Here is a 57,671-nt window from a genome sequence, read left to right on the forward strand (position 1 = left end):
CAAGAAGTTACTCCTATTATAACAGAAATAAGCGTTTTGAGCTTATAAAACTCTTAGAAAATCAAGAACTTTTAAATGAGTGTGGAATTTACTTCTGCACTGGAATTTACTTTTTCAAGTTAGCAATATAGGGTAATCACATGATAATAATCAAAAATCCCACAGAGCAAATGCCCTGTGGGATAAAATATATACCGTGACTAATGAATTAGTCCTCTCCGTATAATTTAACGAGTTTCTCAAGGTGTGTATAACGTGCCTTAGCTGTCTCCTCAGACTTAGCAAAGAGCTTCTCTGCTCTCTCTGGGAATGGCTTGATAAGACGAGTATAACGTGCCTCGTTGTTAAGGAACTCCTGGTAAGATCCGTCGCCGGCCTTTGATGTAAGAGTGAATGGATTCTTTCCTTCAGCCTTGAGTGCAGGGTTGAATGAGAAGAGGTTCCAGTATCCAGCCTTAACAGCCTTCTTCATCTCATCCTGGCAGTGGTTCATACCGCCCTTAGCGATACCGTGAAGCTCGCAAGGTGCGTATCCGATGATGAGTGATGGTCCCGGATAAGCCTCAGCCTCTGTGATGGCCTTAACAGCCTGTGCTGGGTTTGCTCCAAGAGCGATCTGTGCAACGTATACATATCCGTAGCTCATAGCGATCTCTGAAAGTGACTTCTTGCTTGTCTCTTTACCAGCTGCTGCGAACTGACATACCTCACCGATGTTAGAAGCCTTAGATGCCTGTCCACCTGTGTTAGAGTACATCTCAGTATCGAATACCATTACGTTTACGTTCTCACCAGAAGCAAGTACATGGTCTAATCCACCGAAACCGATATCATATGCCCATCCGTCACCACCGAAGATCCATACAGATTTCTTTCCGAGGTAATCCTTCTTAGCAAGTACTTCTTTAGATTTCTCACATCCGGCTGCTGCTGCCTTCTCTAACTCTGCGATAAGAGCTGTTGTTGGCTCAACGTTTGCCTTTGTGTCGTCCTTTGTCTCAAGGAACTTGTCTGCTGCTGCCTTGAACTCAGCTGTAGCCTTGTCTGATGCAGCAATCTCTTTAACAAGCTCGATAGCCTGGTCACGGAGATATCTCTGTCCAACTTCCATACCTAAACCATGCTCAGCATTATCCTCGAAGAGTGAGTTAGACCAAGCTGGTCCCTTCTTAGAGTTGATATTTACTGTGTATGGTGATGTAGCTGCCGGGTTACCCCAGATAGAAGAACATCCTGTTGCGTTAGAGATGTACATCTGCTCACCGAAGAGCTGTGTAATAAGTCTAGCGTAAGATGTCTCAGCACATCCTGCACATGAGCCTGAGAACTCAAGGAGTGGCTGGTTGAACTGTGATCCCTTAGGTGTTGTATCAACCATTCCGGCATCTGTCTTCTTAGAAACGTTAGCTACTAAGTAATCAAATACTGGCTGCTCTGCTGCCTGAGACTCCTGTGGCTGCATTGAGATAGCTGCTGTAGGACAAACTGTGATACACTCACCACATCCCATACAGTCAAGTGGAGATACGCTCATTGTATACTTGTAAGCGCCTGCCTTTGGCTTCATATCAGCAACCTTCATATTGTCAGGAGCTGCCTTTACTTCGTCATCTGTAAGTAAGAATGGACGAATTGTAGCGTGAGAACATACAAATGCACAGTTGTTACACTGGATACACTTCTCTGGATCCCACTGTGGAACTGTAACAGCTGTTCCTCTCTTCTCGTATGCAGAAGCACCTGTTACATACTGTCCGTCTGCCTTGTCAGCGAATGCTGAAACCGGAAGGCTGTCTCCATCCATCTTAGCGATTGGATCAAGGAGCTCGTTAACAAGCTTAACAACCTCTGGACGTCCTGTACGCTCTGCCTTAGGAGCATCTGCCTCAGGATTCTTCCAAGACTCTGGTACCTCTACCTTATGTACAGCGTCAACACCGGCATCAATAGCCTTGTAGTTCATCTCTACTACTGCGTCACCCTTCTTTGAGTATGACTTCTTAGCAGCAGCCTTCATGAACTCAATAGCCTTGTCGATTGGCATTACATCAGCGAGTTTGAAGAATGCAGACTGGAGAATTGTGTTAGTTCTCTTGCCCATTCCGATCTCGATAGCCTTGTCGATAGCGTTGATTGTGTAAAGCTGAATGTTGTTGTCAGCGATATATTTCTTTGCATCTGCGTTGAGGTGATGAGCAAGCTCTTCATCTGACCACTGGCAGTTGATCATGAATACTCCGCCCGGCTTAACGTCCTGAACCATCTTCATGCCCTGGATAACGTATGCAGGGTTGTGGCATGCTACGAAGTCTGCCTGGTTGATGTAGTATGGGCTTCTGATTGGGTTGTCACCAAATCTCAAGTGAGAAATTGTAACACCACCGGTCTTCTTTGAGTCATACTGGAAGTATGCCTGGATATATTTGTCTGTGTGGTCACCGATGATCTTTGTAGAGTTCTTGTTAGCACCTACAGTACCATCTCCGCCGAGACCCCAGAACTTGCACTCTTTTGTACCAGGTGCAGATGTGATAGGAGCTGGCTTAACCTCTGGAAGTGAAAGATTTGTAACATCATCCACGATTCCAAGTGTAAATCTGTGCTTAGGAGCATCCTTCTCAAGCTCTGTATATACAGCGAATACTGATGAAGGTGGTGTATCCTTAGATCCTAATCCGTAACGTCCGCCTACTAATACAACATCGTTCATACCTGCTTCACGAAGTGTTGTAGCAACGTCTAAGTATAATGGCTCACCAAGTGATCCTGGCTCTTTTGTACGGTCTAATACAGCGATCTTCTTTGCTGTCTTTGGAATAGCATTAAGAAGAGCCTCTGAAGACCATGGACGGTAAAGACGTACTTTGATAAGTCCGACTTTCTCTCCCTTTGCTGTTAAGTAGTCGATTACTTCCTCAGCTACATCGTTGATAGAACCCATAGCGATGATTACACGATCAGCGTCCGGTGCTCCGTAGTAGTTGAATAATTTGTAATCTGTACCAAGCTTAGCATTAACCTTGTCCATGTACTTCTCAACAACTGCTGGAAGCTCATCATAGAACTTGTTACATGCCTCTCTATGCTGGAAGAAGATATCTCCGTTCTCGTGTGATCCACGAGCTGCTGGATGCTCTGGGTTAAGAGCGTGTGCTCTGAATTCAGCAACTGCATCCATTGGACACATCTCTTTGAGATCTTCATAATCCCACTTCTCAATCTTCTGGATCTCATGAGAAGTACGGAATCCATCGAAGAAGTTGATGAATGGAACCTGTCCCTCAAGTGCTGCACAGTGTGCAACCGGTGAAAGATCCATAACCTCCTGTGGATTTGTCTCACAAAGCATTGCGAAACCAGTCTGACGACAAGCATATACATCACTGTGATCACCGAAGATATTCAGTGCATGTGAAGATACTGTACGAGCTGATACGTCAAATACGCAAGGAAGATTCTCACCTGCGATTTTGTACATATTAGGGATCATAAGTAAAAGTCCCTGTGAAGCTGTAAATGTTGTAGTAAGTGCACCAGCTGCAAGAGATCCGTGAACTGTACCAGCGGCACCTGCCTCAGACTCCATCTCAACTACCTTTACAGTGCTTCCGAAAATGTTCTTCTGTCCTGCTGCTGACCACTGATCAACTGTATCAGCCATCGGGCTAGAAGGTGTGATAGGATAGATTCCTGCAACCTCTGTGTAGGCATATGCTACATGAGCGGCAGCGGTATTTCCATCCATCGACTGTTTTGCTCTAGACATGATATTTCCTCCTGTAAAATAAATGTTCAATTATAGACATGAATCAGAATGTCTCTACATAATAGTTTAGTTTGTGTGATGTAAAAAATCAAGTTTTTTTAGCAATACATTGTACAAAAACCCTAAAATATTTATTAACAAGGTAAAATTTATGTACAAAAGGGCACAATGGCTATAAATCGCCTGTAAAACACTTGCAAAATACTGGTTTTACGTTAAAATAGAAACGATGTGTTACAGAAACGAACAGGTTATTAAATAAGAAAGGATTGAATAAAGACAAAATGATTAGTGCAAACAATATTACATTAAGAATTGGTAAAAAAGCTTTATTTGAGGATGTCAACATAAAATTCACCGAGGGAAACTGCTATGGACTTATAGGTGCAAACGGTGCCGGCAAGTCTACATTTTTAAAGATTCTCTCAGGACAGCTTGAGCCTACAAGCGGTGATATCGCAATCACTCCGGGACAGAGACTGTCATTCTTACAGCAGGATCACTTCAAGTACGATGAGTTTACAGTACTTGATACGGTTATCATGGGCAATAAACGCCTCTATGATATCATGAAGGAGAAGGAAGCCATCTATATGAAGGAGGATTTCTCAGACGAGGACGGAATCCGTGCAAGTGAGCTTGAGGCCGAGTTTGCAGATATGGACGGCTGGAACGCTGAGTCTGATGCAGCTACTCTCTTAAACGGTCTCGGTGTGCCTACAGAGGATCACTACACTCTGATGGCAGACCTGCCGGGTGCAGTAAAGGTCAAGGTGCTTCTCGCACAGGCACTGTTTGGAAATCCTGACATACTGCTTCTCGATGAGCCTACCAACCACTTAGACCTCGATGCTATCTCATGGCTTGAGGAATTCCTCATCAATTTTGAGAATACGGTCATCGTTGTATCCCATGACAGATACTTCCTCAACAAGGTCTGCACCAACATCGCCGACATGGATTACGGTAAGATCCAGCTCTACGCCGGAAACTACGATTTCTGGTATGAATCAAGCCAGCTCATCGTGCGTCAGATGAAGGAAGCAAACAAAAAGAAAGAGGAAAAAATCAAGGAGCTGCAGGAATTTATCCAGCGTTTCTCTGCCAATGCCTCTAAATCAAAGCAGGCTACATCAAGAAAACGTGCCCTTGAAAAAATCCAGCTTGATGAGATACGTCCTTCAAGCCGTAAATACCCATACATTGATTTCCGTCCTGAGCGTGAAATCGGAAACGATGTGCTCTTTGTCGAGGGCATCTCAAAAACCATCGACGGCGTAAAGGTACTTGACAATATCTCATTTACAGTTAACCATGATGACAAGATTGCATTTGTCGGTGGAAACGAGCTTGCAAAAACAACTCTGTTCAAAATCCTTGCCGGAGAGCTTGAGCCGGACGAAGGTTCATACAAATGGGGTGTCACAACAAGCCAGTCATACTTCCCAAAGGACAATACCACAATCTTTGATACTGATGAGCTCATCGTTGACTGGCTCACACAGTACTCAGAAATCAAGGATGCCACATATGTACGTGGTTTCTTAGGCCGTATGCTCTTTGCCGGCGAGGATGGAGTAAAGAAAATGAGAGTACTTTCCGGAGGAGAAAAGGTTCGAGTACTGCTCTCCCGCATGATGATCATGGGAAGCAATGTGCTCATGTTCGATGAGCCTACAGACCACCTCGACATGGAGTCAATCACAGCATTAAACAACGGAATGATAAAGTTCCCGGGAGTAATCCTCTTTGCCTGCCGTGACCACCAGGTAGTCCAGACAACTGCCAACCGAATCATAGAATTCCTGCCAAACGGTTCAATGATCGACAAGATCACAACCTATGACGAATATCTTGAGAGTGATGAAATGGCACGTAAGCGTCAGGTCTACTCAATGAGCGAGGACGATGAAAACGACAACTAAACGCTAATTAATTAAAAAGAAGCATCCCAAAGCCGGGATGCTTCTTTTTATTAAGCCGAAAGTGAGGTTGGGGATTCCCAGCCTTTCTTTGACTATAAAAACATATTATAATTATATCCACTGTTGTAGGCCTGTGTATAACTTCCATCGGCGCCATATGTGTTAGTCTTTTCTGCCTCATTCTTTGCGGCATACTCAAGCATTGAAGCCTTGCTTGCCACTGCGTAAGCATAAGAGCCGTTTCCCTTAAAAAGTGCATCAACCTTGGTCGAATCAGCCTTTTTAAAGGTATCCTCGTCCACAGACAGCTTTCCGGACTTGGAATCCACTGTGATTCCAACCTTCGCAAGCGACTTTGCATTGACATCTGTAAGTGATTTCAGTGACTCAAGATTTCTCGAAATCTGCTTTGTCTCGGAATCATCCGCAACATTAATGAGGCTGTTGTAATCAGACACAAAAGCCGACACCTTCTTGTACGTAGCATCTGTATCATCCTTGCCGCTGTTTTTGTAAAGAGCCTGCGCTGACTTTACCATATCCTCTGACTCCGTCTCGATGGACGCAAGTGTCTTCGCTGAATCCTTAGATGTAGAAACAGATGATGACACAAGAGACTGGGCCTTTGAATTAAGGTTATTTCCATAATATGACTTGAGAAGCTTGAAATAGCTGCCACTTCTAATGCCGCTATATGTAGTCATATCCATATTGGCTATAAAAGAAGACGCTGCATTGCTGCTTTTTCTGCTGCCTACGCCGGAAAACAGTGTGGATATGGATGATGAATCCCACATTCCTATTCCTCTCATAGTATCACTCCTTTGATAAATATGTAATCCGTTACCTTCTATATATTTTTAATATAGACACTTTCTCAGATTATGTCAAGATAATATCTACCGGTATTACCGACCTTTATATATCCTCTATCTGCCAGTCAACAGGCTCCACTCCATGCTCCTTAAGAAACTCATTAGCTTTACTAAAATGCTTACAGCCAAAAAAGCCTCTGTAAGCCGACAGCGGGCTTGGATGCGGTGCTGTCAATATCAGGTGCTTTGGATTTGTAAGCATAGGAATCTTCGACTGCGCCGGACGGCCCCAGAGCATATACACTATAGGTCTGTCCTGCTCATTTACAGCCTCTATGATTGCATCCGTAAACTTCTCCCAGCCGTGCCCCTGATGCGAGTTAGCCTGATGAGCTCTGACGGTGAGTACCGTATTCAAAAGCAAAACTCCCTGGTCTGCCCATTTCTTCAGGTATCCATTATTCGGGATATCACAGCCCAGATCATCGTTAAGCTCCTTGTAGATATTCTGCAGTGATGGTGGAATATCCTTCTGAGACGGAAGCACAGAAAACGACAGTCCGTGCGCCTGATTGACATTGTGGTACGGATCCTGTCCGAGGATGAGCACCTTTACCCTGTCAAGCGGTGTAAAATGCATGGCATTAAATATGTCATCTGCCGGAGGATATATCACATGTGTGGCATATTCATCTCTCACAAAATTGTACAAATCCCTGTAATACGGTTTTTTAAACTCGGCTCCCACAGCCTTTGCCCACTCACCGTCAAGCATACTCATAATCTCAATTTACCCGCCTATCTTCTGACCGACACACCTTTATCTGCCAGATAATTCTTTAAATCCATAATTTCAAGCTCCTTGTAGTGGAAAAGTGAAGCTGCAAGCGCGGCATCTGCCTTTCCCTCTGTCAGGGCCTCATAAAAATGCTCCTTTGTACCTGCTCCGCCCGATGCGATAACCGGAACCGAAACATTATCGGCAATAAGCCTTGTGAGCTCGATATCGTAGCCATCCTTTGTGCCGTCACAGTCCATGCTTGTAAGAAGTATCTCTCCTGCTCCAAGCTCATTTGCCTTAATAGCCCACTCAATGGCATCAAGGCCTGTATCTATGCGGCCTCCGTTCTTGTATACATTCCAGCCGCTTCCGTCAGCACGGCGTCTTGCATCGATTGCCACAACCACACACTGACTTCCAAACTTATCCGCAGCATCGCTGATAAGCCGCGGTGTATTTATAGCACTTGAATTTATTGAAATCTTGTCTGCACCCTCTCTAAGCAGTGCCTTAAAATCATCGACTGTTCTGATGCCACCGCCCACCGTGAACGGTATAAACACCTTTTCAGCAACCTTTCTGACCATATCCACAACAGTATTTCTGTTGTCACTTGACGCTGTGATATCCAGAAAAACCACCTCATCTGCGCCTGCCTTATCGTACGCAGCCGCAATTTCAACAGGGTCACCTGCATCTCTTAAATTAACAAAGTTTATGCCCTTCACAACACGTCCGTTATTCACATCCAGACATGGGATTATTCTCTTTGTAAACATATTATGCCTCCCCTATCCCTGCAAAATTTTTAAGTATCGAAAGTCCGACTGTGCTGCTCTTCTCCGGATGGAACTGGCAGGCGAACACATTATTTTTCTCAACGGACGCATGAATATGTGTGCTGTACTCTGTCGTTGCTTTGACAATTGCCTCATCAGCCGCTTTCAGATAGTACGAATGCACGAAATATACATATGGATGCTGCGAAAGACCCTTAAACAGCCTGCCGTTGTTCTGTAAATCAAGTGAATTCCAGCCTATGTGAGGTATTTTAAGCCCTTCCTTATCCGGAATGCGAAGTATCTGTCCGTCAAGCACATGAAGTCCCTCAACACCCTGACTCTCATCGCTTCCCTCAAATAACAGCTGAAGACCTAAGCATATGCCAAGAAACGGCTTATCCATGTCGCAGACCTCGTGAATCACCTTGTCAAGCTCATATTTTTTAAGCGAATCCATTGCATCTCCGAAAGCTCCGACTCCCGGAAGTATAACCTTGTCGGCATTTAAAATCTCATGCCTGTCTCTGGTCACCATACTCTCTTCACCTATAGCTGTAAGTGCCTTTTGTACGCTTCGCAGGTTGCCTGCTTCGTAATCGATGATTGCTATCATATTATTCAGTCTCCTCTTTAATGCCTAATTCATTTAGTTTCTGTGTCAGTGCCAGTGTATAGTCATCTCTATCATCTATATTATACAGAGCAATGGCATCATCGTATGATAAGCCATACTGACTGCTCAAGGTATCAGAAATAATGTTTTTAAGCTGCTCAAGCTGCAGCTCACATCCGTATTCCTTTGCATTGTCTGCATTTACAGCACATCGACCTGCCGCACATACCAAGGAATCCGCCGCCATTGTTACATAACCGGAATCGCTAAAGCTCTTATAGGCATCATACTTGCCTGACACTGCAGCAAGTACCGACAGCTTATTGTACAGCTTCTCGTCGTCACCCGAAAGCTTCAAGCCGCTCAGCCTGCTGTATGCCTTTGTATACAGCTCTATTGAATCAGCTTTATTCTGTCCCAGATCAGCTATTGCCTGGTTGTACGTATTCTGAGCATCAGTCACCTTGGAGTTGTTTCCGAGCAAAAAGGTGCATATGAGAACAAACACAACTATCGACATAACAAATACCCAGATTACTATAACAGGCCCCTTAGGAAGCTTAGGTTCCTTCTCCCATCCAATGCGCTCCTTCTTTTCCTTTGGAGCTTTTGGCTTTTTTTCTTTTTTAGGCTTTTTTGGCTTCTTTTCTTTTTTAGGCTTTTTGCCCTTCTTAGACTTATCCGATGCTTTGTTTGGCTCTCCGTTAGCATCCAGCGCTTCAAGTATCTGTTTATTCTCATCCGAGAGCATCTGTGCGTCAGTTTCTGTACCATCCGCCGTGCCCTGTGTATCTGTAACGTCATCTGACTGTGGCTCTTTTGTAAAAAATGATATTATTTTTTTAAAAAGGCTCTTTTTTGCGGTACCTTGCGCATCAAGCTCTCCATCAGTCGGCTCATGTACCTTCATCTGACGGCTTGCATAATCATCTATATCATTCCCTGTCTCATCGGTTTTTCCTTCAAGCAGATCACCGATATTATCCAAACCATCACTATCGAGTATATCAAGTATATCCTTTGATGCATTTCCTGCCAGATCAGGTTCACCTATTTCTTCAACCATCTGAGGTTTATTTGTTATTATACTCTCCGGAGTCTCCTCCTGCTTTGAATCCTCAGCCATTTCCGGCATATTTGTATCCATCATCTCTATCCCAGAATCTGCCGGTGTAAAATTAAGTACCGCATCGCTTAGATTATCGTCTGCTTTGTTTTCCTGATCATCTCCCTGAGTCTCCTCTTCCTTCATCCTTCGGTCAAACTCAGTGAGCATATCATCAAGTGAAGCATCCTTGTCATCAGGAGCCGGAGTCTGTACATTAAGAGCCTGCCCCTTGGCCTGCTCATTTTCTCTATCAAGCTCCTTTTCAAAGCTTGACAGATACTCATCATATGTCTCGTTTTCAAGCTCATCCTCAAACTTTTTAAGGAACTCATCCTGATCAGCCTCAGACATCTTCGTATCTGTATCCTGCAGCTTGTTCATTGAATCCAGCAAATTGTCCAGATAGTTTTCTGTCGATTTATCGCTCATTAGTATTCTCCATCTATAATCCATTAAAGGGTGCAGCTAAACAAGCCACACCCCCTTGTATCTAAATATATTATGCTTTATTAAGCAGCTTGTCAATCGCATCTACAAGCTTTCCGATTTCAGGCTTTGTAAGCTGTGCGTCTGCTCCGAGCTGTTCGCCCTTTTTCCTCATCTCTTCGTTTACCAGTGAAGAGAATATGATAACCGGTATATCTCTAAGCTCTGCATCCGATTTTACAAGCTTTGTGAGTCTGTGTCCATCCATGAGCGGCATCTCTATATCAGTTATAATGCAGTCAAGATGCTTTGTAATATCGCCCTTTTCCTGCATAGCCTTTATCTCATCCCAGGCCTCCTGACCATTCTCTTCCACGATGAGATTGGTATATCCGGACTTCTTAAGACACTCAGTGATGAGCTTTGACAATAAAGCCGAATCCTCTGCAATAAGAATTGTAGCATCACTTCTGTCTCTTGCCTCCATCTCATCAAGGTCGTTGACACGAAGCCCTGTCTGTGGACTGATAGAAGCTACTATAGCCTCAAAATCAAGGATAACTATCAGCCTGTCATTCATTTTGATAACACCCGTAGCTGTGCCGCCATGTTCACCCGTCAGTGTCTCGTCAGGCTTTATGATATTCTCCCACGATACGCGATGTATGCCGATGACCTGGTCTACATGAAATGCCACATTGAGCTTGTTGAAATTTGTAATGATAAACAATCCCTTTTCATCCGTCTGTGGCAGGTTAAGACAATTCTTTAAATTGATAACCGTAATCATTGTGTCACGTGGCATAAAAATTCCCTCAACACTCGGATGAGTATTCGGAACAGGAGTGACCGGCATATATTGCAGAATCTCTCTGATCTTTGCAACATTGATGCCGTAATGATTGTCTCCCAACGTAAATTCAAGCACCTCAAGTTCGTTTGTTCCTGACTCCAATAATATGTTTGTATCCATAATACAACCTCCGCCTCTTAGTAATCTAAGTATATCATATATTTTATAATTCAATCAAACTTTTTTCGTTATCTTTTATAACCGACATCGTGATGTTGTCACATGCTGTGCCCTGCGGTATCTTGAAGAGTAACACCACATCAACCGAACCGCCTGCCTTTACTGTTCCCTGAAAGGTATTAAGGGAATACGTAAGGAATGTACCCTCAGCCGTGTACTCCTTTCCATCGGGGAAAGTGGCCTTATATGTCCTCGCATTGCCAAACATATCAACATTTATATCCTCACCCGTCGGATTTTTAAGAGTAAATTTCATAACCGCAAAAGTATTACCGCTTCCTGCCGTCATAGAGTAGTATGAGCCCTCGTTATACACATCCGACTCAGTAGCTCCATTATATGTGATATCAAGGCTGCCGTAGCCTGTCGCCTCAGCAAGTGACACCTTCTTTTCCTGCGAGGCAGCGGGCTCTTTCTGCGAATTGCTGTTCTTGTCATTTCCGGCCTCAGATGTCTTATTATCCTGCGAATGTGAATTATCAGGCGACACCTCGTCCACTTTCTCAGTGTCCTCAGTAGCGTTAGTCATGCCATCCTGCTGGTATATATTGTGTTTTGCAACAACATATGCCGAATAATTCGCAATAAGGCTTTGTTCCGCATCAGTCATATCATATAATTGTGTTCCGCAGCCTGTAAGCGTTATAATTGCTGTAAATGCCACAGCTGCCATTTTTATATTTCTTCCTGTCATTGTAATAAACCCACTCTTGTTCTATGACTTTTATCCTAATAATATATATAGTAACACATTTATTCATTGTTTGCAATAAATAACTCAAGTTCAAACCAGAATTCTACACCATCCTTGTGATTTATGACACCATACCCTCTGTGATGCAGCTCCATAATAGCCTTTACTATAGACAGACCTATGCCGCTTCCGCCATATTCTCTTGTTCTGGCCTTGTCCACCTTGTAGAACTTATTCCATATATTGTCTATATCCTTTTCCGGTATCGGCTCTCCTGTGTTAAACACACTGACTCTCACATGGTCGCTGTACATACTGTATGATACAGTGATAGTTCCGCCTCTTGTGCAGTGATTTATCGCATTACTGATATAGTTTGTCACAACCTCCTCAATCTTGTACATATCACCGCTCACATATACACAATCGGTCCAGTCAAACTCAATTGCAGCCTCATTTTTTTGTGCCAGAAGCCTTGATGAGTCTATAACGCCCCTTATAAGCGATGTCAAATCAAACCTGGTCATCTCAAGCACATCACTGCCATCCTCCAGATGATTGAGGGATAAAAGCTTCATAACCATGCGGTTCATCTTGTCAGTCTCATCCATGATGACATCACAGTAGAAGTTACGGCTCTCATCATCATCGTTTACAACCTCCTTGAGCCCCTCAGCGTAGCCCGAAATTAGAGCAAGCGGAGTCTTTAGCTCATGTGACACGTTTGACAAAAACTCCTTTCTCATCTCATCTATCTCTTCTTTTTTCTTTATATCACGCTGTAATTCATTGTTTGCCACCTTTAGTCTTGTTATGGTCTGCTCAAGCGTCTGCGACAGCTCGTTCATATGCTCGCCAAGCACATAAAGCTCCTTTGCACTGTTTTCCGTATCAATGTATTTCGCATCAAAATCAAGCTTTGCCATCCTTGTCGACAGCTCAGTCATATTCCTTATCGGCCTGGTCATGTTGCGCGCAACAATATACGCCATAAACACTCCCACAACAATGGCAGCTACTGTGCCTATTGCAAAAAAGCGGTTCGATATGGATACGCTCTCCTTAATACTCTCAAGCGGTGTCTTCATGTATACAAAGTTACCGTCAATCAGTCTGTTATTTATGATGATATACTCTGTCCCCAGCCTTTTATCCTTCTGCCTTGTCATATTCAGGTTATTGTAGTCTGCCGAATAGGACGACATGCTCGCCTCCAAAAGCAGCTGGAATATTTCCTGATTGTCAGTGGTTCCCTCAATGATTACCTTACCGTACTTGTTGAACACAACCGCATCTATATTGGTGCCGACACATTTCTTTTCAAATGCTACAGCAAACGCATCATCTGACAGCTTGTCATTTTTTGCAGCCGAGTCCACCATTTTGTATACAGCAAGCATCTCTTTTTCCTTGTTAAAAACATAATACTTTTCCAGCAGTGTGTTATTGGCCAACCAAAACACTCCTACTATCAGAAGTACAATGAATGAAATCACAAGCGTAAGCTGTGTGGATAGTGTTTTTTTCTTTTTCATGCTGACACCTCTTGTCCCAAATCTATTATTCCCCGGCTTAACACTTACTGTATCTCAAACTTATATCCCACACCCCAGACGGTCTTTATATAGTCGCCTTTAGCTCCCATCTTGCTTCTTAATTTCTTCACATGTGTATCAATAGTCCTCGCATCGCCAAAATAATCATAGCTCCACACACTGTCAAGTATACGCTCTCTTGTAAGAGCGATTCCCTGATTGCTCATAAAGTAATCCAAAAGCTCAAATTCCTTTACCGAAAGCTCAATAGCCTTGCCATCAATAGCTACAGTATGCGCCGTCTTGTCCATCACAATACCACCGGCCTCGCTTATTACTGCCTCCTCGCCCAGCTTATTTGCCCTGCGAAGGAGAGCATTTACCCTGGCCACCAGTATCTTGGGAGAAAACGGCTTTGATATATACTCATCCGCACCAATGTCAAAGCCGTTTAATTCATCACGCTCATCTCCCTTGGCCGTAAGCATAATAATCGGCACCTTTGAAGTCTGTCTTATTTCACGGCATACCTCAAAGCCATTTATCCTCGGCATCATTATATCAAGCACCAGCAACGCTATATCCTTCTGCTGATAAAATATATCAAGTGCCTCCTCGCCGTCTCCGGCCTCAAGTACCTCATAGCCTTCCCTTGCAAGGAAATCATGCACGAGCTTTCTCATCCTGTTCTCGTCATCTACCACCAGTATCTTTATTTTGTCCACTCTGCTGCATCCTGCCTTTCATCCAGTGCTTTTTCCCTCTCTTCAACTGCCTTTTCCCTTTTTTCAAGCTCCTTCTGCCAGTTTTCATATTTGTCTATCAGCTCGTTTTCGTAGTCCACCACATACGGACTGTGTCCGCTCACATAGGTGATGCCAAACATAGCTACTATGGCAGCCGATAGTACAATAGTAAAAAACAATGCCACATGAAACTTTTTCTTATAGCCTTCCGTCTGTTTTTTCACCTCGACAACCGCTTTTTTATCCTCAGGAATATAAATCGGACGGATATCCTCATTCTTGATATAGGGAATCGTATGCAGATATTCCCGAAGCTCAATAAGAAATGCAAGCCCGACCTGAGTATAGAAATATCCCGGCTTGTTAAGCCTTAAATACAGCTTGTATACCGTATCCGGGTCTGACATATCGGTCTGCTCCTTTATATATCGTATCCCGTCACTTTCCTTTTTAGCCTGCCTAGCCTCTTCCTTTGTCTGAAACTCAAACCCATCAACTACATACATCATATTTCCTCTTTCTAATCATCGCGCTCTGCAATCTCACCCGAACGATATACCGCAATAAGCTGCTTTAGATCCGCAATCTTTTCCTTCATCTTTATTCCGGCATCTGTATCTCCGACAAGTATTCTCTTATCCAGCACCTCTACAGCCTCACGCCTTGATACGATATCCCTCTCATCCCTTACTGCCGTCTCCGGTGATTCAAACGGCTCATGCGCTGTCAATGTCAGCCCATATGAATTATATATCAGGGTATATCCCGCGATGCCAGTGCGCCTGCGGTAAGCCTTTGAAAAGCCACCATCTATGACTATCACTCTGCCATCACACTTCACAGGGCTTTCGCCTCTTAATCTGTGCACAGGAACGTGTCCGTTTATGATATGGTCTCTTTTGTCATGCAGACCAAACTCCTCAAGTATACGCTGTGCACACTCAGGCTTGTTTATATAATCATAGTAAAAGTTTTTCTTTTCTACTTTCTTGTCATCATCATCTATAAAATATCTCTCAAACGTAGCCATCTTATTTCTGCCGTAAAGCGGAGAATATGGAGCTGTCCATATGTACCACATGATATCGCTGCCCTTTTGTCTCTCCAGCCTGTCATCCGAGAAAAAAGCCTTTCTGACGTAAGTCTCCAGTATATCAAACAAAGCCTTGCCGCTATACTCTTTACCGTAGATATTTACCCTAGCAAAGCTTCCGTCCTCCTCCATCGGGATGCAGCCGTGGAAAAGCAGATTGCCATTATATACCTTGTACATGCTGCCCTTTTTAAGCATCAGCCCAACGTGGGTTTTCAGCTTCTCGCAATGGATAAACGAGCTCCTGAGCCTTTGTATCACCTCTTCTTCGTCCTCCGTCAGTCTGTAAGGATCAGCCGGGTCAATTGTCGGAAAGCTTGTATCAAGCAGCTTATAGGTTCTGCCCTCAAGCTCTATGGTTCCATGCTCGTAATCAATATGTTCCAAAAGCAGTCGTTCCTTCATCCCATACTCCGGCCACTTTTTAATGAGCTGACCCTCCAGCTTGAAACGTATGATAGCAATGGCCTTGTGCATCTTCTTTATCAGATCACTCTCCATATTGTCTGCGCCACTTGGAGCCACCTTGAACACAAATCTGGTGCAAGGGTCATCCTTGTACGCCTTCAGTGCAAACGTAGCAAGCGGAAGCATATTTATGCCGTAGCCCTCCTCGACTACATCCAGATTACCGTATCTGATACTGTTTCTGACAACAGTTGCGATGCATGCAAGGTTTCCTGCGGCTGCCCCCATCCAGATGATATCATGATTGCCCCACTGTATGTCCAGCGAGTGATATCTGCACAGCCTGTCCATTATCAGATGCGGGCCTGCTCCCCTGTCGTATATATCGCCAAGCACATGCAGATGGTCAACAGCAAGCCTCTGGATAAGCTCGGAAAGCACCACTATAAACTCCTCCGCAGTACCTAACTCCACTGTTGTATTGATGATTGACTCGTAGTAAGCCTCCTTGTTTAACACCTCCGGCTTTTCTGTGATGAGCTCCTCTATAACGTATGCATACTCCTCCGGCAGTGCTTTTCTCACCTTTGAGCGCGTATACTTTGATGAAACTGTCTTGCACACCTCTATCAGCTTGTAAAGAGTTGTTTTATACCAAGAATCCATATCAGGCTCATCCTGCTTGATAAGCTCCATCTTCTCCCTTGGATAGTAGATAAGTGTGGCAAGTGCGGCCTTGTCAGCCTTGTTAATCGCAAGACCAAATACATCATCTATCTTCTTTCTAACAGCCCCCGAGCCATTTTTCAGCACATGGGAAAATGCTTCATACTCGCCATGCACATCAGATACAAAGTGCTCTGTGCCCTTTGGCAGGTTTAAAATAGCCTGCAGATTGATAATCTCGGACGATGCCTTGCCTATTGTCGGATACATCTCTGACAGCTGCTCCAAATAATGTAAGTGTTCTTTATCAATTGCTATATTCTTCATATATATCTAGACCTCATAATACTGATTCATCACTTTATTTATTTCCTTTTCAAGCTTACCGCCCGTGTATACACACTTCATAATGCACTTTCTGATTGGCTCCTCAAAATTAGTACCCTCACACTTATCCAAAACTCCCTGTAATGTAAGCTGTACAAGTATACTCTCCCCTGTCTGCGGATCTGTGGCTATGTTTTCGTACACCTTCTTATAGTACTTATCACTCACTACCGGGTACTCAGTCAATGCCATTTCCCGCCACTTTCTGAAACTTAGCGACATATATTCACCTGCTCTTTTGTTATAATAAAATATTGTACCAATTAGCGGTGCTCTAATCAATGCCTCAGACACATTTATTTTTAAAAAAATTTTTAATACTTATCATAAATAAAGCTATATTTGTTTAAATAAAAAAAGTGTAAGCCGCATTCAGCTTACACTAATTAAGTTTCAGGACACCTCCCTTTTTATATAACAAACATTTTTATTTGACAGTAATTGACGTTTCTTATATATTTAATTTATGTTTCAACAGTAACCATTATAGTTTATTGTGTATGTCAATACATGACCAAATTTGGAGTTTATTTTTAAAAAAAGAAGGGAGATTAGCTCATAAATGAACCGACTTGAAATAGCAAACAACATATCGACAAATATTGAGCGCGAACGCATAAAGCTTGGTATGTCCCAGGCACAGTTTGCAAAAGCACTTGATATATCACTCTCCACCTACAAGCGAATAGCAAACGGAGAATCCTCCCGTATCGACATCTACACCGCTTACCTGATATACAAGCTGACAGGACGCTTCTCCTGCGAGCTCACAGGCTTCAATGATGATGTAATAGACCTTGTAAAGCGCATCAAAAAGCTTTCCAAAAACCAGCGCATATTTATAGACTCAATTATAGACACTGAGCTTGCGCTATCTGCCTACAAGGATGAAAGCAGTAATAAGGAGGATCTGATTTCCGTCCTCATCCCGACAGGCAACATGGCCGATGGCATGATTTTTGACTCCTACAACGTTGAAAAGCTTGATGTTTCAAATTACAGAAAGGCCTTCGGTGATGCTCTTCACATTGGAATCCGCGTGACAAGCAATCATATGCATCCTGTATACAATAAAGGCGATATACTTCTAATCAGTCGAAACCCAATCCGCGACGGCGATACCGGTATCTTTATCAACGCGCAGACAAAGCGCGCCTACATCAGAAAATTCCACCAGACAAACCCATGCGAGCTCACACCACTCAACAATTACGGTGAGACCTTTTATGTCGACAGCGATAATGTTGATGATATGAGCAAATGGATAAAATTCGGATACGTACTCTGTAAAGTGCGCTAGCGCATTACTCTGTTATTTTAATATCATCAAAGCAATCAAAGGTTGCAAAGTAATCTGCAGGAGTTTCTGCTCTTCTGATGAGCTTTGCCTCCCCATTGCTTTCAAGCAGTATCTCTGCTGAGCGAAGTCTTCCGTTGTAATTATAGCCCATTGAGAAGCCGTGTGCTCCTGTATCATGTATTACCAGATAGTCTCCCATATCAATCTTTGGAAGCTGTCTGTCAATTGCAAACTTATCACAGTTCTCGCAGAGTGAGCCAACCACATCATATGTATGGTCACAAGGTGCATCCTCCTTGCCGAGCACGGTGATATGATGATATGAGCCGTAAACAGCCGGTCTCATAAGGTTTGCCGCACATGCATCCACTCCTATATACTCCTTGTAGATATGCTTCTCATGAATAGCCTTTGTCACAAGACAGCCATACGGAGCCATCATAAAACGTCCCATCTCTGTGTAGATGGCTACATCGCCCATTCCTGCCGGTACCAATACCTCATCGTATACCTTATGCACACCGGCACCGATAACCGATATATCGTTTGGTGTCTGATCCGGCTTATAAGCCACGCCAACTCCACCTGACAGATTTACAAATTTGATATCGCAGCCTGTCTCGTTTTTAAGCTCAACAACCAGCTCAAAAAGCTCCTTTGCAAGCTGTGGATAATACTCGTTGGTAACTGTATTGCTTGCAAGGAATGCATGCACACCAAAGTATTTAGCTCCCTTTGACTTAAGAATTTTGAATGCCTCAAAAAGCTGTTCCTTTGTCATGCCATACTTTGAGTCTCCCGGATTGTCCATAATGCCGTTTGACAGTGTGAATACTCCACCCGGATTATATCTGCAGCTTATTGTCTCCGGAATATGTCCGATTGTTTCCTCTAAAAAATCAATATGTGTGAAATCATCAAGATTGATGATAGCGCCGAGCTTGTCTGCATATGCAAATTCCTCTGCCGGTGTATCATTTGACGAAAACATGATATGCTCTCCGTCGAAGCCGCATGACTTTGCAAGCATAAGCTCTGTGTATGATGAACAGTCACAGCCCATGTCATAATCCTTTAAAATCTTGAGCAGGTATGGGTTTGGAGTAGCCTTTACAGCAAAGTACTCTCTAAAGCCCGGGTTCCATGCAAATGCATCCTTTACAGCCTGCGCGTTGGCGCGGATGCCTGCCTCGTCATATAAATGAAATGGTGTAGGGAATTTTTTAACAATCTCCTCTACCTGTTGTTTTGTCACAAATGGTGTCTTTTTCATGTTTATCTCCTAACTTTTACATAATAAAGTGTACTAAAACACATGCTACAACAAAATGGGTATATTTTCAAGAATTTTTATGGTATAATTTCTCATTAGATAAATGTCTTTACTTTTTTAAGTATAATTGATATAACTATTCAAATCAAGATATAACGGGAAAAGGAAAATGAACATTAAAGTACTTCAGTATATTGACAATACACCAAAAAATAATATAACTACCGGTCAGGTTACTGTACCCGGCGATAACAGTACCTCAAGCAACAGCTCCACTGTCAATAGCACCGGTACTGATTTTGGTCAGGTGCTTGATGATGCCAAAAAGGCAGAAGCTGCTGTTGCCATCGACAAGCTGATTGCACAAAGTAACGGTGGCTCTGTTGATATGTCGCTTGTACAGCGCTTCTTTGATCAAAACGGCATAAATATAGAGCTTTGCAGCAATACCGCAGTTAATAACACAGCTGCTTCCGCCTCCGTAAAGCTCGAAGCTTCCGGCTTGTCATGCTCTGCACAGCTTGATGTAATTTTTGATGAGGCCGCCTCTAAATACGGTGTGGATGCCAAATTTCTTAAGGCTATAGCCAAGTGCGAGTCTGACTTTTCCACAGAGTGTACCAGCAGCTCCGGCGCCATGGGTATCATGCAGCTCATGCCACAGACTGCTGCCTCACTTGGTGTCACAAACGCCTACGACCCATACCAGAATATCATGGGTGGCGCAAGATACATAAGTGAAAAGCTCGCCCAGTATAACGGTGACAAATCTCTGGCCTTGGCTGCCTACAATGCAGGCTCCGGCAACGTAGCCAAATATGGTGGCATTCCGCCATTTAAAGAAACACAGAACTATGTAGCAAAGGTTATGGCTTACTATAATTCATAATAAATTATATTTTAATTCAAATTGGGTTGACAAATACTGCCGTATATAGTAAACTTAGCGAGTTGATAATTGCTGATGTGGCTCAGAGGTAGAGCACTTCCTTGGTAAGGAAGGGGTCACGGGTTCAATTCCCGTCATCAGCTTTTTTTTATTATAAAAGCCACAGGCATAAAACCTGTGGCTTTTAATATATATGAGGAAAAGCATATGCGACGTCAACTCGGTGCACATGAATAATTTTTAGTCGGAACTGAGTGTACCCCAACGCATCGTTGAAATACAACAGCTCCTTTTGATAATATTATAGTAACACTTAATTGTGTCCTAAATATAGCCATGTGATAAATAAATTCTTAAAATTGGTAAATATTTACAAACAAACTCTAAATCAGGCAGAAATATTTTATATTTCGACAATATATTTCTCATACGCGTTGATAACAGTGGTCTCTCCCACCTTGTCAAGCCTGACAAACTGCCTGCCGTAGCTCATATGGACATGCCCATGCACAAAGTATTTCGGTCTGTACTGTTCAATAAGCCTGTTGAACACATCAAAGCCTGTATGGCATGTATCCTCTCCATCATGCAGTCCCTTTGCAGGCGAGTGGGTGACAAGCACATCAAAACCGTTTTTACGCTTAAGCTTCCACCACAGCTTCTTAACGCGCTTTGTCATCTGCTTCTGCGTATACTGATTATCTCCGGGCTTATAGCGGTTTGAACCTCCCAGGCCAAGAAACCGCACACCCTCATATTCATAAATCTTATCCTCAATGCATATACAGCCTTCCGGTGGCTTTGTCTTGTATTTGTCATCGTGATTGCCATGCACATACAAAAGCGGTACTCCAACCATCGTTGTAAGAAAGGACAGATAGCTCGGGTTTAAGTCTCCACATGATACAATAATATCAATCCCTTTAAAATCCTCTTTCTTAAAGTATTCCCAGTACATTTTCGACTCTTCATCAGCTAAGAATAGTATCTTCATTACAGTTTATTTTCCTCTACACCCTTTAGTTCAACCACCGTCTTTGCATTATCCACAAACTCACTCATAGGCGGGATATTACCCACAACATTATCTACAAGCCAGTCCATTTTCATAATATCAGACGGTTTCATCTCGTGTTCACCTTTGTTTTTAAGCTCGCCCTTCTGGTTATATATATTTCCAAAGAACGGCACAACCTCACCCTTTGTGATATCGCTCTTTAAATGATCCGCAAGCCTCTTCACTCCATAAGGTACATGCTTTGAACAAATCAGGTCAATAACACCGGCAGACATGCCCCACCAGTAGTTAAGTGCCTTAACCTGCTCCTGTCCTTCTGCTTTGTAGGAGCCGGCCAGTACGCTCTGCAAAAGCTTCTCATAAAACACTCCCCAATTCCATATAGGCATGGCGAGATTTAATGCCTGGCCATCCTTAAGCTTGTACAGACCAAAATATCTGGACGCGTCATTCGGAGTGATAATATCCTGATCTGACACATAATGGAGGTCATTTTCTGCGAGGAATTTATCCCTGTCATAGTCCTTGGTCTTTGACCATGCCAGATATACCTTTGCCCTTGGATTCACGCTTGCAACTCCCAAAGCAAACGCGTTGATATTGGCAATCATGCCATATATCGGGTAGTCTGCAATATATGCAATCCTTTCATTGTCTGTGACAGCTCCCGCTATCATTCCTGCGAGAAACTTTGCCTCATACATACGTCCATAGTATGTTCTGATATAAGGATGAGGCGCATTCAGCGAACAGTTGAGTATGTAAACCTCCGGATGCGCAACTGCCACCTTTAGGCTGTTTGGCATCATCTGCGGTCCCACACAGAAAACTATATCGGCACCTGCCTTTATAATATCCTCAAGCACCTGCTCCACATTGTTCTCATCTACACCTGCCACATATTCTGTCTCCAGCTTGTCCGAAAAGGTTTCATCAAGATACATGCGCCCAAGCTCATGCGAATACAGCCATGCTGATGTCTTTGGCTCTCTCGGATACAAAAATACTACTTTGAGCTTCTTTTGAGTCTGAGGAATAAGATAGTTTAACAGGCTCTTTTTTGTCTGTACCTTTTTCGGATCCAGCACCAGATTTATCTTGTGCTTTTCCCCTTCTGCTGCAAACTCCTTCCATGTATTGATGATGTTTTTGTTGTAATCATTCTCAGACATCTCAAGCATGGCATCCATGCCAAAGACCTCCATAAACACCGTAATTGCATCCCCCAGCTTGATATCTAACCTGTCACCGCCGCGAAAATTATAGACCTTTGAAAAATCAAACATCACCTTGGCAAATTTTTCTTTGGTCTCATCATCCCATCTACCCTCTTTTCCAACAAGAGTAAGCAGCTTATCGGCATTACCAAGCTTCGTAAACTCAACAGAGCAAAGCCCTGTGATTTCATTGAACCTCATATACTCATAATAAAGCCTCACATCATAGTCATCTGAGAGCTTTGGTATCTTTCTGGTCACAATTGCAGGAATCGAAACGGCATTGAAGTACTTGAGCACACTGACCCTCTTATTGCCCTCAAGCACATAATACCTGTTCATATACTCAAATGCCTTGATAGGATCTCTGATACCCTCATTCTTCTGTGCATCTGACAGATTAGACCACTTCACGGCAAATTCGGTACCCTCGTCCAATATCGGCATAAAGTTTGCCGCAAATGAGTATGTCCTGCCCATAGTGCTTGTTCCCACAACAAAATCCAAAGGCACCTGGACCAGCCCCATATTCTGCTCTGTCTGAATATCTGCCTCTGATAAGATTTCATCAAGCACAGGCAGATAAGGAAACTGTCCCTTAGCTATTCTTGCTCTATATTCTTTTTTTCCCAGTTTTAATGCTTCTGAATATTCTATTTCACCCATATTGTAATCTCCTTTTGAAACTATTTTAACATAAATTTAAAAAAATTAAACATTTCCTTTGATATTTTTGAAAACTCTGATATAATATATGTTAGGAAATAGGTACCACAGCTATATGGAGGATAAAATAATGCAAAGTATATCTCGGGAAAATGCCGATATTATAGGCGAAGTAGCCAATATCTGCATAGGCAATGCGGCCACAACACTGAGCATGATTCTACAGAGACCGACAAATATTACTACTCCGATTGTAGAGGTTTTGAAAAAAGAGGATGCTCTCGATCACGATGATCGAATTTTAATTAAGGTTCCTTACACAAAAGGACTTGACGGAACCAACCTACTTATTATAAAATTAAATGATGCATTGGTTATTGCCAATCTCATGATGGGAGGCGACGGAAGTAATGTTTCTGATATGACACTTGATGAAATTACACTTTCCGCCATATCGGAGGCTATGAACCAGATGTGTGGTACAATAGCTACATCAATGTCTTCGCTCTTAAACGAGCCAACCGACATAGGCTTTCCGCTTATCAATTCAAGTTATCAGAAGACCTTTGATATACCGGATGAGTTGTGTAACGGAACAGATATTGTCAAGGTGACATTCAGGCTGACTGTCGGAGATTTAATAGACAGCGATCTCTTACAGTTGTATCCGATAAGTATAGTAAAACAGATTATCAAACAGGAGGTTTAACAACATGGCTAGAATTTTAATAGTTGATGATGCAGCATTTATGAGAATGATGCTGAAGGATATCCTTACAAAGGGTGGATTTGAGATTGCAGGTGAAGCTGCTGACGGAAATGAGGCAGTTGCAAAGTACAATGAGCTCAAGCCTGATCTTGTAACACTCGACATCACTATGCCAAACAAGGACGGCATCCAGGCTTTAAAGGAAATTAAAGCAGCTGACCCAAATGCTACATGCGTTATGTGCTCTGCTATGGGACAGCAGTCTATGGTTATTGACGCTATCCAGTCAGGTGCCAAGGATTTCATCGTTAAGCCATTTCAGGCTGACCGTGTTATCGAGTCAATCAGAAAAGTACTTGGATAATTCATTTATACATAGGTATTCAAAAAGTCCGCGCGGTTTATCCGGCGGACTTTTTCTTGCTTTTATTTCAATGTGACTATTCAGTTATTTTACAGCTGTGCCAGGCTCTCAATAGCCTTTTCATCAAGAATAACCCTTGCATGCTCCATAAGAAAAGCTCTTTTGTCAGCCCCTGCAATGATATCATCTGCATACTCATCTGCTATGACAGACATCTTCTCAAGCTCATGCTCATCATAGCCCGATAAATCCATGCTCATAAAGTACTCTCCCTCAAACTTAAAAAGCTGTGAGGACGGCATTGGCAAGCCTTTAATCATCTTTGCAAATCTGACAGCTACATCAAATTTCTCAAAGATAAACATTACAACAGACACCATATCCTGCTTTTTAGCAGTTTCCCTGCCTTTCTTATCCTTCTCAGCCGCTACAGCCTCAGCCGGCAGTGAATTAAGCAGTCCATTAACAATATCCTTCAGATGCTCCATCATACCCTCGGTAGCAGGATGCTCAGAAAACGTCAGAGAAAGTGTGTGATCCGCCAGAAAATCCGCTCTCACAGTCTTGATTCCCGAATTAAAATCAGTTCCAAACTCTTCTGAAGCCATGTCAAATATCTGGTTCATAAACTCCTGGGTGCGCTCGCCATTGCTCATGATTTCATCCATTGTATATCCCAGATCATATATCTCTTCTTCTGAAATAACACATTTTATAGTGTGTTCACCTATTCTTGAAAACTCCATAACAAGCTTCACCTACTTTCTTTTTAGCTTTTGTCTGATACGGGATAGTGCATTGTCAATTGATTTGTCTGATTTGCCAAGCATATGCGCTATCGTTGTATAATTATTTCCTTCCAGATACAATTGTAGCACTTTTTTCTCCATATTACTCAGTTTATTCCACAATTGTTCCTTAAATTCCTTAAATTTTTCCTGCTCTATGAGAAGCTGCTCCGGACTTGCAATATCATCATGCAGCATTTCCTCAAGCTCTGTGCCATCGCTGTCACTCTGTGAAAAGGATATATAGGTATTAAGCGGCATATGCTTCTTTCGGTTTGAGGCCTCAAGCGCCGAGCATAGCTGCCTGGTGATGCACAGCTGTGCAAAGCTGCAAAAGGAAGACTCCCTGTCGCTCTTATAGTCTCTGACTGCTTTAAACAGGCCAATCATGCCCTCCTGAATGAGGTCGTCATTCTCACCGCCTATCAGGTAAAGTGCATTCGTCTTTTTGCGCACAAGCGGTTTATACTTTTCCAATATATAGTCCATGATTTCGTTGTCGTCACCATTGGCATTTTTGTCATTATGAAGCCTCGTAATAAGCTCTTCATCCGTATATGCGCTGTAATCTTCCACTTATATGCTTCCTATTCTATAAATATACACTTCATAATACACGCCACTCATCCTGCGGCATGTAATCTACTTTCCACTCTTAAGTCTCTGTCTGACTATCTCATATGCAAGCACTCCTGTCGCAACCGATGCGTTCAGAGAATCGATATCGCCAACCATAGGAATAGATGCAATCATATCACAGTTTTCCTTTACAAGCTTGCTGACTCCGTCACCCTCATTGCCTATTACAAGACCTATAGGACCTGTTAAGTTTAAGTCATACATGGTGGTGCCTCCCATATCGGCACATACAAACCACATGCCCTTTTCCTTAAGCTCCTTTATGGTATTTGAGATATTGGTAACCTTGGCAACAGGTGTATAGTTTATCGCACCGGCAGATGTCTTTGCAACAGTAGGTGTAAGTCCCACTGCACGCCTTTTCGGTATGATAATACCGTGTGCACCTGCCTGGTTTGCGGTACGGATTATTGCACCGAGATTGTGCGGATCCTCTATACCGTCAAGTATGATGACAAAAGGCGGCTCACCTTTTCTTTCGGCATTTTCCAGTATGTCAGAGACCTCAGCATACTCATATGCTGCCGAAACCGCAATGACACCCTGATGCTTGCCTGTCTCAGACATCTGATCAAGTCTTTCCTTTGCAACATAGTTTATGATTGCATCATGCTTTCTGGCCTCTCTTGTAATCGACTTTATCGGTCCGTCCTGACAGCCGTCAAGCACAAAAAGCTTATCTATTGTCTTTCCCGAACGGAAAGCCTCAAGCACGGCATTTCTGCCCTCTATATAATTCTCATGAAATTTTTCTTTATTGTTATTATCCATATTTTCCTCTTATTTTGCTATATTTCAATTCCTAAAAGCTCCACTCCAAGCTTGGTAAGCGAAACAACCCTCTCGAAATCATCCTTCAGATAAAGATAGCCCATGACTGCCTCAAGCCCTGTGGCCTTTCTGTAATCCGCCATAGTAGCATTTTTGGCCATGGAAGGGGACTTGGCATTTCGCCCCCTGTGATACACATCACTCTCCTCCTCTGTCAGATGCGGTAAAAGTGCCTCTATCATAAGAGCCTGAGTATGTGCCTTTACTATATTGCTTGTGTGCTTATGAAGCAGATTGGCCTTTGTATTGCCCTTTCCCACCACAACAGAGCGGATGACAATATCAAATATGCCATCACCGATATATGCAAGTGTAAGCGGCGAGTATGTCCTTATATCAACATCCTTTATTCCAAACTGTTCCTTAATATATGAGTCTATCTTCATACTATACAAGCTCCCATTTTACTCCCTCACGGGTATCCTTTATGGCAACGCCCTTTGCCAGAAGCTCATCTCTTATGGCATCGGCTGTCGCAAAGTCCTTTGCCTTTTTAGCGGCTGCACGCTCTGCAATTTTATCATTGATAAATGCCTCAAGCTCACTGTCAACAGATGATGAAGCTTCAAGCAAGGCCTTTCCCGACTCCCTAAGTCCCAGATCAAGCACCTGCTCAAAGTCATCAATAAGCGCAAGCTTTGTACTGTCTGATATATCAGCCTTAAGCACATCATAGACTATGGTTATTGCCATTGATGTATTCAGATCGTTTGAAACTGCATCAGTGAATTTCTTCTTAAAATCAGCAAATGCTGTCTCATCAATATCACCCTCAGCCTTAAGCTCTGCCACACGCTTTGCAATCTTATTGTAGGCCGCAACCGCATTGTTGAGCGCATCAAATGAAAACTCAAGAGGCTTTCTGTAGTGCGACTGCAAGCAGAAGAATCTGTAGGCAAGCGGATTGTAGCCCTTCTCCTGAAGCACCGAAACTGTAAGTATTGCTCCCTTCGACTTGCTCATCTTGCCGGCTCTGTCATTTAAGTGATTGACATGGAACCAGTATTTGCACCAGTCGTGTCCCAGATAGCTCTCAGACTGTGCAATCTCATTGGTGTGATGTGGGAAAATATTGTCCACCCCGCCACAATGGATATCCACGTACTCTCCAAGATGCTTCATGCTGATGCATGAGCACTCTATATGCCAGCCCGGATATCCGACACCCCATGGGCTGTCCCATTTAAGCGCCTGATCCTCAAACTTCGACTGTGTAAACCAGAGCACGAAATCATTTTTATTTTTCTTGTTTACGTCCTCCTCGACGTCATCGCGCACTCCAACCTGAAGCTGCTCCTTCTCTACCGCTGATGAGAACACAAAATAATCATCGAGCTTTGATGTATCGAAATATACATTGCCTCCTGCAAAATAGGCATAGCCCTTCTCGATAAGCACCTCCACCATATTGATAAACTCCGGAATACAGTTGGTTGCAGGCTCTACAACATCAGGCATTCTGTTGTGAACAGCCGTAAAATCCTTGAAAAAAGCATCCGTGTACTCCTTTGCTACCTCCATGACGCTCTTGTGCTCACGCTTTGCGCCCTTTAGCATCTTGTCCTCTCCTGTATCTCCGTCGCTTGAGAGGTGTCCCACGTCCGTGATATTCATGACACGCTTTACATCATAGCCCACATAGCGAAGTGCCTTCTCGAGCACATCCTCCATGATGTATGAGCGGATATTTCCGATATGTGCAAAATGATAAACTGTAGGTCCACATGTATACATGCCGATTTTGCCGTCAACGCGCGGTACAACAGTATCAATCTGTCTTGTGAGTGTATTGTAAAACTTGAAATTGTTCTCCATTATTTATATCTCCTTTTGGATGATTTATAACTATCTTTTTATTTTAGCATGTTTTTCCTATATATTCAAATTAATCGGCCTGACAGCCACTGCAGCCGCTGCATCCGCCTCCGACCTGCACGCTTGCCTCATAAAGACCTGTAAGTGAGCAGATTGCCTGTGATGCAATTCCCTCCTCACGGCCGGTAAAGCCAAGCCACTCCTCAGTTGTCGCCTTTATATTTACCTGTTCCTTTGCAATCCCCAGTGTATCAGCCACATTCTGCTCCATCTGCTCAATATACAAACGAAGCTTAGGCTTTTGTGCGATTACCGTCGCATCTATATTTTCTATCACATAGCCCTTTTTTGCAATGAGGTCTCTCACATGCTCCAAAAGCTTGAGACTTGAAATCCCCTCATATGCCGGGTCTGTATCCGGAAAATGCTTTCCGATATCGCCAAGTGCTGCTGCGCCTAAGAGTGCATCCATTATCGCATGCAACAGTACATCGGCGTCCGAGTGGCCTAACAGCCCAAGTGTATGCGGAACCTTCACTCCTCCTAAAATCAAATCTCTGCCTTCAACAAGCTTGTGCACATCATAGCCCATTCCTACTCTCATATATCGTCTCTCTTTCTATCAGATACAATACCTCATGTTATTGTCAACTGTCATTGCTCTGTATTTTGGTTTTTAAGTATAGTATACCTTATTTCTTCTGTTGCGCCAAGATATTATTTTCAGTAACTTTTTTCAATAAAAGACCGCCCCGGACAAACCGGAGCGGTCTTTATTAAAATGGATATAGTCCATTAAATGTCTTATGCAAGTGCTGCAGTGATGATAGCCATTGAGTAAACCTCTCCTGCATTACATCCACGAGAAAGGTCATTGATCGGAGCATTGAGTCCAAGAAGGATTGGACCGTATGCTTCGAAATTACCAAGTCTCTGTGCAATCTTGTATCCGATATTTCCTGCGTTGATGTCAGGGAAGATAAATGTATTTGCATGACCTGCAACCTCAGACTGTGGGCACTTTGTGCGGGCTACACGTGGTGCAACAGCTGCGTCAAACTGGATTTCTCCCTCGATTGGAAGATTTGGATATTTCTCTTTTGCCTTGTGAGCTGCGTTTCTCATCTTGTCAACGTCCTCGCCCTTTCCTGAGCCAAGTGTTGAGTAGCTGAGGAATGCAACCTTTGGATCGATACCGAAGATCTTAGCACACTCTGCTGATTCTCCGGCGATCTCAACAAGCTCATCCTCAGTTGGGTGAATGTTGATAGCACAATCACTCATTGCAAGCACCTCATTCTCACCTGTTGCAGATGGACGAACAAGGATAAAGCATGAAGATACGATTGTGTTGCCAGGCTTTGTCTTGATAAGCTGTAATGCCGGACGAACTGTATCTGCTGTTGAGTATGTAGCTCCTCCGAGAAGAGAGTCTGCAATGCCCATCTTTACAAGCATTGTTCCAAAGTAGTTAGCTGATGAAAGGATTCCCTTAGCCTGCTCAGGTGTAACACCCTTGCTCTTACGAAGCTCGCAGAATAATTCAACCATCTCATCCATACGGTCAAAGTTCTTAGGATCTATAATCTCTGCTCCACGGATATTAAAACCGCTCTTCTCAGCGCTTGCAGCAATCTTCTCAGGATCTCCTACAAGGATAGGATGTAAGAAGTTGCTTGCAAGTAAACGTGAAGCTGCCTCGAGGATACGTGGATCCTCTCCCTCTGTGAATACGATTTTCTTTGGGTCTTTCTTTAATATTTCGATTAACTGACCAAATCCAAACATGATAGTGTCTCCTTTATGTATATTTTATTTATTATTTAAAACTGTATCTGGTTTCACACCACTGACTATAATATACTTATTTTCCGCGAATATCAATAATTGTTAAAAGGTTGTCAAGATGTTCGCGAAAAAATCCAATCCACGCTTTTTCATAGCACAGTAAAAGGGACCGTATTAAAATTTCACGGTCCCTTTTTATAATGATCACAATTTATTGGTTTAAGGAGTATTTATCATGCAAAATATATTACTCGGCAAGTGCCTTGAATGCCTCATCAAGATCCTCGATTATATCGTCCACATTCTCTGTTCCGATTGAAAGACGGATTGTGTTTGGCTTGATACCCTGGTCTAGAAGCTCTGCTTCGTTGCACTCTGAATGTGTGGTTGAAGCCGGATGTATAGCAAGTGACTTAACATCAGCTACATTTGCAAGCAGTGAGAAAAGCTCAAGGTTGTCGATGAATTTCTGTGCTTCCTTTGCTCCGCCCTTAATCTCGAATGTAAAGATAGAGCCTCCTCCGTTAGGGAAGTACTTCTTGTAAAGCTCCTGCTGCTCTTTATCCTCTGTGATAGAAGGATGGTTCACCTTCTCTACAAGTGGCTGGTCCTTTAAGTACTGAACCACCTTGAGTGCATTCTCCACGTGACGCTCCACACGAAGTGAAAGTGTCTCAAGTCCCTGAAGGAAGATAAATGAATGAACAGGTGAAATTGTTGCTCCTGTATCACGAAGTAAAATTGCCCTGATATATGTCGCAAACGCTGCCGGTGCGCAATCCTTTGCGAAGCTTACTCCATGGTATGATACGTTTGGCTCTACAAGCCAAGGCCATTTATCATTCTGTGTCCAGTCAAATTTACCGCTGTCGATGATGACTCCACCGATTGTTGTTCCGTGTCCACCGATAAACTTTGTAGCTGAGTGAACCACGATATCAGCACCGTACTCAATCGGACGGACAAGGTATGGTGTAGCAAAGGTATTGTCTACGATGAGTGGGATTCCTGCCTCATGTGCGATATTTGCGATTTTCTCGATATCCACTACCTCTGAGTTTGGATTTCCGAGTGTCTCAATTTCGATAGCTTTTGTGTTTTCTTTGATGGCAGCCTTGATTCCGTCATAATCGAATGGATCCACGAATGTAGCCTCGATTCCGTAATCAGGAAGTGTGTGTGCCAGGAGGTTGTATGTACCGCCGTAGATATTCTTTGCCGCTACGATATGGTCACCTGCGTGTGCAACTGCCTGGAAAGCATATGTGAGTGCCGCTGCTCCTGAACCAACAGCAAGTGCTGCAACGCCGCCCTCGAGTGCTGCAATTCTTCTCTCAAATACATCCTCTGTCGGGTTTGTCAGTCTGCCGTAGATATTTCCTGCATCTCTGAGTCCGAATCTGTCTGCCGCATGCTCACTGTTATGGAACACATATGATGAAGTAAGGTAGATTGGAACTGCTCTTGCATCTGTAACCGGATCAGGTGTTTCCTGTCCTACATGTAACTGTAATGTCTCAAATTTTAAATTTCTGTCTGCGTAATGCTTCTTGCTCATATTAATATCCTCCTATTAATGATATGTTAATGTTATTATTTTTGATTTTCATTCAGGGATGTGTTCCCTTGAACTAATCATATCATACCATCTTTCTAGGAAAAGTGTTAATACTTATAACTAAGAGCTTGCTATAAATACATTTTATAGCTGTGCATTCTTCAAAATCTCTGCAAGCTCTCTCGTAGCTGCACCAACATCCATGTTATTTACCGCATAGTCACATATCTGGCGATTGCGTTTTTCGGCATCTATCGACAGAATACGCAGTGTCTTTTCCTCAACCGGGTAATCCTGTTCTATGATATCCCTGATTAAGAGCTCCTTGTCGCGTGCCACATACACTATAACAGTCGGGAAATGGCGCTTCATTGCAATGGCGCCGCACATGTCAAGCGGCATCACGACAAAGTGTCCTTTTGCAAGCACTGCCTCTATATCCTCCATTTTGGTGCCATACTGTATTCCTGCGTATCTTGTCTTTTCAAAAAAATCCTGTGCGTTAAATTCATCCTCCGTCAGATATCTGTGCTTATCTCCGGGCTTGGTACAGTAGGTTTTTGGATTCTCAAACTGTTCCATGGCGCACAGGCTGTCTGAGAGTGCTGTCTTTCCCGAGCCTGATGGCCCGACAAGCGCCACAACCGACGGATCCTTTATATTTTTATTTCTATATAATGACGCATTTATTATCTGCTCCACGAGATATACAAACTCTGTGATATTATTCACCGATAAAAGTCCTGTCATTTTTGAATTCCACGGCTTTCGCATGAGCACGGGATATGTGGCCGGTGTCTCAAGCACATTGTGTATGGCATCATCTAAGATAATATCAAACTGCACGAGATTTTTTGCATTGCCAAGTATGATATTTTCTGTCGGGAAATCAGGAAATGCCTCCATTATCTGGCTCGCCCTCACTCCCATGAAGCCCGGTGCCACCGCAGTGATAAAATAGACCTCTCCGATATCCATGAGCTTTCTTATCATCCGCTTTGTCTCTTCTGTAGGCTTCTGCCTCTCATAAAGTGCATTATCACGGTAAAACTCCTTTATGACAGAGGCTCTGCCGGTATTCTCCCAGGAATCTATATCCTCCAGCGAAAGAGGTGGGGTGATATTATATTTTTTGTTCGCCATATCTATGGCTATGCTGTTGAATGGGGCTGTCACATCATCCCAGTCAAGTCCTATTTTAGGTCTTATCATGCTTATCCCTTTCTGTTTCTTTCATAACTATTCAGAACAAGAACAGTGGTTCTGAACAGCAAAAATATTTATAATTATATCATATTATCTGCATATCATGTACTTGTAATCATCATAAAAAATAAAAAGACCTGCAACAACTGCAAGTCTTAAATAAGTAGCGAGGGAGAGACTCGAACTCTCAACCTCCCGGGTATGAACCGGACGCTCTAGCCAGTTGAGCCACCTCGCCATATTTGATTGATACCTTTAAAAGGATGGGACCTACAGGGCTCGAACCTGTGACCCTCTGCTTGTAAGGCAGATGCTCTCCCAGCTGAGCTAAGATCCCGTGTCACTTCTGTCGAAGTAAAGTAGCGAGGGAGAGACTCGAACTCTCAACCTCCCGGGTATGAACCGGACGCTCTAGCCAGTTGAGCCACCTCGCCATATTGATTGATATCCTTTAAAAGGATGGGACCTACAGGGCTCGAACCTGTGACCCTCTGCTTGTAAGGCAGATGCTCTCCCAGCTGAGCTAAGATCCCATGTCGTCAACCGACTTGATTATTATATACAGTCGGCACCTTATTGTCAACAACTTTTTTTATTTTATTTAAAAAAAATTTAACTATTCAGAAGTCTCTCCACAAGCTTCACGCACTCTGCTGCATCCTTTGAATATCCGTCGGCTCCTATCTCATCTGCAAAGCTTTGTGTAATGCAGGCTCCGCCGATTACCACCTTGCTATTACAGCCCTTTTCCTTGCAGATCTCCACTACATCCTTCATGCGCATCATGGTGGTGGTCATAAGAGCTGACAGTCCGATAACTGCCGCATTCGTCTCAATTGCCTTGTTCACGATATCCTCACAAGGCACATCCTTTCCCATATCAATCACGTTGTAGCCATAGTTTTTAAGCATAAGCACGACAAGGTTCTTTCCTATATCGTGAATATCGCCCTCTACCGTTGCAATGACAAGAGTCGGCATATCATCCCCAGAGTCCTTCTTTTCAAGTAACGGCTCCAGATGCTCTATGGCAAGCTTCATGGTATTTGCGCTGCCGATAAGCTGTGGCAGGAAATACTTCTTCTGGTTAAAAAGCTCTCCAACCTCATTAATAGCCGGAATCAGGCTGTTATTAATAATCTCGTCAGGCTTTGCACCATCAGAAAGCATTTTCTTTACTTCATCAATTATGCTGCCCTTGTTTCCCTTTAAGACAGCCTGAAATACTGCATCCTTACTGCCTGAAGCGCTTGTTCCGTTTGAAGCTGACACATCGCTGTCCGTTTTTTTCACAACAACAGTCTCGTACTGTGCCTTTTCCTCCGCAAGCCTGCTCATGCGCTCAATGTAAGCGATATCGCTGTCAGGTCTGTCAAGCAGCATATCAGATGCAAATGCCGCATTCATCAAAAGCTCCTGTGATGGATTGGCAATAGCCATGGTGAGTCCCTTGCATATAGCCATGGTAAGAAACGCTGTGTTCACGTACATACGCTCAGGCAGTCCGAAGGATATATTTGAAAGTCCACATATTGTAGGAAGCTTTTTCTCATCCTTGCAGTACGCAATGGTCTCATAGCACTCGATTGCGGCCTTTGGATTTGCACCTATTGTCGCAACAAGTCCATCCACCACTATATCCTCATGTGCCATCCCAAGTGAAAGCGCCTTGTCATAAATTGTATTTATAATCTGCTTTTTCTCCTCCACATCCTTCGGCAAGCCTGCGTCCGAAAGCGGTAAAAGTATAAACATCGCTCCGTATTTTGCCGCAAGAGGCAGAAGCTTTTCCATCTTTTCTGTCTCAAGGGAAATAGAATTGATGAGAGCTCGTCCCGGATAAATCTTAAGAGCCTCCTCTATTACCTCCACATAGCTTGAATCAATACAAAGCGGACAGTCCACGGTAGATGAAACCTCATATATAACCGATTTCATCATCTCCTTCTCATCGATACCGTTCATGCCCATATTGATGTCAAGTATTCTCGCACCATTTGTCTCCTGCTCCATAGCCATCTGGCGCACCAGGTCAAGCTTTCCCTCACGAAGCTGTGCCTGCAGCTTTTTCTTGCCTGTAGGGTTGATTCTCTCTCCGACCACGGTAAAGTTGCCATCCAAGTCAATCTCTACATTCTTTCGTTCGGACGCAAGCACCCTTCTATGATGCTCAAGAGGCTTATGGACAGGCATTGTCTTTACAGCATCGGTAAGAGCACGTATATGCTCCGGTGTGGTACCACAGCAGCCTCCGACAATGGATGCACCGGCCTTCACGAGCCCTGTCATCGCATCCGCAAACATATCCGGAGTCATCTTGTATACCGTTTTACCGTCCTCAAGCTCAGGAAGCCCTGCATTTGGCTTGGCAATAAGAGGCACTGTAGAGTACTCTGCCATTTTCTCAACAAGCGCTATCATCTCAGCCGGTCCCGTCGAGCAGTTCACACCGATAGCATCCACCCCAAGTGACTGTAGCACAACAACAGCAGTCTCAGGTGGTGTGCCAAAAAGCGTTCTGCCATCCTCGTTGTAGGTGAGTGTCACCATAATAGGAAGGTCGCTGACCTCTTTTATCGCAAGCACTGCCGCTCTGCACTCCTGAAGGCTCATCATTGTCTCAACCACGAAAACATCTGCGCCTGCCGCATCAAGAATCCTCGCCTGCTCCTTGTACACCTCCAAAAGCTCCTCAAACATCAGGTCTCCGAGAGGGAAAAGCTGTCTGCCTGTCATCGTCATATCTGCTGCTACCAGTGCCCTGTCACCGACAGCCTGCTTTGACAGACCAACAAGAGTGGTATTTATCTCATTGATCTTCTCCTGCAAGCCATATTCTAAAAGCTTAATCCTGTTTCCTGTAAAGGTAGGTGCATAAACGATATTTGTTCCGCTGTCGACATAGGCCCTCTGCAGATCAAGAATCACCTGCGGATGCTCCATCACCCATTCCTCCGGACACACACCTACAGGCATGCCCGCCGCCATCAGGTTTGTACCGGTTGCGCCATCCAGGATAACTATGTTTTCTCTGATATATTTTCTGAATTCTTCTCTTGTCATTTCGTTTCCTTTTCCGTTTCAGCTGTTATTCACTCCACAGTGTAAAATATTTCAAAGCAAAAGCTATGTGCTCTTCATCCTTGAAATTTGTGAAAATTTATATTATCATTGTAACCGATTTTAAAACACAAAAATCAATAGTCTATTCACCATAATATACTAAAACACTATATTTTTCAAACAAAAGAAAGGATTTCTTATGAAACTTATCGCTTTAGATCTCGACGGAACACTTTTCAACAACCAAAGTCAGATATCAGAGGAAAATATAAAAGCTATAAAAGAGGCAACTGCCGCAGGAATAAATGTGGTCATCTCCACAGGCCGTCCATTCGGCGGACTGCCGTTTTATGCAATTAAGGGCACCGGCATCCGCTACGCTATCACTGCAAACGGAAGTGCAATCTACGAGATTGACACCAAAAAATGTCTTTACGAAAACTGCCTTTCTGATGAGACAGCATTTTCAATAATTGATTACCTGATGACAAAGCGCGTTCATATGGACGCCTTCATAAACGGCTGTGGCTATTCTCCGTACAAGTGTCTCGAGGATGCAAAGGAGCTCAAAATGCCTCCTTCTATAAAGGAATACATCATGACAACCAGAAAGCGTGTGAACGATATCACTGAAATGATGCGCGAAAACAATTATCATATGCAGAAAATGACCATCAATTTCCCAAAGGATAAAAATGATAACTTCTACTGCCGCGACGAGGTATTTGAGCATCTGAAAAAAATCCCTGAAATCACGCTTGTAAGCGGCGGCTACGGCAATCTGGAATTTACAAAAGCAGGCGTAGACAAGGGTGTGGCGCTTCATAAGCTGGCACAAATCCTGGGTATCGCAGCTGATGAAACAATGGCTGTCGGTGACACCGAAAACGACATGGCTATTGTAAAAGCCGCACACATCGGCGTGGCCATGGGAAATGCAACCGATGAGCTTAAGGCACAGGCTGATTACGTCACCGACACAAACGAAAACGACGGCGTAGCCAAAGCTATCCGCCACTTTATGAGTTAATCTCACAAATATAAGATAACGTAGCGCAGAATAGCTGTTTAACACACAATAAAATAATCACCTGTCATATATATGCAAAGAAGCACATATACTTCTAAGACAACATATGACAGGTGATTTTTTGATTGTAAAAAAATATTTATCCAATCCACTTGTGACCGGAACTATTTTTCTGACACTTGCCAGTACAACCAGTCGGTTTATGGGATTTTTCTTTCGCATATTTCTAAATAACGTCATGGGCTCAACAGGTCTTGGACTCTATCAGCTTGTGATTCCACTCATGTCCGTATGCATGTCACTCTGCTGTAACGGCTTTCAGACCGCCACATCAAAGCTTGTTGCAGAAAAGCCTCAAAACAGGCAGACTATACTCCTATGCGCAATAATTATGTCAGCCGTCATCGCACTTTTACTCACAATTATTATGTATTCCAATGCCAACTACATAAGCCTTTATATTTTAAGCGAGCCACGCTGTAGTGCGCTTGTCAGGGCGCTGTCCTTTTCCATACTGCCTGCAGCCATCCATTCCTGCATAAACGGATACTATTACGGCCTAAAAAAAGCTGCCGTTCCCGCTGCCACACAATTAATTGAGCAGACCGCGCGCATCGGCACCTGCTATCTGATATATTCAATACTGTCAGACGGCAGCAGTGGCTTTAAGCCTGTATACTCGATATTCGGCATCGTGGCAGGCGAGGCGTGCGCAACCGTCTTTTCCGTTATCACTGTAAAAAAAGATTTTTCATGCTTTAAATTATCAGTCAAAAGCCTGAAAACAACAGCCTTTGGCATGGCTGCACTTTTCGTTCCCTTATCACTAAACTACATACTGGTAAGCTTTTCATCATCTGTCGAAAATGTGCTTATCCCAAGAACTCTTAAGCTCTACGGACTCTCACCGGCATCAGCCCTTGACCTATTCGGAACCATTTCCGGACTCACCCTGCCTGTGCTTTTATTTCCCGGTGTGCTTTGCAGCTGTGCCTGCGTGATGCTTCTACCATCTGTTTCTGAAGCAAATGCCGCCGGAAAGGATACAAAAATCACAAAAGCCATAAACTCCTGCGCATTATTCGGGCTGTGCTTTGGACTTATATTTACATGCACATTCTATATGCTGTCAGATTTTATAGGGGATTTTCTTTTTTCATCGAAGCTGTGCGGATATTTCCTCAGAAGGCTGTGTTTTCTGTGCCCGCTGATGCACATAAGTGGAATGCTTAGCAGCATACTGCACGGTCTGGGCAAAGCGAAGCAGGTGCTTTTTGTCAATCTGCTCACCTGTGCGATAAGAATACTGATGATTGTTCTTCTCATCCCCCGCTATGGGATAGACGCATATCTGTGGGCTATGCTTGTGTCGCATGTGTTTATGGCTCTTGCTGTCGGGATTCTCACCTGCCACACAACACACAAATAAAAAAAGCCTGCGCATACTCCAAGCATACCGGAATATGTGCAGACTCATAAAACTACAGATTATACACGTGAAAGGTACTCACCTGTTCTTGTATCAATCTTGATAACATCGTCTGTCTCAACAAAAAGTGGTACATAAACTGTAGCACCTGTCTCAACTGTAGCAGGCTTTGTAGCGCCTGTTGCTGTATCACCCTTGAAGCCAGGCTCTGTCTCTGTAACAGTAAGCTCAACGAAAAGTGGTGGCTCAACTGCAAATACATTGCCCTTGTGTGAGCAAACCTTACACATCTCATTCTCTTTTACAAACTTGAGAGCATCGCCAACCTCATCCTTTGGTAAGTCAATCTGGTCATATGTCTCAACATCCATGAAATGATAGAAATCATCATCTGCATAAAGATACTGCATATCCTTACGGTCAATGTGTGCTGTAGGGCATTTCTCTGTTGGACGGAATGTCTTCTCAACAACACCACCACTGATGATATTCTTTAACTTTGTACGTACAAATGCTGCACCTTTTCCTGGTTTAACATGCTGAAATTCGATAATCTGATAGATGTTTCCCTCGAACTCGATAGTAACACCGTTTCTGAAATCTCCTGCTGAAATCATTAGTTACTTCCTCCTTAAATCGTGCGAGCCTAAGCTCTCTCATTCGTCCATTTTACAATAAAAAGCAATACATTTCAAGTATTTATTTTCTATTGTATGAATTTGTATTGGTTTTATATTAGTTTCTTGCCTCGATATCTGATATCATGGCTACTCTCTTGGCATGTCTGCCACCCTCAAACTCGGCTGTCAGATAAGCCTTTACGATGTCCTTTGCAAGCTCAACACCCACAATTCTCTCACCAAAGGCTATGATGTTGGCATTGTTATGCTGTTTTACAAGGCGTGCTGTGGCTGTGTCTGAGCAAACTGCCGCGCGGATTCCGTTGACCTTGTTGGCCGCGATTGAGATACCCACACCTGTACCGCATATCAGTATTCCGCAGTCAAACTCGCCCGATGCCACTGCATTAGCCACCTTCTCACCATACTCCGGGTAATTGCAGCTCTCACTTGAATCTGTACCGAAGTTTGTCACCTCGTGACCCATGCTCTCAACGTACTCCATTATTGTCTTTTTAAGCTCAACTGCTGCGTGATCGTTTCCGATTGCAATCTTCATAATATATCTGCCTCCAAAATATTTATATTAATAGTTAAAAATTATTTATTTACTTTCTTCAAATGCCGCTTATAGCAAGCAATTACAGGCTTTTCAATAAAGCGCTTAAGCACAATCTGTATCTCCTCATGCGGGTCAATAGGTGCTACAAGTATCGACCTGATGCCGGTAAGATTGGCTCCGATGATATCCGTAAATATCTGATCTCCCACAAACAGAGTGTTTTTCGTATCTGTGCCAAGCCTCTCCATCGCAGCACGATAGCCTGATGGCTTGGGCTTTCCCGCCTTGTAGATATACTTTATTCCAACCTGCTTCGCAAAGCTCTTCACACGCGGCTCCTTATTGTTTGAAAGCACCAGGCACGAAAATCCAAGCTCCTTAAGGTGCCCAAACAAAGCAATCGCCCGCTCATCAGCAGGCGAACCATGAGTCACAAGGGTGTTGTCGATATCAAAAATGACACCCCTGTAGCCCTCCTTATATAATTTATCAAAATCTATGCTGTATGTCGAGTCAATGTACTCTCCCGGGTATAAAAAACTCATAGTATAAAATTCTCTGTCTCCCTGTTAATCTGTTCATTCAAGGCTGCCTGCTGCATAACCATACCATCCGCACTGCCGACAAAATGCTGATACTGCTGCAATACCTTATCCTTGTCTAAATCGGATACAGCCTTTGTGACATCAAGTGAGCTGATATCACTGTCAGCACCCTTAAGCTCATAGCTCGCATTGGAATCATATGTATTTGCATAATCAAGCGAGGTAAAGCTCTGCCTTGCCCTTGCAGCCTCATAATCAGCTGTATCATCAGTAGCAGAAGCCTGTGAAGCTGTGTCATCCACTGCCTGCTTCGACCTCATAATCTGGCTGTTTCTAAGCTCGTTTAACCTTATGGAATTGTATGAATAAAAGCCTTCGCTCGGGCGAATACCGGAAATGTTCATACGCACCTTCCTATCCTGTTCTAAATAAATCCTGCTGCCTAAACACTATTTGGTGTCAAGCATCTTTTTAAGCTCTGTCATAAAGGTGTTGACATCCTTAAACTCTCTGTAAACTGATGCAAACCTCACATATGCTACCGCATCAAGGTCCTTTAATCTGTCCATAATAAGCTCTCCGATGAGTGATGTGGAGATTTCCTTTTCCTCTCTGGCAAAGATTTCTATCTCAACCTCATCTACAAGCTTCGAGATTGTATCTGCTGAAATTGGTCTCTTGTGACATGCAAGAAGCACGCCCTTTTCAATCTTGGAGCGGTCATACTGCTCTCTGTTATTGTCCTTTTTTATAACGATGAGGGGAATCGTCTCCACCTTCTCATATGTAGTGAAACGCTTGCCACAATCATCGCACAGCCTTCTGCGCCTGATAGAACTGTTGTCATCAGCCGGTCTTGAGTCTATTACTCTTGTGTTGTCACTACTGCAAAATGGACACTTCATGCTGTACCCTCCGTAGATATCTTATAATATGAATGGCAAAAATATCTTTCTGTATTTAAAAAGACCTATACACAGTTTAGTATATCTATACTAATTTTTGTTGTCAATATGTTTTGTACTGATTTTGACTTTTTTAGCACTTTTTTAATCACAACAGCTTACGCCTCATATCAGACTCACATATATTTACTAATATTATATCGGGTCCTATCTTCACAATCTTAACCCATGGAATACAATATTCGTAATCCCTGCAAAATATTCCCATATATTTTCCCGGTCCCGGCACGATAATCGCACAGATTTTGCCACAGACCGGGTCAAACTCCAAATCCCGCACGTGTCCGATGAACCTGCCCTCCTCCACGCTCACAACCTCTTTTTCGCATAAATCCAGAAAACGCATAAAACAGACCTCCCTTGGTCTATCTTATGCGTTTCTTTTTGATTTTGTGCTTATAAAAGCGTTTTATTAATAAAATTATACATTAAATCTGAAAAGGATTACATCTCCGTCCTTAACAACGTACTCTTTTCCTTCCATGCCTACGATACCCTTTTCTCTTGCGGCTGCAAGGCTTCCGTTGTCGAGAAGATCCTGATAGTTGACTACCTCTGCCTTGATGAAGCCACGCTCGAAGTCAGTATGTATCTTGCCGGCTGCCTGTGGCGCCTTTGTGCCCTTCTTTATGGTCCATGCACGGCACTCATCCTCTCCTGCTGTGAGGAAGGAAATCAGTCCGAGAAGTGAATAGCTGGCTGCTACAAGCTTATCAAGACCGCTTGACTCTACACCTAAATCCTCAAGGTACTCCTTCTTTTCGTCCTCATCGAGATCTGCAAGCTCCTGCTCTATCTGTGCACAGATAACAAATACCTCTGCGCCCTCTTCCTTTGCCATCTCTCTTACCTTTGCAACGTGTGGATTGTTTGCGCCGTCATCTGCGAGGTCGTCCTCTGATACGTTTGCAGCATAGATGGTAGGCTTTGCTGTAAGGAGATTATAGCCCTTGAACCAAAGCTGAGCATCCTCATCATCAGGCACCTCAAAGGTTCTGGCCATCTTTCCGTCCTCAAGATGAGCCTTTACTGCCTCGACAAGCTCAAGCTCCTTTGCAAGTGTCTTGTCCATTCTTGCCTGCTTTGCAATCTTTGCAATTCTTCTGTCGAGAATCTCAACATCCGAGAAAATAAGCTCAAGATTGATTGTCTCGATATCTCTTGCAGGGTCTACAGAGCCATCTACATGGATGATGTTTGTGTCCTCAAAGCAGCGCACTACGTGCACAATTGCATCTACCTCACGGATATTTGCAAGGAACTGGTTTCCAAGTCCCTCACCCTTGCTGGCTCCCTTTACGAGACCTGCGATATCAACAAATTCGATTGTTGCAGGTGTAACCTTCTTTGTGTGATAGAGCTCTCCGAGCTTTACGATTCTCTCGTCAGGCACTGAAACGATACCTACGTTTGGGTCGATTGTGGCAAAAGGATAGTTTGCTGAAAGCGCTCCTGCCTTTGTGAGTGAGTTGAATAATGTAGACTTTCCGACGTTCGGAAGTCCGACGATTCCGAGTTTCATGGTATATATATCTCCTTTAAATTGATTTTCGTATGTATTTTGTGTCAATTGGTTGTTGATACAAGTATATAGTGTATCACACTAAGGAGGATTTGTACATAATCTTACGCAAATCCCCATTCGCTTTATCTATTTTCTTACGCAAATCCCCATTCGTTATATCTATTTTCTTACGCAAATCCCCATTCATTTCTTCCATCACAGTACTTTTTTCACGAAAAAACCTTCCCACACATAACCTAATATGCAGGAAGGTTTTCACATTTTATCATTCACTTACCATCTCATCGCACTTAATCTGCTCGATATGTATGGCAAGGTAGCCTGTCTCATTGTCCAGAAACTCATGATTTAAGTCCTTTCCAAGCTCCTTGCATATCTCACCTGCAAGTGCGAATGACTCCGGGTAATTTTTCTCGATAAACTGATTGAGATCAACCTTTAATTTCTCTCCGGTCGCGGCTCTTGATACCATGTGGCGGATATGGTTCATGAGGCGGTTGTAGGCCATAGTAGTGACGTCTATGTGCTTTCCAATCTTTTCCTCTATAAATGTGGCGCATTTTCGAACTGCTGCCGCCATCTCCATGGCATCCGATACCTTTGAATTGTTTAAGGATGTATGAATATGAAGAGTAATGTAGCCAATCTCATCATCAATTATATCAATTTGTTTTTTATCCTTTAGTATATGACGTATATTCTCAGCTATCTTGTATTCCTTATAAAACATCACACGAATGTCATCGTTTAAAGGATTGCTGATCTGTTCTTTGTTTTCCATACGCTTTACGGCAAATGCTATATGATCTGCCATAGGGAACAATATGCTCCTGTCTATATGTCCAAACTCATGCTCTGCATCATCTAGCAGTGTGTTTGCTATCTCAAGATACTCCGGCTCAATGGATTTTACTATGTCCTTTGCCGGCCCTCTATCCCTTGTCTGGGTCAGCTCATACAGTGAATCCTCATCCGTTGGCTCAATAGACTGTGTGATTTTCTTTCCAAAGCCCACACCCTTGCCGACTATCAGATATTCTCTTGCGCTCTTGTCCTTTACCGCAAGCACTGTATTGTGATTTAAGACCTTTGTGATTCTGTACATATCATTCCCCCGGCATTTATATTACTTCTCGTAGGTGTCAACTGCGTAGAGAGGCTCTCCTGCCTTAATCGGTCCGTCTGTGATAAGGCGGATTTTCTGATTATCCTTTAGCTCTGTGCAGATGACAGGAGTGGTAACTGATGGTGCGTTTGCTTTTAAGTAATCCAGATCAAGCTTCATAAGCACATCGCCCTTCTTCACCTTCTGTCCTGCCTCAACCTGTACGTCAAAGCCTTTACCCTCGAGCTTTACTGTATCAATTCCTACATGGATTATCATACCAATTCCTGAGTCGGTTGTAAATCCCAAAGCATGCTTTGTATCAAAAACGAATAAAACCGTTCCATCCTCAGGTGCTACAACGACTCCCTCCTCAGGTGTGACTACCGCTCCGTCACCCATCATTTTACTGGCAAATGCCTCATCCGGCGCTGTTGAGAGGTCTGCTGCTACTCCTGTCATAGGGCTTGAGATTATGACTGTGCTTGTCGGCTCTTTTACGTCGCCGGCTTCCTGTGCTTCTTTCACATCAGATTCCTGTGAATTATCTGAAGCTGTGTTTGACTCTTCTGTTTTTGAACCAGTGGCCGAAGCTGCTCTTTCGTTCTTTGCTTCATCTGCGCCAGCTGTATTATTTGCTACTGCGTCATCCTCGAAGTGTTCCTCTGTCACACTCGAAAGATAATCCTCGAGGTCAGACTTTATTACCGTTACTCTCGGTCCATAGATAATCTGTACGCCCTGTCCCTTGTGCACGACTCCTGATGCTCCTGTTGATTTAAGAAGCGCATCGTTTACCTTGTCAGGGTCTATTACTGTGATACGAAGCCTTGTCGCACAGCAGTCCACATCTGAGATATTGACTTTGCCGCCGAGACCTCGTGATATAGTCTGTGAGAGCTCGTCTACAGTCGCTTTGTCGTCAGAAGCTTTTGTATCCTTGGCAGTTTTTCTTGCATTTACATCTGCCTTGGTGTAGAGCTTTGTCTCTGTATCGTCATCCTCACGGCCCGGAGTCTTGAAATCAAACTTCTTTATAAGGAAGCTGAAAATAAAGTAATACAGTAAGAAATATACTATTCCCGCCGGAATCACGAGCATCCAGCTTGTCTTGGCATTGCCCTGCAATATACCAAACAGGAAGAAATCAAGCAGTCCGCCTGAGAAAGTAAGTCCTACCGCAATGTTTAAAATATGCGCTATCATGTATGCGCTTCCTGCGAGCACTACCTGTACTGCAAAGAGAGCCGGTGCTACGAAAAGGAATGAGAACTCAAGAGGCTCTGTGATTCCTGTAAACATACATGCAAGTGTTGCTGAAAGTAAAAGGCTTCCTGCCTGCTTTTTCTTTTCCGGCTTTGCACATTTATACATTGCAAGTGCTGCTCCCGGAAGTCCGAAAATCATGAAAATGAACTCTCCCGAGAAATATCTTGTGGCATCAGCACTGAAATGTGTGATGTTTGCAGAGTCAGCAAGCTGTGCGAAGAAGATGTTCTGTCCACCCTCAACCATATGTCCTGCAACCTCCATCGTTCCGCCGACTGCTGTCTGCCAGAACGGCATGTAAAATACATGGTGCAGTCCGAATGGAATAAGAGCTCTCTTTATGATACCAAAGAGAAGTGTTCCGAAATATCCTGTTCCTGTCACCACTCCGCCGAGTGCATAGATTCCGTTCTGCACTGTCGGCCAGATAAAGTACATTAAAATTCCTACAAACAGATATACCACTGTTGAGATGATAGGCACAAATCTTGTTCCACCGAAAAATGACAATGCATTCGGCAGCTCAATCTTGTAGAAACGGTTGTGCAGTGCTGCCACTCCAAGTCCTACGATAATTCCGCCAAACACGCCCATCTGCAGTGACTGGATACCGCATACTGATGTGATGGTTCCATCAAGCACATCCTTTGCAATGCTTCCGTCTGCAAGGATTTTTCCGGAAATCTTGAGCATCGCATTGATTGACACATTCATAACAAAGTATGCTATGACTGCCGAAAGTGCTGACACTTCCTTTTCCTTCTTTGCCATTCCGATTGCTACTCCGACCGCAAAAATAAGCGGAAGGTTATCGAATATGGCACTTCCGACCGCATTCATGATTACAAGAAGTGCATGGAGTATAGTCTTATCTCCGAGCAGCCACTGTAAACCATAAGTCTCAATTGTTGTGGTGTTGGTGAATGAGCTTCCGAGTCCTAAAAGCAAGCCTGCTACCGGAAGGATTGCAATTGGAAGCATGAAGCTTCGTCCTACTCTCTGCAGGACACCAAAAATTTTGTCTTTCATGAGCTTTTCCTCCTAATAAATGCAGGGTATGTACTGATTTGCACCTATCATTTATTGCTCCAGCGACAAAAAAGGAGGCACCTATCATACACTAACCCTGTTAAAAGTTATGTACGACAAATGCCTCCCTAAAAGTAACACGTCTGTTAAAGTTTATATCACATAAGCTTTACCATTTCAACACAATTTCTCCATGAATTTATTTTTTGTTAATCATGCTGTTTTTATACATGTTTTTTTGTGAATTATGTCTAATGTCTTTTTTCTCCAGATGTCTCCACGTCTCCATCACCATAATGCATTCCTCCTCTGTGATACCCTCTGATGAATACACAGCCTTTTGTATGATGCGCATGTACTCGTCCCAATGGATTCCGCAATAATCCGGGCCGCAGTATTTTTCCTTCAGGTTAGCCAGATAAAGCTCATCAGTCCTGTTTTTTGAAGGATGCCCAAGCCCTTTGTAGATGCGGTTGTTTATCATGATGGCAGCCCTGCTGTAGCGGCCCTTTTTCACTCTTTGGGCAAGTCTTGCTTCCCACAAAAGGTTTCTTCGCCTTTTGATGTAAACTATTGCGGCTATAAGTGCAGTCAGAAAAATCACACAGAGTACAGTTTTTAAAATCGCCGGTGGTATATGAAGTCCTGTTTTTGAGCTATGAGTGTCTGTGCGTTTATCAGCACCTGACCGTGAACCCAAAGCATTCTCACTGCCATCACCTGATACAAATTGGCTTGATGTACTGTTTGCTGTGCCATCATTTTTTACATCTGTATTTTCTGTATCTTCATTTACTGCAGCTTCATCCGGTTTATCTTCATCTGCCGCAGTATCATTCATTTGCTCAGTATCATCATGATAAGCAGCACCAGTGTTCGTTTTCTTTCCATTGACGCCAATATAGTCAAACTGATTCACGCCTGTCACGTTCTCATAATATCCCGGTGTCATCTCCACAGGAATCCATCCAAAATCATCCAGATATATTTCAACCCAGGCATGTGACTGTGAATCCTTCACCTCGCATATATCCCCATCATTTTCACCGGATTTGAAGCTGTCCCCCTTTGCACAGTATCCGCTTACATAGCGGCATGGAACGCCCATCTGTCTGAGTATCATCGTGCCCGCCGATGCAAAATGCACACAAAAGCCCTGCCTGCTATTTGAGAGGAAGTTCTCAACCACATCCTTACCGCCTGTGGAAGGAGGATTTTTGCTGTACTTAAAAGCCTTCGATGTCAGAAACTGCTGCACCAGCTGTGCTGCCGCAATCCTGTTAGCATCATTTTCTCTTATATAGCCTGTGTACATCATATTGCTTGTGAGCTGTCCTGTCCTAAGAAGCCACTTTGCATCTTCCGAAACAATCCCATCTCCGCCCTGCTTTGCAGTATAGTTTTCCATTACATAATTATTGTATGCCGCATAGAAATCATTGTTGACCTCAAGAGGCTGCTCGGGCTCAAGGCTGGACGTTTCCAGACTACCATCGAAAAAGCCGGGACACGCCGATACCTCGATAGTCTTTGTTCCTTTATCCTTTGTGATAAAAAAGTCTTCGTCAAAATCTATATCACCCTTGGCATCTATACTGTATGGATCAATACAGTACGGCAAATAGGTGTATTTGGTGGAAAGCTTCTCCATCGTGATTGTATACTTTTCGGTGGCCGGATTGGTCTCATCATCATAATAACCATCAAGCAGCGTGGCTAATCCGATTGCATTCTGCCACGCTGTCATCCTTGAAGCATCGTGATACTCTTTTTCCATCCGTGAAAAATCAGACTTTTTAATCCACTTGCCATTCTCATAGGTATCACCATAGAAGCTTCTCAGGTAAATATTAGAGGACGCTCCTGCCTTTGCTTCTACCGTCATCACCGTCTTTCCACTATAGCTTGGATAGTGGTTGCTAACTGTGCCATCCTGCAAATCAATTCCCAAGCTGAAGAACGACTTTACGCTGCCCTCCAAATCCTTTTGAAAAGCAAGCATCTGTGGCTTTTTATCGGCAAGTGTATCAGCAAGAGGTTTAAATGTAAATACACATATGAAAAGTATTGCTGACACTGCCGCCATGTATAAAAACGCCGGTACTATCCTTAAAGCCTCATTGCCATGTGTACTGCCATCTGCCTCATATCCTACCTCTGTGCGTGCACTGCCATCTGCGATAAGACACCAGAGTGTACAAAGCGTGAGCATAACGACCTCACTGACACTTGGACTTTTGCCTACGCACAGCTGCACCGCAAGCAAAAGCGTTGGAAATAATGTGAGCATGCGTCTTCTTTTAATTTGAACCGCAAGTGTCACCAGAAAAAGCATTACTATAAACGATACAAAGCCCACAAATGCCCCTGCAAAGGCTTTATCGCCCTTTTGGCATGCAAACGAAGTGCCATAGTACACATTTATTATCTCAAGATACCTGCCCTTTACATATAAAAAGCCGGCTTTTATATGCGCCGCAGCCTGCCAGTTTGCAATAAACACTCCAAGCAAAAATACAAGCAGCAGACCTGTATTTATCGTATGGCGCACCCACCTTCTTGCATCAAGCGCTGTAAGCCTGTTTATAAAGCCGCTTATCACCGAAAAAATAAACAGCCATACATACACATAATACGGACACCTCACATGGGAAATAGTCGTATTCACAACAGACACCGCACATACCGTAAGAAATACTGCTGCTGCAGCATTGGCAAGCTCCGTAAGCAGGACACTTAGCACTGTAAACGCATTATTGTAATCAGGCTTTATCTCATTTGTATCAGACCTCTGCCAGCAGTTTTTCCTAAATGACAATCTCGTTTTTTTCATCTGCTCTGCCAACTATCTCCTCTCCCTTTTTTATCTGAAGCCTTCCGTCCACAGTAAGCAGACATACAAGCCTTTCTGCCCTGTACTTTTCCTCATACAAAAAACGCGCATCCGTCTTTGTATCCGGCTTTATTTTAAGAAAACTGTTCAAGAATATATAAAAGCCCTCCTCATCATCCACTCGGGCTCTCACAATATCGTTTATTAAGGTATCATACCATGCCACATAATGAGGGCATTTTTGATCCATAAATGAAAAGGAAAGCGAGACAAGAAGCCTCATAAAAGCATCTGCCTGTCTGCCCTTCTTTATCCCCCTGAAGTCAGCGACTACGGCCACGGCACATGCCTTTGGCAGGCTGTTTTCCTTTACCATCAGCTCATCTGTCCTTGCAGAAAGCTTCCAGTGCACACTCTGCAGCCTGTCACCGTTTTGAAACTCTCTGACATCAAACAGCTCCGACGGATCATACCCGGGTCTTATATCATCATAGATATCCGAATCCCCAAAGAAATTTCTCACTCTGTCCGTTATCCTCACAGGAATCTCATCAATCTGCGGAATCACCTCAACATTTGCATATTTTTTAACTCTTTTCGTGACATAAAAAAGCCTCGAAAAATCATATAGCTTTATCCTTGCAAGCTCAAATTCATAATTACCGCACCACTTCGTGCTGTACAAAAAATCATTGCCTCCAGACAGCCATCTTGTACTTTTTTCGCCGGATAAATTATTTTTCACCTTTACACGGTATTTAACACCATCAAAGCCAGCCTCCTTCAGCCGGCAGGAAAGGCTTACCCTGATGCTATCCCCCTGTGTGGCGATAGCTATCGGAATATTTATAGCTGCCACTGCCCTATGGGCCTTTACAAGCAATGCTATAAATGTCAGTGCCATAAACACACACATAAAGCTGCCCAAAAGCGCCAGCGCGGCATTGCCGTATATCATCGACATATAAAAAACTACTGCTGCAGTAATTATTCCTATCAAAAAACTAATCACGATTACCTGCCTTTTTCACATAAGTTGTCGGCTGCTTAACAGCCTTTAGTATCTCATCTATCACTGAAAGCTCTGATACGTGTGACACTCTCGCCTTGGTATTTAGCACAATTCTGTGCTTTGTCACATCCGCAAATACAGAAACCACATCAGACGGTATGACATAGCTTCGCCCATTTAGATACGCATATGCCTTTGCCATCCTCACACACGCAATCGTACCTCTCGGGCTCACCCCAAGCTCAATATACGGACTCGTCCTTGTCGCATCAACCAGATCCACAATGTATGAATAAATACTGTCATGGATAAACACCTGCTCAACCTCTCCCTGCATTTCAACAAGCCCCTGTGCATTCATAACAGGCCTTATCGTATACTCATCCGCCTTCACACTCCTGCCCTTTGCGATATCCACCTCAGCTTCATGTGAAGGATATCCCATGCTCATGCATATCATAAACCTGTCAAGCTGCGACTCCGGCAACAGCTGTGTGCCGGCGCTTCCCTTTGGATTTTGCGTGGCCATTACTATAAACGGCTTTGGGACTTTTCTACTCTCGCCATCCACAGTGACATTTCCTTCCTCCATGACCTCCAAAAGTGCCGACTGTGTTTTGGGACTTGTCCTGTTAATCTCGTCTGCCAGAAACAGATTGCACATCACAGCACCCTCGCGGTACACAAATGATCCGGTCTGCTTCTGATACATCGAAAAGCCAAGAATATCCGCAGGCAGCACATCCGGAGTAAACTGTACCCTGTGATTCACAAGAGCCATCGCCCTTGAAAAGGCTACTGCAAGCGTGGTCTTGCCCACTCCCGGCACATCCTCAAGCAGTATATGTCCACCTGCCAAAAAGGCAGCAAATGCCTTGATGATACAATCATCCTTGCCCTTTACTGCCTTTTTTACTTCGTCTATCACTAACTGTGCATTATTCATTTGTCTTATCCCCCGGTTAATCAATTTAAACTGCTGATGATTATCTGCATCATCTTATTCATAAACAGCTATATTTATTTTACATAGTTTGCATATATTTTTCAACTTTTATCCCACTAAATTAAACAATTCTTAAACCTTATTAATCACCTCTGCCACTACACGGTTCCTGTGATGACAAGTGTGCTCTCGCCCGGTGTAACAACCCACGCTCCTGTTGTGCTATCCTGTGTGTAGGTTGCCGCCGGAACAGTGATTGCACCTGCCGTGCTCGAAAATGTGCCCGTCGCCTCATTGTAGGTATAATCCGTAGCTGCAGTCCAGGCTGTGCCGTTTAATGCCGCTGTCAGATTGTTCAAAACCGGAGCAAATGTGTCTGTTATAACCACGCCTGTAGTGTTTGTTGCCGCAACACTTCCGTAGTTTTGAATCCTGAAGGTATAGGTCAGTGTACCGTTTTCCGTTACCGGTACCGGACTTACAGACTTTGTAATCGCAAGATTTGGTGCAGCCTCGGCATTTACTGTCTCTGCTGCTGTAACCGGAGTGATTCCTGTGCCGCTTACTGTAGCAGTGTTTGTGACAGATGCCTCTGTACCAAGAGGAGCATACTCATTTAACGCTGCCTCATAGATGACAGTTGCATTGCCCCCTGCCGGGACACTTATGCCTGTGATGCTAAGAGGCGGTCCCTGGGTTACTGCAGGCGCTGCCTGGAGTGTGCCGTTTGTATAGTATTTTGCGGTGTTATTCACATAGGTTAATGGTACAAGAGTGTTGGTGTTAAAGGTATAAGCACCTAGATTGTCAGAAAGTGTCAAACCGTTTATCGCGGTATTTCCGGAGTTTACGATGCTCACCACATAGGTTATTGTATCGTTTTGATTGTAGGTGTTTTTGACTGCCGTTTTCGTAGCAGAAAGCACCTCGAGTATTTCTCCGACTGCTATATTTGAATTGGCCACATTGTTGCCATAACGAAGCTGTGCCTGATTAGTAAATCGTGCCATATATTTTCCATCCTTTCATATATTCAGGTATGGTTTAATATATGACACAAATCTACAAATGACACAGATTATTTACTGTCCTGTTTATTTTTCTCCACATCAGCCTTTTTGATAAGCTCAAGAAGGTTTTCAAGCTCTTCCTCATCCACACCGGTGTAGCCTGAAAGCTCACTAAGGCTCGGCTCAAAGCCCTTATCGGATTTTAATTTCTCCACTGCACGGTTTACCAAGGAAACCTTTCCTACCACAGTATTCTCGCTCTCATCCTCACCTGTCTGTTCCCTGATACACGCTTTCATAGACTCCTCTATGGCATCCAAAAGCTCTTTTTCCACATCTATCTCATCCCCACAGCCGCAGAGCTCGGTAAGACACATGAAAAGCCCCATGTTTCCCTCCTGTACTACATCCTCAAAGCCCTCTGAGGTAACAGCCAGCTTCTTTGCCATGGCAAGCACACTTTTAAGCCAGAAATTTGATATAGTGTGTATCACACTCTCATCACCTGCGAGCAGCTTTTTGTACATATCGTCCTGCTCAGCCTTTGTGTAATCAGGTATCTCCTCAAGCTCCTCAAGATACATCCTAAACATAGGTGAATCCGGGATGAGACTGTCCTCGTCTATATCAGGCTCAGCTTCATTATCCTGCTCTGGCTTATTATTCTTCCCACCGGCTATGGCATCCATTGAATCACCTTCTGAGTAAATTACATTGTTCAAGGTATCATTTTCAGACTCTTCATTCTCATGTAATTCGTCCTCATGTGATTCATCCTCGTAATCACCTGCACTCTCCTCCTGTTCATGCGGTGTGATGAGAAATTCAAAAACCATATCCTCCTGCGCCTTATTGAGCTCCATATCCTTAAAATAAGACATGATTTCATCTCTGCCAATAGGCTCCGCTGATGTACGGATAATCTCGGCAACGCTCTGTACTGTCTCTATAAAAGTATTCTGATCTAACATGTTTTACACTCTCCTGTCTGATTAAAAATATGTAACTATATCAATCCCTGTATAAAAATAAACAAAATCAAAAGTGGCAGTATGAACTGAAAATACGGCTTAAGCTTCCTCGAAATCTTAAGTCCCGCTCCGGTATTTGCCTCATCTATATATTTATCAAAGCCCCAGCCCCACTTTGTCACACAAAAAAGCAGATAGACAAGTGAGCCAATCGGAAGAAGCAGATTACTAACTATAAAATCCTCGCTGTCAAGCACATCCCTGCCTCCTATAAGGTGCAGACTGCTCCACACGTTGTATCCAAGCACACACGGCATACTTGCAATGAGTATTATCACTGCGTTTACGAGTGCAGCCTTTTTTCTGGACCAGCCAAACATATCAATGGCAAATGACATAATATTCTCAAATACCGCGATTACGGTTGAAAAGCTGGCAAAGGTCATAAACATGAAGAAAAGACATCCCCATATGCGGCCTCCCTGCATATTTACAAATACATTTGGCAAAGTGATAAAGATAAGACTCGGACCTGCGCCTACCTCCACTCCGTAGCTGAAGCATGCCGGGAAAATGATAAGCCCTGACATGATAGCAACAAATGTATCGAGAGCACATATTTTGGCGCCCTCCCCTGCCAGAGTGTGGTCCTTTTCCATATAGCTGCCGAATATCTCCATCGCAGCTACGCCCAGGCTAAGCGTAAAAAATGCCTGATTCATGGCTTCTGTTATGACATTCTTTATTCCAATTTCAGAAACCGCATCCAGATTTGGAACAAGATAGAATTTCACTCCCTCTAACGCACCTGAAAGCGTAATGCTGTGCACCGCGAGCACTATAATAAGCAAAAGCAGCGCACTCATCATAAATTTACTGATTTTCTCAAGTCCATTCTGCAGACCACGGCTGCATACCCAAAATCCAAGCACTACCGTAACTATCATCCAGAAAGCCATCTGCTTTGGATCTGCAAGGAGGTTTCCAAATGCAACCGCCGTGTCATCCGCATTCATGCCTGATGTAAAATCTCCCTTTAAAAATTTAAAGAAATACGCAACCATCCAGCCTGAGACTGTTGTGTAATACATCATAAGCATGTAGCAGCCAAGCATGGCTATCCATCCGTGAATGTGCCATTTACTGCCCTCCTTCTCAAGCGCCTTGTAGCTCATCACAGCACTTTTTCTGCTGGCACGGCCTACAGCAAGCTCCATGGTAAGCACCGGAAGCCCCATGCATACCAGAAATATAAGGTAAAACAGCACAAAAATACCTCCACCGTTTTGACCTGTCACATACGGAAAACGCCAGACATTGCCTATGCCTATAGCGCATCCTGCACTTACCAGTATAAATCCCAGACGTGATTTAAAGGATTCTCTTTTCATATTTATATCTCTCCTATTGCTATTGCGTTACGTTCTCACCCTGCTGTGAGCATCGACTATTGCTTTGTGCTTTGCGCTCCTCGAAGCCCCGCAGCTCCTTTATTGCCTGTCCGCCCATCAGATAGAGAATACCTGTATTGAATATAGTCATAAGACCGATTCCCACATCTCCCAGATCCCAGACAAATGTGTATGCCGCGATACCGCCTATAAACAGCATAACAAGAGCCAGCACCTTGTACAGTGTCTGTGAAATCCAATTGTCACCAAACAGGTATGCAACATTGCTCCTTGCATAAAAAAGTATACCGAGGAAGGTGGAAAAGCTGAATAAAAACAATGTGACTGCTATAAAAATAACTCCAAAATCTCCAAGATGATACCTCATAGCCGACTGTAATAAATCCATGCCCTCTTTGCCTGATACTATATTCTCCGGTACTGTGAGCATGATCATTGCCGTACAGCTGCAGATCACTATCGTATCTATGAATACACCGAGCGCCTGCGTCAGTCCTGCCTTTACAGGAGTATCGCACTCTGCCGCCGCTGCAGCACATGGAGCTGAGCCTGAGCCTGCCTCATTTGAAAAAAGGCCTCTCTTTACACCGTTCATGAGCACTGCTCCAAAGCCTCCCGCAGCCACCTGCCTGATACCAAAGGCTTCCTCAAATATCCTTGAAAAAACTGATGGCATCATGCCTATATTTTTTATGATAATAAAAATGGTTATGGCAAAATAGCACACCGCCATGATAGGAACAACTATGTCGAGTACCTTTACCGTAGCATTTTTTCTGAGCACTATTACAGCAGCCACTGCCACCAGAATTATTGTAGTATAAATAGGTGGTATGCCAAATGCATTTTCAAAGGATGAGGTGACAGAATTGCTTATAACCTGGCTGATACCGCACCAGCAGATCAGTCCCGATATGGCAAACAAAACAGCTATAGCTACATGTTTTTTCTTTTTGCCTGATTTGTCCTCACAGTAGTGGTGTATGTAATATGCCGGACCTCCACGGTAGCCTGAGTACAAAGGATCCGGCTCCTTGTGAAGCTGTGCCAGTGTAGCCTCCACAAAAGCCGTAGATGAACCGATAATGGCTGTTATCCACATCCAGAAAACCGCACCTGCGCCTCCCACGGATATGGCAGCCACAACACCAACCAGATTACCCATGCCTACTCTCGTCGCCGTAGAGACAATGAGCGTCTGGAACGTGGACAGGCTGTCCTTGTTTTCCTTTTTACCGGTCAGTGCCTTTATCATGTCCGGAAACATTCTGATTGGTAAAAGCCTTGTCCTTACAGTAAAATAAATTCCTGTCGGAATCAAAAGAATTATGAGAAGAGAGATTCCCACGCTCCCACCACCGGGCAGTGGAATGTGTATCAGATCTCCCCACAAAAAAGAATAAATTTTCTCAATAAGTGCTACTATCATAGTAAATATCGTCCCCTTAGTTTTCATTGCTTCAACGCATTGAAGATGAAGCCAGTATTACTATGATACAATATGAACCGGAAACTTTCAATATGTTCTGTTTTTTTGGTCTGTTTTTCTTTTACAAACAGTAATACAAAATAAGTATCTTGCATATGAGATTATAATTTCTTATAATAATATTGTTGAATATTCAAAAGATATACGCTCTGGGAGATAAATAATGATAAAACTAATAGCAACAGATATAGACGGAACACTTGTAAAGGACGGCACTCTGCTCATAGATCCTGAGTACATGTCTGTCATCGACAGACTCATAGATAAAGGAATAATATTTGTAGTCTGCTCCGGCAGACAGTTTTCAAGCGAGCTGAAGCTGTTTGCTCCGATAAAGCACAAGCTTTTGTATATAACAGACGGAGGAACTGTCGTTCGCACTCCAAAGGAAATCCTAAAAACCTATCCTATGGACGAGGATATATGGAAGAACATGTGCCGGATGGTGCGCGATGAGCTGCCGGCATGCGATTACTTTGCCGCCACGCCGGATTTCTGCTATGCAGAGGATGGTGGCAGCCCTGTTTTCCACCTGCTCCGTGATTCATACGGTTTTGAAATGCGCGAGGTTGATGACATCACAAGGCTTGACAGAAATGATATCATCAAATTCACGGTCTTTCATCCCGACAAATGCGAAGAGCTGTGTACACCGGTTTTCATTCCGGCATGGAATAAAAAAGCACACCTGGCAGCCGCCGGAAAGGAATGGGTAGACTGCAACGCAAAGGGTGTAAGCAAATGGACTGCTCTCTCATATCTCATAGACAGATTCGACCTGCTTCCCGACGAGGTATGCTGCTTCGGTGACAATCTGAATGATATTGAGATGCTTCAAAATGCAGGAATAAGCTATGCCGTATCAAACGCCCGCCAGGAGGTTATCGCAGCCGCAAAACACACCTGTGCGCCTTACTGGGAAAACGGAGTTCTTAATGTTTTAAAGTCATTTTTATAATTTTTAAAATTTTTTTAAAAAAGTACTTGCATTTTTGTAAAACCCTGTGTATAATATCATTTGTCCGTGTGACACAGATATTCACACAGATGTTTGCGCCTCTAGCTCATTTGGTAGAGCACCTGACTCTTAATCAGGGTGTGCAGGGTTCGAGCCCCTGGAGGCGCATTTTTTGTACCCAAATTAATTTACCAACACTTTAAAGGAGTCGGATTTAATCCGGCTCCTTTTTACATATTTACATATCTTTTGTTTATATACATCTGTTTTATTTTTTATGTGATTTATCATCCAAAGCAGCTTCAATCGCATCAATCACAATCCTAAGTGCCTTGATTCTCGCATATTTCTTGTCGTTTGACTCAAGCACATGCCATGGCGCATAAGTGGTATTGGTTTTCTTTAGCATCTCATTCACAGCACCCTCATACAGATCCCACTTTTCTCTGTTTCTCCAGTCCTCGTCGGTAATCTTCCATTGCTTTTCCGGAGTATTCTGGCGTTCCTCAAATCTTGCCAGCTGTGTATCCTTATCAATCTGCACCCAGAACTTTATGATGACAGCTCCCCAGTCTGATAGCTCCTTTTCAAATTCATTAATCTCGTTATAGGCACGCTGCCATTCATTCTCGCTGCAAAAGCCCTCGAGTCTTTCTACCATCACCCTGCCATACCATGTACGGTCAAAAATAGCTATATGCCCTGTCTTAGGAAGACGGTTCCAAAATCTCCACAGATAGTGTCTGGCCTTCTCGTTGGGCAGCGGGCTTGCAATCGGATGCACCTCAAAGCCTCTCGGATCCAGTGCCTCTGTGATTCTCTTTATATTTCCACCCTTTCCGGCTGCATCCCAGCCCTCATATGCTATGACAACAGGAATCTTTCGCCTGTAGAGCTTGTTATGCAGCTCGCTAAGCTTAGACTGCAGATTTTTGAGCTCCTTTTTGTATTCCTCCTCAGATAGCTCCTTGTCAAGCGATATCTCAGAAAGCTTTGGAAGCTTCTCAAGCGGAAACACATTCTGTAACAGCGGCACAGCAAGATTGCTGTTTTTAAGTG

At 43.5% G+C, this 57,671-nt stretch carries 51 protein-coding genes and 6 tRNA genes (1 of these 57 running past the window's edge); 10 read left to right on the forward strand and 47 right to left on the reverse strand.

Going from position 1 to position 57,671, the window contains the following annotated elements; translation table 11 throughout:
- Window positions 1-208: 208 nt before the first annotated feature.
- Window positions 209-3,766, reverse strand: coding sequence for a pyruvate:ferredoxin (flavodoxin) oxidoreductase (gene nifJ, locus ACW6PM_RS09785; protein ID WP_443753580.1), 3,558 nt, complete (start codon window positions 3,764-3,766; stop codon window positions 209-211).
- Window positions 3,767-4,050: 284 nt separating this feature from the next.
- Between nifJ and ACW6PM_RS09790 the strand changes: the two genes are divergently transcribed.
- Window positions 4,051-5,691, forward strand: a complete 1,641-nt coding sequence (locus ACW6PM_RS09790) for an ABC-F family ATP-binding cassette domain-containing protein (RefSeq protein WP_118257589.1) — start codon at window positions 4,051-4,053, stop codon at window positions 5,689-5,691.
- 92 nt (window positions 5,692-5,783) lie between these two features.
- On the opposite strand, the gene fliD is transcribed toward ACW6PM_RS09790, so the two are convergent.
- From fliD to ACW6PM_RS09850, 12 genes are all read right to left on the reverse strand, one after another.
- Window positions 5,784-6,503, reverse strand: coding sequence for a flagellar filament capping protein FliD (gene fliD / locus ACW6PM_RS09795; RefSeq protein ID WP_456057048.1), 720 nt, complete (start codon window positions 6,501-6,503; stop codon window positions 5,784-5,786).
- Between the two features lie 106 nt (window positions 6,504-6,609).
- Window positions 6,610-7,287, reverse strand: coding sequence for a uracil-DNA glycosylase (locus tag ACW6PM_RS09800; protein ID WP_456057049.1), 678 nt, complete (start codon window positions 7,285-7,287; stop codon window positions 6,610-6,612).
- A 17-nt stretch (window positions 7,288-7,304) separates the two neighbouring features.
- Window positions 7,305-8,066 carry an imidazole glycerol phosphate synthase subunit HisF gene (hisF, locus tag ACW6PM_RS09805; protein WP_308651423.1) on the reverse strand — a complete coding sequence of 254 codons (762 nt, stop codon included), beginning with the start codon at window positions 8,064-8,066 and terminating at the stop codon, window positions 7,305-7,307.
- Window position 8,067: 1 nt separating this feature from the next.
- Entirely contained in the window at window positions 8,068-8,682 is a 615-nt protein-coding gene (hisH, locus tag ACW6PM_RS09810; RefSeq protein WP_456057050.1) for an imidazole glycerol phosphate synthase subunit HisH, read from the reverse strand.
- Window position 8,683: 1 nt separating this feature from the next.
- Window positions 8,684-10,219 (reverse strand): hypothetical protein, encoded by a 1,536-nt coding sequence (locus ACW6PM_RS09815; RefSeq protein WP_456057051.1) that lies wholly within the window; start codon window positions 10,217-10,219, stop codon window positions 8,684-8,686.
- Window positions 10,220-10,289: 70 nt separating this feature from the next.
- Entirely contained in the window at window positions 10,290-11,189 is a 900-nt protein-coding gene (locus ACW6PM_RS09820) for a chemotaxis protein (RefSeq protein WP_308668718.1), read from the reverse strand.
- A gap of 43 nt (window positions 11,190-11,232) precedes the next feature.
- Window positions 11,233-11,943 (reverse strand): DUF4352 domain-containing protein, encoded by a 711-nt coding sequence (locus ACW6PM_RS09825; protein WP_456057052.1) that lies wholly within the window; start codon window positions 11,941-11,943, stop codon window positions 11,233-11,235.
- Between the two features lie 59 nt (window positions 11,944-12,002).
- A complete protein-coding gene (locus tag ACW6PM_RS09830; protein WP_456057053.1) occupies window positions 12,003-13,478 on the reverse strand; it encodes a sensor histidine kinase in 1,476 nt (491 codons plus the stop codon).
- Between the two features lie 44 nt (window positions 13,479-13,522).
- Complete coding sequence (locus ACW6PM_RS09835; protein ID WP_456057054.1) at window positions 13,523-14,203, reverse strand: response regulator transcription factor; 681 nt, start codon at window positions 14,201-14,203, stop codon at window positions 13,523-13,525.
- Window positions 14,191-14,733 carry a hypothetical protein gene (locus tag ACW6PM_RS09840; RefSeq protein WP_456057055.1) on the reverse strand — a complete coding sequence of 181 codons (543 nt, stop codon included), beginning with the start codon at window positions 14,731-14,733 and terminating at the stop codon, window positions 14,191-14,193. The genes ACW6PM_RS09835 and ACW6PM_RS09840 overlap by 13 nt, the downstream gene beginning before the upstream one ends.
- Window positions 14,734-14,744: 11 nt before the next feature.
- On the reverse strand, window positions 14,745-16,718 hold the full coding sequence (locus ACW6PM_RS09845; protein WP_456057056.1) for a fructose-1,6-bisphosphatase: 1,974 nt from the start codon (window positions 16,716-16,718) through the stop codon (window positions 14,745-14,747).
- Window positions 16,719-16,724: 6 nt separating this feature from the next.
- Window positions 16,725-17,000 carry a hypothetical protein gene (locus tag ACW6PM_RS09850; RefSeq protein ID WP_448754923.1) on the reverse strand — a complete coding sequence of 92 codons (276 nt, stop codon included), beginning with the start codon at window positions 16,998-17,000 and terminating at the stop codon, window positions 16,725-16,727.
- A 340-nt stretch (window positions 17,001-17,340) separates the two neighbouring features.
- Here ACW6PM_RS09850 and ACW6PM_RS09855 point away from each other — a divergent pair, with 340 nt between their 5' ends.
- Window positions 17,341-18,078, forward strand: a complete 738-nt coding sequence (locus tag ACW6PM_RS09855; protein WP_308668724.1) for a helix-turn-helix domain-containing protein — start codon at window positions 17,341-17,343, stop codon at window positions 18,076-18,078.
- A 4-nt stretch (window positions 18,079-18,082) separates the two neighbouring features.
- On the opposite strand, the gene ACW6PM_RS09860 is transcribed toward ACW6PM_RS09855, so the two are convergent.
- Window positions 18,083-19,351, reverse strand: coding sequence for a diaminopimelate decarboxylase (locus tag ACW6PM_RS09860; RefSeq protein WP_448754921.1), 1,269 nt, complete (start codon window positions 19,349-19,351; stop codon window positions 18,083-18,085).
- A gap of 169 nt (window positions 19,352-19,520) precedes the next feature.
- Between ACW6PM_RS09860 and ACW6PM_RS09865 the strand changes: the two genes are divergently transcribed.
- Both ACW6PM_RS09865 and ACW6PM_RS09870 read left to right on the forward strand, forming a co-directional pair.
- Window positions 19,521-20,240 carry a lytic transglycosylase domain-containing protein gene (locus ACW6PM_RS09865; protein WP_456057057.1) on the forward strand — a complete coding sequence of 240 codons (720 nt, stop codon included), beginning with the start codon at window positions 19,521-19,523 and terminating at the stop codon, window positions 20,238-20,240.
- 71 nt (window positions 20,241-20,311) lie between these two features.
- A tRNA-Thr gene (locus ACW6PM_RS09870) sits at window positions 20,312-20,383 on the forward strand.
- A 260-nt stretch (window positions 20,384-20,643) separates the two neighbouring features.
- On the opposite strand, the gene ACW6PM_RS09875 is transcribed toward ACW6PM_RS09870, so the two are convergent.
- Together ACW6PM_RS09875 and ACW6PM_RS09880 are read right to left on the reverse strand one after the other, a co-directional pair.
- On the reverse strand, window positions 20,644-21,234 hold the full coding sequence (locus ACW6PM_RS09875; RefSeq protein ID WP_448754919.1) for a metallophosphoesterase family protein: 591 nt from the start codon (window positions 21,232-21,234) through the stop codon (window positions 20,644-20,646).
- Complete coding sequence (locus ACW6PM_RS09880) at window positions 21,234-23,141, reverse strand: BMP family ABC transporter substrate-binding protein (protein WP_456057058.1); 1,908 nt, start codon at window positions 23,139-23,141, stop codon at window positions 21,234-21,236. The genes ACW6PM_RS09875 and ACW6PM_RS09880 overlap by 1 nt, the downstream gene beginning before the upstream one ends.
- A gap of 130 nt (window positions 23,142-23,271) precedes the next feature.
- Between ACW6PM_RS09880 and ACW6PM_RS09885 the strand changes: the two genes are divergently transcribed.
- Both ACW6PM_RS09885 and ACW6PM_RS09890 read left to right on the forward strand, forming a co-directional pair.
- Entirely contained in the window at window positions 23,272-23,850 is a 579-nt protein-coding gene (locus tag ACW6PM_RS09885; protein WP_308651409.1) for a chemotaxis protein CheC, read from the forward strand.
- Window positions 23,851-23,854: 4 nt separating this feature from the next.
- On the forward strand, window positions 23,855-24,214 hold the full coding sequence (locus ACW6PM_RS09890; protein ID WP_012742305.1) for a response regulator: 360 nt from the start codon (window positions 23,855-23,857) through the stop codon (window positions 24,212-24,214).
- A gap of 89 nt (window positions 24,215-24,303) precedes the next feature.
- Here the strand turns inward: ACW6PM_RS09890 and ACW6PM_RS09895 are convergent, their stop codons facing one another.
- The 14 genes from ACW6PM_RS09895 to ACW6PM_RS09960 form a co-directional block, all read right to left on the reverse strand.
- Window positions 24,304-24,960, reverse strand: a complete 657-nt coding sequence (locus ACW6PM_RS09895) for an adaptor protein MecA (protein WP_456057059.1) — start codon at window positions 24,958-24,960, stop codon at window positions 24,304-24,306.
- Window positions 24,961-24,972: 12 nt separating this feature from the next.
- On the reverse strand, window positions 24,973-25,578 hold the full coding sequence (locus ACW6PM_RS09900) for a sigma-70 family RNA polymerase sigma factor (RefSeq protein WP_308668728.1): 606 nt from the start codon (window positions 25,576-25,578) through the stop codon (window positions 24,973-24,975).
- Window positions 25,579-25,644: 66 nt separating this feature from the next.
- Window positions 25,645-26,412: a 23S rRNA (guanosine(2251)-2'-O)-methyltransferase RlmB gene (gene rlmB, locus ACW6PM_RS09905; RefSeq protein WP_456057060.1), complete on the reverse strand. Its 768-nt coding sequence runs from the start codon at window positions 26,410-26,412 to the stop codon at window positions 25,645-25,647.
- 17 nt (window positions 26,413-26,429) lie between these two features.
- Complete coding sequence (locus ACW6PM_RS09910; protein WP_012742301.1) at window positions 26,430-26,858, reverse strand: Mini-ribonuclease 3; 429 nt, start codon at window positions 26,856-26,858, stop codon at window positions 26,430-26,432.
- A 1-nt stretch (window position 26,859) separates the two neighbouring features.
- Window positions 26,860-28,287, reverse strand: coding sequence for a cysteine--tRNA ligase (gene cysS, locus ACW6PM_RS09915; RefSeq protein ID WP_456057061.1), 1,428 nt, complete (start codon window positions 28,285-28,287; stop codon window positions 26,860-26,862).
- A 70-nt stretch (window positions 28,288-28,357) separates the two neighbouring features.
- Window positions 28,358-28,891 (reverse strand): 2-C-methyl-D-erythritol 2,4-cyclodiphosphate synthase, encoded by a 534-nt coding sequence (ispF, locus tag ACW6PM_RS09920; protein ID WP_456057062.1) that lies wholly within the window; start codon window positions 28,889-28,891, stop codon window positions 28,358-28,360.
- 200 nt (window positions 28,892-29,091) lie between these two features.
- Window positions 29,092-30,075 carry a phosphate acetyltransferase gene (pta, locus tag ACW6PM_RS09925; RefSeq protein WP_456057063.1) on the reverse strand — a complete coding sequence of 328 codons (984 nt, stop codon included), beginning with the start codon at window positions 30,073-30,075 and terminating at the stop codon, window positions 29,092-29,094.
- A gap of 247 nt (window positions 30,076-30,322) precedes the next feature.
- A complete protein-coding gene (locus tag ACW6PM_RS09930; RefSeq protein WP_118192164.1) occupies window positions 30,323-31,633 on the reverse strand; it encodes an O-acetylhomoserine aminocarboxypropyltransferase/cysteine synthase family protein in 1,311 nt (436 codons plus the stop codon).
- A 144-nt stretch (window positions 31,634-31,777) separates the two neighbouring features.
- Window positions 31,778-32,845: a 5' nucleotidase, NT5C type gene (locus ACW6PM_RS09935; RefSeq protein WP_456057064.1), complete on the reverse strand. Its 1,068-nt coding sequence runs from the start codon at window positions 32,843-32,845 to the stop codon at window positions 31,778-31,780.
- A gap of 158 nt (window positions 32,846-33,003) precedes the next feature.
- Window positions 33,004-33,077: transfer RNA gene (locus ACW6PM_RS09940), tRNA-Met, on the reverse strand.
- A gap of 26 nt (window positions 33,078-33,103) precedes the next feature.
- Window positions 33,104-33,176 (reverse strand) — tRNA-Val (locus ACW6PM_RS09945).
- Window positions 33,177-33,199: 23 nt separating this feature from the next.
- A tRNA-Met gene (locus ACW6PM_RS09950) sits at window positions 33,200-33,273 on the reverse strand.
- 26 nt (window positions 33,274-33,299) lie between these two features.
- Window positions 33,300-33,372 (reverse strand) — tRNA-Val (locus ACW6PM_RS09955).
- A 79-nt stretch (window positions 33,373-33,451) separates the two neighbouring features.
- Window positions 33,452-35,902 (reverse strand): homocysteine S-methyltransferase family protein, encoded by a 2,451-nt coding sequence (locus ACW6PM_RS09960; RefSeq protein ID WP_456057065.1) that lies wholly within the window; start codon window positions 35,900-35,902, stop codon window positions 33,452-33,454.
- Window positions 35,903-36,101: 199 nt separating this feature from the next.
- On the opposite strand from ACW6PM_RS09960, the gene ACW6PM_RS09965 reads away from it, so the two are divergent.
- Together ACW6PM_RS09965 and ACW6PM_RS09970 are read left to right on the forward strand one after the other, a co-directional pair.
- Window positions 36,102-36,932 (forward strand): Cof-type HAD-IIB family hydrolase, encoded by an 831-nt coding sequence (locus tag ACW6PM_RS09965; RefSeq protein WP_456057066.1) that lies wholly within the window; start codon window positions 36,102-36,104, stop codon window positions 36,930-36,932.
- Between the two features lie 121 nt (window positions 36,933-37,053).
- Window positions 37,054-38,361, forward strand: coding sequence for an oligosaccharide flippase family protein (locus ACW6PM_RS09970; RefSeq protein WP_456057067.1), 1,308 nt, complete (start codon window positions 37,054-37,056; stop codon window positions 38,359-38,361).
- 59 nt (window positions 38,362-38,420) lie between these two features.
- Here ACW6PM_RS09970 and efp read toward each other — a convergent pair whose 3' ends face one another.
- The 16 genes from efp to ACW6PM_RS10050 form a co-directional block, all read right to left on the reverse strand.
- Window positions 38,421-38,978, reverse strand: a complete 558-nt coding sequence (gene efp / locus ACW6PM_RS09975; protein ID WP_012742291.1) for an elongation factor P — start codon at window positions 38,976-38,978, stop codon at window positions 38,421-38,423.
- A gap of 118 nt (window positions 38,979-39,096) precedes the next feature.
- Window positions 39,097-39,540 (reverse strand): ribose 5-phosphate isomerase B, encoded by a 444-nt coding sequence (gene rpiB / locus ACW6PM_RS09980; RefSeq protein WP_022293086.1) that lies wholly within the window; start codon window positions 39,538-39,540, stop codon window positions 39,097-39,099.
- A 41-nt stretch (window positions 39,541-39,581) separates the two neighbouring features.
- Complete coding sequence (locus ACW6PM_RS09985) at window positions 39,582-40,088, reverse strand: YqeG family HAD IIIA-type phosphatase (RefSeq protein ID WP_456057068.1); 507 nt, start codon at window positions 40,086-40,088, stop codon at window positions 39,582-39,584.
- Window positions 40,085-40,492 carry a hypothetical protein gene (locus ACW6PM_RS09990; protein WP_456057069.1) on the reverse strand — a complete coding sequence of 136 codons (408 nt, stop codon included), beginning with the start codon at window positions 40,490-40,492 and terminating at the stop codon, window positions 40,085-40,087. Before ACW6PM_RS09990 ends, ACW6PM_RS09985 begins: the two co-directional genes overlap by 4 nt.
- 45 nt (window positions 40,493-40,537) lie before the next feature.
- Complete coding sequence (gene nrdR, locus ACW6PM_RS09995; RefSeq protein WP_012742287.1) at window positions 40,538-40,993, reverse strand: transcriptional regulator NrdR; 456 nt, start codon at window positions 40,991-40,993, stop codon at window positions 40,538-40,540.
- 148 nt (window positions 40,994-41,141) lie between these two features.
- The gene (locus ACW6PM_RS10000) at window positions 41,142-41,399 is read right to left on the reverse strand and encodes a YlmC/YmxH family sporulation protein (RefSeq protein WP_012742286.1); all 258 of its coding nucleotides are present in this window, start codon (window positions 41,397-41,399) and stop codon (window positions 41,142-41,144) included.
- 75 nt (window positions 41,400-41,474) lie between these two features.
- Window positions 41,475-42,575 (reverse strand): redox-regulated ATPase YchF, encoded by a 1,101-nt coding sequence (ychF, locus tag ACW6PM_RS10005; RefSeq protein ID WP_308651474.1) that lies wholly within the window; start codon window positions 42,573-42,575, stop codon window positions 41,475-41,477.
- 268 nt (window positions 42,576-42,843) lie between these two features.
- Window positions 42,844-43,683, reverse strand: a complete 840-nt coding sequence (locus ACW6PM_RS10010) for a PRD domain-containing protein (RefSeq protein ID WP_308651475.1) — start codon at window positions 43,681-43,683, stop codon at window positions 42,844-42,846.
- Window positions 43,684-43,704: 21 nt separating this feature from the next.
- Entirely contained in the window at window positions 43,705-45,981 is a 2,277-nt protein-coding gene (locus ACW6PM_RS10015; protein ID WP_456057070.1) for a glucose PTS transporter subunit IIA, read from the reverse strand.
- A gap of 199 nt (window positions 45,982-46,180) precedes the next feature.
- Complete coding sequence (locus ACW6PM_RS10020) at window positions 46,181-48,826, reverse strand: transglutaminase-like domain-containing protein (protein ID WP_456057071.1); 2,646 nt, start codon at window positions 48,824-48,826, stop codon at window positions 46,181-46,183.
- A complete protein-coding gene (locus ACW6PM_RS10025; RefSeq protein ID WP_456057072.1) occupies window positions 48,789-49,826 on the reverse strand; it encodes a DUF58 domain-containing protein in 1,038 nt (345 codons plus the stop codon). The genes ACW6PM_RS10020 and ACW6PM_RS10025 overlap by 38 nt, the downstream gene beginning before the upstream one ends.
- A complete protein-coding gene (locus ACW6PM_RS10030; RefSeq protein ID WP_456057073.1) occupies window positions 49,819-50,772 on the reverse strand; it encodes an AAA family ATPase in 954 nt (317 codons plus the stop codon). The genes ACW6PM_RS10025 and ACW6PM_RS10030 overlap by 8 nt, the downstream gene beginning before the upstream one ends.
- 158 nt (window positions 50,773-50,930) lie before the next feature.
- On the reverse strand, window positions 50,931-51,782 hold the full coding sequence (locus ACW6PM_RS10035) for a COG1361 family protein (RefSeq protein ID WP_022293079.1): 852 nt from the start codon (window positions 51,780-51,782) through the stop codon (window positions 50,931-50,933).
- Window positions 51,783-51,850: 68 nt separating this feature from the next.
- Window positions 51,851-52,753, reverse strand: a complete 903-nt coding sequence (locus ACW6PM_RS10040; protein ID WP_456057074.1) for a hypothetical protein — start codon at window positions 52,751-52,753, stop codon at window positions 51,851-51,853.
- A gap of 35 nt (window positions 52,754-52,788) precedes the next feature.
- Complete coding sequence (locus tag ACW6PM_RS10045) at window positions 52,789-54,144, reverse strand: sodium-dependent transporter (protein ID WP_456057075.1); 1,356 nt, start codon at window positions 54,142-54,144, stop codon at window positions 52,789-52,791.
- A 19-nt stretch (window positions 54,145-54,163) separates the two neighbouring features.
- On the reverse strand, window positions 54,164-55,594 hold the full coding sequence (locus ACW6PM_RS10050) for an alanine/glycine:cation symporter family protein (RefSeq protein ID WP_448755206.1): 1,431 nt from the start codon (window positions 55,592-55,594) through the stop codon (window positions 54,164-54,166).
- Between the two features lie 223 nt (window positions 55,595-55,817).
- On the opposite strand from ACW6PM_RS10050, the gene ACW6PM_RS10055 reads away from it, so the two are divergent.
- Both ACW6PM_RS10055 and ACW6PM_RS10060 read left to right on the forward strand, forming a co-directional pair.
- Complete coding sequence (locus ACW6PM_RS10055) at window positions 55,818-56,612, forward strand: Cof-type HAD-IIB family hydrolase (RefSeq protein ID WP_456057076.1); 795 nt, start codon at window positions 55,818-55,820, stop codon at window positions 56,610-56,612.
- A 95-nt stretch (window positions 56,613-56,707) separates the two neighbouring features.
- A tRNA-Lys gene (locus ACW6PM_RS10060) sits at window positions 56,708-56,780 on the forward strand.
- A gap of 100 nt (window positions 56,781-56,880) precedes the next feature.
- Here the strand turns inward: ACW6PM_RS10060 and pap are convergent.
- Window positions 56,881-57,671, reverse strand: the 3' portion of a protein-coding gene (gene pap, locus ACW6PM_RS10065; RefSeq protein WP_456057077.1) for a polyphosphate:AMP phosphotransferase. 697 nt of this gene lie beyond the right edge of the window; 791 of the gene's 1,488 nt are visible here — the last part of the coding sequence; its start codon lies off the right edge, out of view; it ends in the stop codon at window positions 56,881-56,883.

It is taken from the genome of Agathobacter sp. (genome assembly GCF_977054825.1).

What these genes read in the sequence shown, in the direction of transcription:
- nifJ (WP_443753580.1), bottom strand. Translation starts at nt 3,766, where the DNA reads ATGTCTAGAGCAAAACAGTCGATGGATGGAAATACCGCTGCCGCTCAT.
- ACW6PM_RS10045 (WP_456057075.1), bottom strand. Translation starts at nt 54,144, where the DNA reads ATGAAAAGAGAATCCTTTAAATCACGTCTGGGATTTATACTGGTAAGT.
- ACW6PM_RS09910 (WP_012742301.1), bottom strand. Translation starts at nt 26,858, where the DNA reads ATGAAGATAGACTCATATATTAAGGAACAGTTTGGAATAAAGGATGTT.
- ACW6PM_RS09865 (WP_456057057.1), top strand. Translation starts at nt 19,521, where the DNA reads ATGAACATTAAAGTACTTCAGTATATTGACAATACACCAAAAAATAAT.
- ACW6PM_RS09875 (WP_448754919.1), bottom strand. Translation starts at nt 21,234, where the DNA reads ATGAAGATACTATTCTTAGCTGATGAAGAGTCGAAAATGTACTGGGAA.
- ACW6PM_RS09935 (WP_456057064.1), bottom strand. Translation starts at nt 32,845, where the DNA reads ATGATAAGACCTAAAATAGGACTTGACTGGGATGATGTGACAGCCCCA.
- ACW6PM_RS10035 (WP_022293079.1), bottom strand. Translation starts at nt 51,782, where the DNA reads ATGGCACGATTTACTAATCAGGCACAGCTTCGTTATGGCAACAATGTG.
- ACW6PM_RS09930 (WP_118192164.1), bottom strand. Translation starts at nt 31,633, where the DNA reads ATGAGCAAGAAGCATTACGCAGACAGAAATTTAAAATTTGAGACATTA.
- ACW6PM_RS10000 (WP_012742286.1), bottom strand. Translation starts at nt 41,399, where the DNA reads ATGCGTTTTCTGGATTTATGCGAAAAAGAGGTTGTGAGCGTGGAGGAG.
- cysS (WP_456057061.1), bottom strand. Translation starts at nt 28,287, where the DNA reads ATGGAGAACAATTTCAAGTTTTACAATACACTCACAAGACAGATTGAT.
- ACW6PM_RS09845 (WP_456057056.1), bottom strand. Translation starts at nt 16,718, where the DNA reads ATGAAGAATATAGCAATTGATAAAGAACACTTACATTATTTGGAGCAG.
- ACW6PM_RS10040 (WP_456057074.1), bottom strand. Translation starts at nt 52,753, where the DNA reads ATGTTAGATCAGAATACTTTTATAGAGACAGTACAGAGCGTTGCCGAG.
- ACW6PM_RS09815 (WP_456057051.1), bottom strand. Translation starts at nt 10,219, where the DNA reads ATGAGCGATAAATCGACAGAAAACTATCTGGACAATTTGCTGGATTCA.
- rlmB (WP_456057060.1), bottom strand. Translation starts at nt 26,412, where the DNA reads ATGGATAATAACAATAAAGAAAAATTTCATGAGAATTATATAGAGGGC.
- ychF (WP_308651474.1), bottom strand. Translation starts at nt 42,575, where the DNA reads ATGAAACTCGGAATCGTCGGACTTCCGAACGTCGGAAAGTCTACATTA.
- ACW6PM_RS09990 (WP_456057069.1), bottom strand. Translation starts at nt 40,492, where the DNA reads ATGAACATTTCCGGTATTCGCCCGAGCGAAGGCTTTTATTCATACAAT.
- ACW6PM_RS09840 (WP_456057055.1), bottom strand. Translation starts at nt 14,733, where the DNA reads ATGATGTATGTAGTTGATGGGTTTGAGTTTCAGACAAAGGAAGAGGCT.
- nrdR (WP_012742287.1), bottom strand. Translation starts at nt 40,993, where the DNA reads ATGAAGTGTCCATTTTGCAGTAGTGACAACACAAGAGTAATAGACTCA.
- ispF (WP_456057062.1), bottom strand. Translation starts at nt 28,891, where the DNA reads ATGAGAGTAGGAATGGGCTATGATGTGCACAAGCTTGTTGAAGGCAGA.
- efp (WP_012742291.1), bottom strand. Translation starts at nt 38,978, where the DNA reads ATGATTTCAGCAGGAGATTTCAGAAACGGTGTTACTATCGAGTTCGAG.
- ACW6PM_RS09800 (WP_456057049.1), bottom strand. Translation starts at nt 7,287, where the DNA reads ATGAGTATGCTTGACGGTGAGTGGGCAAAGGCTGTGGGAGCCGAGTTT.
- ACW6PM_RS09850 (WP_448754923.1), bottom strand. Translation starts at nt 17,000, where the DNA reads ATGTCGCTAAGTTTCAGAAAGTGGCGGGAAATGGCATTGACTGAGTAC.
- ACW6PM_RS09825 (WP_456057052.1), bottom strand. Translation starts at nt 11,943, where the DNA reads ATGACAGGAAGAAATATAAAAATGGCAGCTGTGGCATTTACAGCAATT.
- ACW6PM_RS09880 (WP_456057058.1), bottom strand. Translation starts at nt 23,141, where the DNA reads ATGGGTGAAATAGAATATTCAGAAGCATTAAAACTGGGAAAAAAAGAA.
- pta (WP_456057063.1), bottom strand. Translation starts at nt 30,075, where the DNA reads ATGTTTGGATTTGGTCAGTTAATCGAAATATTAAAGAAAGACCCAAAG.
- ACW6PM_RS09890 (WP_012742305.1), top strand. Translation starts at nt 23,855, where the DNA reads ATGGCTAGAATTTTAATAGTTGATGATGCAGCATTTATGAGAATGATG.
- ACW6PM_RS09855 (WP_308668724.1), top strand. Translation starts at nt 17,341, where the DNA reads ATGAACCGACTTGAAATAGCAAACAACATATCGACAAATATTGAGCGC.
- ACW6PM_RS09965 (WP_456057066.1), top strand. Translation starts at nt 36,102, where the DNA reads ATGAAACTTATCGCTTTAGATCTCGACGGAACACTTTTCAACAACCAA.
- ACW6PM_RS09830 (WP_456057053.1), bottom strand. Translation starts at nt 13,478, where the DNA reads ATGAAAAAGAAAAAAACACTATCCACACAGCTTACGCTTGTGATTTCA.
- rpiB (WP_022293086.1), bottom strand. Translation starts at nt 39,540, where the DNA reads ATGAAGATTGCAATCGGAAACGATCACGCAGCAGTTGAGCTTAAAAAG.
- ACW6PM_RS09960 (WP_456057065.1), bottom strand. Translation starts at nt 35,902, where the DNA reads ATGACAAGAGAAGAATTCAGAAAATATATCAGAGAAAACATAGTTATC.
- ACW6PM_RS09860 (WP_448754921.1), bottom strand. Translation starts at nt 19,351, where the DNA reads ATGAAAAAGACACCATTTGTGACAAAACAACAGGTAGAGGAGATTGTT.
- ACW6PM_RS09790 (WP_118257589.1), top strand. Translation starts at nt 4,051, where the DNA reads ATGATTAGTGCAAACAATATTACATTAAGAATTGGTAAAAAAGCTTTA.
- ACW6PM_RS10010 (WP_308651475.1), bottom strand. Translation starts at nt 43,683, where the DNA reads ATGTACAGAATCACAAAGGTCTTAAATCACAATACAGTGCTTGCGGTA.
- hisF (WP_308651423.1), bottom strand. Translation starts at nt 8,066, where the DNA reads ATGTTTACAAAGAGAATAATCCCATGTCTGGATGTGAATAACGGACGT.
- ACW6PM_RS10030 (WP_456057073.1), bottom strand. Translation starts at nt 50,772, where the DNA reads ATGAATAATGCACAGTTAGTGATAGACGAAGTAAAAAAGGCAGTAAAG.
- ACW6PM_RS10050 (WP_448755206.1), bottom strand. Translation starts at nt 55,594, where the DNA reads ATGATAGTAGCACTTATTGAGAAAATTTATTCTTTTTTGTGGGGAGAT.
- ACW6PM_RS09985 (WP_456057068.1), bottom strand. Translation starts at nt 40,088, where the DNA reads ATGAGTTTTTTATACCCGGGAGAGTACATTGACTCGACATACAGCATA.
- ACW6PM_RS09885 (WP_308651409.1), top strand. Translation starts at nt 23,272, where the DNA reads ATGCAAAGTATATCTCGGGAAAATGCCGATATTATAGGCGAAGTAGCC.
- ACW6PM_RS09820 (WP_308668718.1), bottom strand. Translation starts at nt 11,189, where the DNA reads ATGGATACAAACATATTATTGGAGTCAGGAACAAACGAACTTGAGGTG.
- fliD (WP_456057048.1), bottom strand. Translation starts at nt 6,503, where the DNA reads ATGAGAGGAATAGGAATGTGGGATTCATCATCCATATCCACACTGTTT.
- hisH (WP_456057050.1), bottom strand. Translation starts at nt 8,682, where the DNA reads ATGATAGCAATCATCGATTACGAAGCAGGCAACCTGCGAAGCGTACAA.
- ACW6PM_RS09895 (WP_456057059.1), bottom strand. Translation starts at nt 24,960, where the DNA reads ATGGAGTTTTCAAGAATAGGTGAACACACTATAAAATGTGTTATTTCA.
- ACW6PM_RS10015 (WP_456057070.1), bottom strand. Translation starts at nt 45,981, where the DNA reads ATGAAAGACAAAATTTTTGGTGTCCTGCAGAGAGTAGGACGAAGCTTC.
- ACW6PM_RS10055 (WP_456057076.1), top strand. Translation starts at nt 55,818, where the DNA reads ATGATAAAACTAATAGCAACAGATATAGACGGAACACTTGTAAAGGAC.